Here is a 55,716-nt window from a genome sequence, read left to right on the forward strand (position 1 = left end):
GCGGGACGCAACCCGCCTTCCAGCAGAATGCGGCGGACCGAAGAGACGCTTAAATGGATGTTTTCGTGTTCGGCCAACAGCTCGGCAAAGTGGGTGGCATTGCTTCCGAAGTAGCGCTCCTGATACAGGAGCATAACGCGTTGTTTAAGCGAATCGGCCAAGGTATGAGCGGGCTTACGGCCCCGATTCCCATGAGCGATGGCTTGTGCACCTCCGAGGCGATATTTGGCCTTAAGCCGATACGCTTGCCGAATACTGATGCCAAGAATGCGCGCGACATCCTGTTCCGCGAGATGGCCATCGATCCATTTTTCAAGAACCATAGCGCGTTTCAGTTCGCTCTTCGTCAAGGTGATCTGCTCCTTACCCATACTGACATTTTCTCGGATCAGTTACACCCTGACAATATCACAGAACAACGACACGACAATGTATGGGTCGGTTGCCTCCAATACTCGATTTTGATAAAATTACACTTGACTGCAGGAGCCGGCGCAATCTGTCGGTCATCCCGCAGGTCAACAATTCAGTCGTATCAAGGCTTCTCGGCTTTGCACCGTTAAGCGACAGTTTCCTAAACTGTGCGTCGTGGGTTCGAGTCCCACCGTGGCGCGCCAGTACGCAGATTGCGCCCTCCTGCAGGATACAACCTGCCGGGAGGGCTTTTTGTTTATACCGCTTTGCCGCTTGATGCAGCAAGGGGATTGCCGCACGGGACCGGCCCGCCGCATCAACATGGCCGGGATGAGCAAGGAGCAGGGCGACGCGATCCTGGGGCAGGCTTCCGGTTTCCGTATAAGCAGCGTTTCGCCCAAATATGGATGGTTATATCCGACATGGCGAACGGCGAAAACATGAGCAGCTGGCGGCCGGGCAACGCAGCGGGTTGGCAAAAATTTTTCGATCACAGCCCTTTACAACGGCCGCTGACTGTGTTAAAATCATCATTGCTTGTTTCAAATGACATCCCGTCGAGACGTGGCTCAGCTTGGTAGAGCGCTTGGTTCGGGACCAAGAGGTCGCAGGTTCAAATCCTGTCGTCTCGACCATTCCATTTCGGAAATTGCGGGTTTTCCCGCAATTTTTTTATTTTTCCATCCGTTATTGACAGCCGGCCGTCCCGCATGTAGCATCGAGTTGAAACTTAGCAGCGGAGGGGCGCGCGCCGGCATTTGCAAGCGCCAATCTCCCGCAGCGGCGGAGGGGATCATCCATGGCAGAGGGCGTTCTGGGGACGAGGGTCGTCACGCAGATCGGCATCCTCGTTCGCGACATCGAGAAGGCGGCGCAGGCGTGGGCCGACTTCCTCGGCATCGGGAAGCCCCCGATCATCGTCACGGACACCGTCGATATTGCGAAGACCGAATATCGGGGCGCAAGCACGCCCGCCCGCGCGAAACTCGCATTCCTCGACGCCGGGCAGGTGCAGATCGAGCTGATCGAGCCGGACGAAGCGCCCAGCGTCTGGCGCGAGCATCTCGAGCGGTACGGCGAAGGCCCCCATCACATCGCCTTCGTCATCGACGGCATGAAGGAGAAGGTGATGAAGCTCGAAGGACTCGGCATGCCGCTCATCCAGAAGGGTGAGTACACCGGCGGCCGTTACGCGTACATGGATACGTTTCCGCAGCTGAAGGTGATGGTTGAACTGCTCGAGAACGACCGGAAATAAGCAGGGGCCGGACCGCCGGACATACGGGCGGTTTGGCCCTTGCCGCTTTGCGGCCCGTCCGTCACAGGCCGGCGCCGGAGAGGATCGATCCGAGTTCCTCCATCGGGATCGTGTCCGTGGGAATGCCGTATTTGAACGTCACGTCCTCGTTGATGTTGTCGTACCGGATATCGAACGTGGCGGCGACGCTCGTCGTCTCCCCCTGGTCCGTGAAATCGAGGTCGACCTTCAGCACCTGATAGACCAGATAATCACCCTTGATCGCGCCCGTCAGGCTGATTTCGCCGATCCGGAGGCTGTCCTTCAGTTCGTCCAGTTCTTTCCGGAACGCGTCCGGATCATCAGGCAGCGATTCCTTCAGCTTCATGACCTCTTCTTCCGTGGTGCCGAGCGCGGCCCGGTACTCCGGATGGTTGAGCAGCAAATCGGCGTATTCCGGCACGATCCGCTCGACGACCGCGATCATGAATGCATCGAAATTGTCCTGCGTAATGGTGAACTTCACGTACCGATCCGCCTTCAGATCCGAGGGAAGACCCGGCACTTCGTCCTTCTTCAGCTCCCGGAAATAGGTCTCCTCCTCGAGATGCCGCATCACGATGTCGAGCAATTCGGCGGACAGCTTCCGTTGCGTTTCGACGTCGAGCGTCGGTACGGGCTGCCCCTCCGCCAGCTCGGCCAGGTCGATCTCGATGAATTTGCCCGCCGCGTTCCCGAGCGGGAACATCGGAATGTCGGGAACCCGGACATACATCTTGTCCGCCGTCAGGATGATCGGCACTTCAAACGTGAGCGCCAGATCTCCCGGAATCGTCAGCTTCATGTTCATCTCCATCTGGAACGGATCCTGGACGTACGCGCCTTCGACGGACACCGTCATGCTGCGGAGCGTGTTCAGCACGCCCGCCGCCTCTTCGCCCACTTGCCCCGGCGGAAGTTCGAGCTTGTCGATGGCGAAGGAACCGTCGAATGTGAACGACGTCATCTCCGTTGAAGCGGAGAGGGCGTTCCGCATCACCTCGTTCATCGGCTCCTTCTTGTTGCCGCAGGCCGACACGACCAGCATGACGACCATCGCAACGGCGAGCATCAACGCGAGTCGGCAGCGTCTCATGTCTCCACTCCCCTTTTCCGAACAAAATAACTCCTTCATTTTACACGATTTGTTAGGATGAGGGAAGAGGAATTCCGTTGCCCGGCCCGTTCAACATCGGCGCCTCCTCTTTCGCAAAGCCTCTCCGGTGCGGTACGATATGGAGTGAGCACGACGGAAAGGATGGACGGCATGACGCTTTCGTTTCAACTCGTCACGACGGAAGAAGAGATCGGGGCTGTAGCCCGTTTGGCCTCCGAAATCTGGAGAGAGCACTACATCAACATCATCACGGCGGAACAGATCGAATACATGTTGGACAAGTTCCAGTCCGTACCGGCGATCTCCGATCAGATCAAGCGTCAGGGGTACGAATATTATCTCATGCTGGTGAACGGGAACCATGCGGGCTATCTGGCCGTCAGGCCGGAGCCATCGAAGCTGTTCCTGAGCAAGTTCTATCTGCTGAAGGCGTACCGGGGTCAAGGCTATGGAGGCAGGGCCATCCGCTTCCTGGAGGAGCTGTGCAGGGAACGCGGGCTGAAGGCGATCTGGCTGACCGTCAACCGGCACAACGCTTCGTCGATCGCGGTCTATGAGCACAGCGGCTTCCGGACCGTGCGGACGCAGGTGGCGGACATCGGCGGAGGCTTCGTCATGGACGATTACGTCATGGAGAAAGAGGTTTCGCCCGCCTGAGCCCGAATCCGCCGATCGGGCCGGCCGATCGCATTCGGCCGGCCCTTCGATCACCTCAGGACCCTTCGCCTTGGTTCTGCCTGCTGTGCCGGCGATTCTTCACCTTCTTGGAACCGGAGAGCGGCTCCGGAACCGAACCGTTCCGAGGATCCTCATCCCGCCCGGCATCGTCTTGCCCCGGCCGGGGAACGGCCTGTGATCTGGGCTTCGCCAACGCCACCCCTCCTTCCTCCGGGTACCGGATCCGGATTCCGCGGCAGCCGTGCGCGTCCATAGCTTCAACCGCCGCGGGACGCAAGGCTATTGTGCCCCGGAACCCGGCTTCCCATCACCCGTCGGAACGGCGGACAATCAAAAAGCCGATCCGTCAAGGATCGGCTGCATGGGTTGCATTTGGATATGGCGGAGAGAGTGGGATTCGAACCCACGTGGGCTTGCGCCCCAACGGTTTTCAAGACCGCCCCGTTATGACCACTTCGGTATCTCTCCGCATGAAGCACCCTATATTGTACCACAAGCCGCAACCGGTTGACAACCGATTGCGGCCGGATATTCCCTGGAAGCGTTCATGCGGGACGGATCGCGTCGAGACCGCCCATGTACGGCCGGAGCGCTTCCGGAATGAGCACCGAACCGTCCTCCTGCTGGTAATTCTCGAGGATCGCGGCGACGGTCCGGCCGACCGCAAGCCCCGAGCCGTTCAGCGTGTGGACGAACTCCGGCTTCGCCTTCGGTTCACGGCGGAAGCGGATGTTCGCCCGCCGCGCCTGGAAGTCCTCGAAGTTCGAGCAGGACGAAATCTCGCGGTAGGTCCCGTAGCTCGGCAGCCACACCTCGATGTCGTACGTCTTCGCCGATGCGAAACCCAGGTCGCCCGTGCAGAGCACCACGACGCGGTAGGGAAGGCCGAGCTTTTGAAGGACCCACTCCGCGTCCCCCGTCAGCTTCTCGAGCTCCGCGTAGGAGTCCTCCGGCTTCACGTATTTCACCAGCTCGATCTTGTTGAACTGGTGCTGCCGGATCAGGCCCCTCGTATCGCGTCCGGCGGCGCCCGCCTCGGCGCGGAAGCACGCCGAATACGCGACGAAGCTCTTCGGCAGGTCCGCGGCGTCCAGGATCGTCTCCCGGTACAGGTTCGTCACCGGCACTTCGGCCGTCGGAATCAGGAAAAACTCCGAATCTTCGATCTTGAACAGATCTTCCTCGAACTTCGGGAGCTGGCCGGTGCCGATCAGGCTGTCCCGGTGCACGATGTACGGCGGCAACACTTCCTCGTATCCGCGTTCCGCGTGCAGATCCATCATGAAATTGATCAGCGCGCGCTCCAGCCGCGCGCCGAGCCTGCGGTAGAAGACGAACCGCGATCCGGTCGTGCGCGCCGCCGATTCGAAGTCGAGAATGCCGAGCCGGTCCGCGATCTCCCAGTGCGATTTCGGTTCAAACGAAAACGCCGGAGGCTCGCCGTGCCGCCGGATCTCCACATTGTCTTCTTCCGACGCGCCGACCGGCACCGACTCGTGCGGAATGTTCGGAATGCCGAGCAACAGCTGATCGATCTTCGCTTCGAGCTCCCGCACCTCGTCGTCCAGTTCCTTGATGCGGTCGCCGACCTTGCGCATTTCGGCGATCAATGCTTCGGCGTCTCCGCCCGCGCGCTTGATCTTCGCCACTTCCTGCGATACCGTGTTCCGCCGGTTCTTGAGCCGCTCGGACTCGGTCAGCAGCTCGCGGCGGCGCCGGTCCAGCTCCGGAAAGCCGGCGATCAGTTCCTCCGGGGCGCCGCGGCGCTCAAGCGCCTGCTTCACCCGGTCATATTCGTTGCGGAGCAACCTGACGTCCAACACGTTCTCGCATACCCCTCTCTCTGCTTCCTATTTCGCGCCGCTTCCCGAAGCCGCCGCTTCTTCGGCCATCGCGACAAAATAGGCATGCAGGGCGCTGTCGTCCGTCAGTTCCGGATGGAACGAGCAGGCGAGCAACCGGCCCTGCCGCGCGGCGACGATCTCGCCCCTGTAGACGGACAGCACCTCCACTCCCGGGCCGACTTCCTTGATGAGCGGCGCGCGGATGAATACCGCCCGGATCGGCCGGTCGATCCCGGCCACCTCCAGGTCCGTCTCGAAGCTTTCGCGCTGGCGGCCGAACGCGTTGCGCACGACCGTCATGTCCATCAGGCCGAGGTGGGGCTCCTCCCCTCCTTCGATGCGCTTCGCCAGCACGATCAGACCGGCGCACGTGCCGAAAATCGGTTTGCCATCCGCCGCAAACCGGCGGATGGCTTCGATGAATCCGTATTTGCGCATGAGCTTGCCGATCGTCGTGCTCTCGCCGCCCGGAATGACGAGGCCATGCAGCTCTCCGAGCTGCTCAACCCGCTTCACGGGCACGGCTTCCGCGCCGATACGCCGCAGCGAGCGGATATGCTCCTCCACGGCGCCTTGCAGCGCCAATACGCCAATGTGGATGGTCAAGAGAGATCCCTTCTTTCCGCGGGGTTCCGGTCACACGCTGCGATCCTGCATCCGGTCGAAGCCGGTGAGCTGCGAAATCTCGATGCCCCGCATCGGCGCGCCCAGATTTCTCGAGACCCGGGCGATCAGATCGTAGTCCTCGTAATGGGTCGTCGCCTCCACGATCGCGCGGGCGTATTTCTCCGGATTCTCCGACTTGAAAATACCCGAGCCGACGAACACGCCGTCCGCGCCGAGATGCATCATGAGCGCCGCGTCAGCCGGCGTCGCCACGCCGCCCGCCGCGAAGTTGACGACCGGCAGCTTGCCGTTCTCGTGGACGTAGAGCAGGAGGTCGTACGGCACGCCGAGCACCTTCGCTTCGTTGTACAGCTCGTCCTTCGACATATTTTGCACCTTGCGGATCTGGCTCATGATCAGCCGCATGTGGCGAACCGCCTCGACGATGTTGCCCGTGCCCGGTTCGCCCTTCGTCCGGATCATCGAGGCGCCTTCCTGGATGCGGCGGAGCGCCTCGCCCAGATCCTTCGCGCCGCAGACGAACGGCACCGTGAACTGGTGCTTGTCGATGTGATAAACCTCATCCGCGGGCGTCAGCACTTCGCTCTCGTCGATATAGTCGACGCCGATCGCCTCAAGCACCTTCGCTTCGACATAATGCCCGATGCGCGCCTTCGCCATGACGGGAATCGAGACGGCCTTCATGATTTCTTCGATCAACGCGGGGTCGGCCATGCGCGCGACGCCGCCGGCGGCGCGAATGTCCGCGGGCACCCGCTCCAGCGCCATGACCGCCACGGCGCCGGCCGCTTCCGCGATCCTCGCCTGCTCGGCGTTCATCACGTCCATGATGACGCCGCCCTTCTGCATTTCGGCCATGCCGCGCTTCACGCGAGTCGTACCGGTTTCCATTTTCAAGTTCCTCCCACTCGACACTGGTCTTCCGAATTCGTACTAAACCTATATTTTAACTTAACGGATGGACGCCGGCAACCGCGGCCCGTGGCCGCCGACCGCCTATCCGATGATGCCCTTGAACAGGTTCCGGAAAAATTCGCCGATGCCGCGCAGCAGAAGCCGCCACCAGCTTCCCTTCTTCGCCTCCTCGGCCGTGATCAGGTTAACCGTCTTCTCCAGCTGGTATGCGCCGTCCGTGTACACATAGGTAACGGAGCCGACCTTCGTGCCCGCCGGAATCGGCGCGACGAGTTCCTCGGGCGGCAGCACGTCGAGATTCGTCATCTCGATCTGCGGTTCGGCGCCCTTGCGGACGAGGAATGTCACATCCGATTCGGTCACGACCGGCACCTCGGTCTTGACGCCCTTCTTGATCTTCACCGTTTCCACGGATTCGATCGTCGACTTCTGCTGCACGACCGTCTTCATTTCAAAGTTGTTGAATCCGTAGTCGAACAGCTTCGCCGTCTCCAGGAACCGCTCGCCCATCGAGTCGGTGCCCATCACGACGCTGATCAGCCGCCGGTCGCCGCGCTTGGCCGTGCCCGTGAAGCAGTATCCGGCCGCGCTGATGTAGCCGGTCTTCATGCCGTCGACGCCCTCGTAGACGTACTGGCGGAAGTTGGGCACGTCCTTGTTCCCTTCGAGCATCCAGTTGTAGTTGATCATCGGATCCTTGTCCCGCTCCCGGAACTTGTATTGCGTGATGCTCGAATATTTCAGGAACGTGTCGCCGTGCTCCTGCAGAATGATCCGCGCCAGCTTCGCGAGGTCGCGGGCCGAGATCACGGTATCCTCCTGCAGACCGGTCGAGCCGGTGAAACGGGCCGTGGACAGCCCGAGCTCGCGCGCCTTGGCGTTCATCATGTCGACGAAGGCCGCTTCCGAACCGGCGATGTGGGATGCGAGCGCGATCGTGGCATCGTTCGCCGAGCCGACCGCCATCGCGATGTACAGTTCCTCGACCGTATGTTTGTCGCCTTCTGCCAGATAGATCTGCGAACCGTCGGGCGGTGTCGAGGCGGCTTCCTTGCTGACCGTCACGACATCCGACCAGTTCAGTTTCCCGTCACGGATCAGGCCGAGCACGATGTATTCCGTCATCAGCTTCGTCATGCTGGCCGGCGGTCTCGGTTCATCCGCATTGCGCTCGTACAGGACTTGTCCGGTCTCGAAATCGATCAGGATGGCGGCGTCGACCGACTCGCCGAGCTGGAACGTCGTGCCGGAGATCGCCGCAGCTCCGTCTTCCGCCAGGGCGTAAGGCGCGGAACCGAGCGCGTATACCGCGAACAATAGGGCCGTCAAAGCTGCAAATGTCCGCTTGCGGACAGACCGCTTCCCGTGATCGTACAACTCCGTTTCTCCTTTCTCCCCGTGTCGTATCGTCATTATCGTCATTTATTGTAACACAGTCGTTCCGGGCAGAGAAACCGGGATTTCCGGATGGACGACCGCGGCAAAACGCCAAAACGCGGACCCTGTCGAGTCCGCGTCCCGTCGAAGGGTGCGCGCGTGCGCGGCCGGATGTCGCATCCCGGTTCCCCGTTCTTCCCGTACCGTCACAGCGAGTAGTTCGGCGCTTCCTTCGTAATCTGCACGTCGTGCGGATGGCTCTCCCTGAGGCCCGCGTTCGTGATCCGGATGAACTGCGTGTCGTTCATCAGTTCCTCGATGTTCCGCGCGCCGCAGTAGCCCATGCCGGCGCGCAGCCCGCCGATGAGCTGATGGACCGTGTCGGCCAGCGGCCCCTTGTACGGCACCCGGCCCTCGATGCCTTCCGGCACGAGCTTGCTCTCGTTCTCCTGGAAGTAACGATCGCCGCCGCCGTCCTTCATCGCGCCGAGCGAGCCCATGCCGCGGTAAACCTTGAACCGGCGTCCCTGATAGATCTCCGATTCGCCCGGGCTTTCTTCCGTCCCGGCGAACAGGCTGCCGATCATGACCGCGCTTGCGCCCGCCGCGATCGCCTTCGTGATGTCGCCGGAATATTTGATGCCGCCGTCCGCGATGATCGGCACGCCGTACTGACGCGCCACCGTCGCGCAGTCGTAGATCGCGGTGATCTGCGGCACGCCGATGCCGGCGATGACCCGGGTCGTGCAGATCGAGCCCGGCCCGATGCCGACCTTGACGATCGAGGCGCCGGCCTCGATCAGGTCGCGCGTCGCCTCACCCGTCGCCACGTTGCCCGCGACGATCGTCAGGTCCGGATAGCGTTCGCGCAGCTTGCGCACCGTCTGGATGATGTTGATGTGATGGCCGTGCGCCGAATCGACGACGAGCACGTCGACGCCGGCCTGAACGAGCAGATCCGCCCGTTCGAAGCAGTCCTTCGACACGCCGATCGCGGCGCCGCAGAGCAGACGGCCCTGCGCGTCCTTCGCCGCGTTCGGGTACTGGATCGCCTTCTCGATGTCCTTGATCGTGATGAGGCCCTTGAGCACGTTGTTCTCGTCGACGAGCGGCAATTTTTCGATCTTGTGCTTCTGGAGGATGACCTCGGCCTCCCGCAGCGTCGTGCCGACCGGCGCCGTCACGAGATTCTCGCGGGTCATGACTTCCTTGATCTTGATCGAGTAGTCATGGACGAAACGAAGGTCGCGGTTAGTGATGATGCCGACCAGCCTGCCGTTCTCGTCCACGATCGGCACGCCCGAAATCCGGTACTTGCTCATCAGTTCCTCGGCGTCGTAGACGTGATGCTCGGGCGTGAGCGAGAACGGGTTCGTGATGACGCCGCTCTCCGAACGCTTGACGCGGTCGACTTCCTCCGCCTGCTGGACCGGCGACATGTTCTTGTGGATGATGCCGATGCCGCCCTCCCGCGCAATCGCGATCGCCATCGCCGACTCCGTCACCGTGTCCATGGCCGCGCTGATCAACGGAATGTTCAGCTTCACCTTGTCGCTGAGGCGGACGGATACGTCGACTTCCCTCGGCAGAACCTCCGATTTGCGCGGAATGAGCAGCACGTCATCAAACGTCAGCCCTTCCTTCGCGAATTTCGTTTCCCACACAGTTGGTTCCTCCTCGATGATTCGGACTCCTCGGGTCCGTCTCCGACACATTCCGGCATCCGGATGCCGCCCGCGGCTCCGGCTTCTGCGTATATTGCCGTTATCTTATCAAAGCGTTTTTGGGCCTGTCAAGGACAACCTGCCTTGTGAAAGACGTCGGATATTCGTAGGTGCAGGCCGGATCCCAGAGCAGGAAATCCGTGACGCCCGCCGCTTCGGCGGCGCGGATCTGCGCGCGGATCTCCGCCGCCCGGTACGTACGATGCGGGCTCAGCCAGGTGGCCGTGAACGCCTGCAGCCACGGCCGGATCCGCGCGGGTCGCTTCCCTTCCGCGGCCAGTATCCGGTTGCGCCGGCCGGCGTCCTCGAGCGCGCGGCGGACGACGGCCGCCGGCTCCAGATCGGGGTGGCGGATGCCGTACGATCCCGCCGCATAGTGCGACGGATAGATCATCGGGGATATCGCATCCACCGCCGGGGCGATCTCCCGCCAGGTCTGGCCGATGCCCATGTCGTCCCGCGCCGTCGTGACCAGGCCGAACACGTCCGCCGATACCGCCGCGCCGGATGTGTGCAGCTGGTCCCGCGCCTCGCGGAGAAACCGGCCGATCGCTTCGCGCTTCGTCCATCCTTCCGGATTCCGGTAGCGGACGGCGCGGTCCATCGCCTCCCCGTTGTCGGGGAAGCGCACGTAGTCGAACTGGATCTCGTCGAACCCGAGCGACGCCGCTTCCTTCGCGATCGCGATGTTGTATTCCCGGACTTCCGGAAGGTACGGCTCGACCCACGGAACCCCCTTCCGGTCGCGCCAGAGCCCGCCGTCCTTTCTGCGAAACGCCCATTCCGGCTTCGCCTGCGCGAGCAGCGGATCCTTGAAGACGACGACCCGGCCGATCGTGTAGATCCGCTTCGCCTTCAGCCGCCGGATGAGACCGGCCATGTCGCGCACCGGAGGATCGCGGTCGGCGCCGACGGCCTTGACCAGCGGCAGCGACGAACGATAGGTCAGCCGGCCGTGATCGTTCTTCACATCGATGACCATCGCGTTCAGATCCGTCTCTTCGACGAGCCGGATCAACCGCTCCATCGGTTCCCCGCTGCCGGCGATCCAGCCGGAGACGTAGATGCCGCGCACGCCCGCCGGGACCCCCGGGAAGCCGGCGCGCGCGCGGGCGGAGACGCCGCGATCCGCCCCGGTCCCCGGTCCGCTACCGGGCCGCGCGCCGGTCCCGGCGGGCCCGTCAGACCGCGTTCCGCCGCCGAACTTCGACCGTTCCGTGTCCGCGTCGTCCCCGGATCGCGCCGCGTTCCGTCCGTCCGCCGGCCGCTTTCCGGCTCCGATCGGACCGGACGGCTCGTCCGACTGCGCGGCGGAGCCGGCGGAATCCGGCACCTCCCGAATGTCCGCCGGTTTCGGCGCGTCCGGCCGCTCCTTCCATGCCGTCCGTCCCCCGTCCGGGTCCGCCGCCGCGCAGCCGCCGGCCGCGATCGCCGCCAGGGCGAGCACCATTCCCGTCACAGCGAGCGCACGTACCGTCATGGGCGTTCCTCCGCAACCTTGGTGTGCCTTTAGTATGGACACGCCGGGTTTGCCGCTTGAGAAGGAGATTCCGCCAATTCAGGAACATGCGCGTTCACTGCGACAGGCTTCGCCCCCGGCGGCACGGCCGCGGGCCCGGATCCGCCGCGCAGACGGCGAGACCGCCCGCAACAGGCGGGCGGTCTCGCCTTTTCGCATGCGTTATTCGCCGCGATCCCGCATGTGCGGGAACAGCAGCACATCCCGGATCGACGGCGAATCCGTCAACAGCATGACCAGACGGTCGATGCCGATGCCGAGCCCGCCGGTGGGCGGCATGCCGTATTCCAGCGCGCGCAGGAAATCCTCGTCCATCTCGTGCGCCTCGTCGTTGCCCTGCTCGCGCTCCTTGAGCTGCGCCTCGAAGCGTTCGCGTTGGTCGATCGGATCGTTCAGTTCGGTGAACGCGTTCGCGTGCTCCCGCCCGACGATGAACAGCTCGAACCGGTCCGTGTAGCGCGGATCCTCATCGCTCTTCTTCGCGAGCGGCGAGATCTCGACCGGATGACCCGTCACGAACGTCGGCTGGATGAGCTTGTGCTCGCAGAACTGTTCGAAGAACGCGTTGACGATGTGGCCGAACCGCATGTGCGGCTCGACCGGCACGCGGTGCGCCTTCGCCAGCTCGCGGGCCTCCCCGTCGCTCATCGGTTTCGAGAAATCGATGCCCGTCTCCTCGCGGATCAGCTCGACCATCGACGCGCGGCGCCAGGGCGGCGTCAGGTCGATCTCCATCCCCTGGTACGTGATCTTCGTCGTGCCGAGCACTTCCTTCGCGATGTGCGCGATCATGTTCTCGGTCAGCGTCATGATGTCGCGGTAGTCGGCGTAGGCCTCGTACAGCTCGAGCATCGTGAACTCGGGGTTGTGCTTCGTCGACACGCCCTCGTTCCGGTACACCCGGCCGATCTCGTACACCTTCTCGAGGCCGCCGACGATCAGCCGCTTGAGGTGCAGCTCGATCGCGATCCGCATGTAAAGCCGCATGTCCAACGCGTTGTGATGCGTGATGAACGGCCGCGCCGCCGCGCCGCCCGCAATCGCATGCAGCGTCGGCGTCTCGACCTCGAGATAGCCCAGGCTGTCCAGATAGCGGCGCATCGCCTGGATGATCCGGGAACGGTTGATGAACGTCTGCTTCACTTCCGGATTGACGATGAGGTCGACGTAGCGCTGCCGGTAGCGCAGCTCAACGTCCTTCAGTCCGTGATATTTGTCCGGAAGCGGCAGCAACGACTTCGTCAGCACTTCAAGCTGCTCGACCTTGATGGACGTCTCGCCCGTCTTCGTCTTGAAGACCGTGCCCCGAACGCCGATGATGTCGCCGATGTCGAGGATGGAGAACGCCTTGTATTGCGTCTCGCCGACCGCGTCCAGCCGGACGTAGATCTGGATCCGGCCCGACAGGTCCTGAATGTGGGCGAACGATGCCTTCCCCATGGACCGCTTGGTCATGATGCGTCCGGCGACGCTGACGGACACCTGCTTCGCCTCGAGCTCCTCCGTATCCAGCGCGTCGTACGCGTCCAGAATCTCCCTTGCCAGATGCGTCCGTTCGAACTTCCGCCCGAACGGATCGATGCCGAGCTTTCGGAGCTCGTCCAACTTGTCGCGCCGGACGCGGAGCAGCTCGCTCATCTCCTGCTCTCGGCCCTGCTCTCGGCCGGCCGTCTCCACGACGTCTTGCTGTTGTTCTGCCAAATGCCCCACTCCTTGTCCGATGGGCAGGCGGCCCCGCCCGAAGGCGGGCCGTCCGCCGAACTCTTCGTGCGTTCCGAAAAAAAAGCTTCCGGAGGAAGCTCTGCACGCAGGACGTATGCCTTCTTACTTCTTAATGTCACTTCTTAATGTCGACAATCTTGTATTTGATGATGCCCGCAGGTACGTTCACGTCGACGATGTCGCCCTTCTTCTTGCCGAGAATCGCCTTGCCGACGGGGCTTTCATTCGAGATCCGATTCTGCGACGGATCGGCTTCCGCCGTGCCGACGATCACGAACTCTTCCGTGTCGCCGGTCTCGACGTCCTCGACGGTCACGATCGATCCGATGCCGACCGTGTCGGTGTCGATCTCGTCGTTGTTGATGATGCGCGCGTTGCGGAGCATTTTCTCCAGCGTCATGATCCGGCCTTCGATGAAGGCCTGCTCGTTCTTGGCGTCTTCATACTCGGAGTTTTCGCTGATGTCGCCGTAGCCGATGGCGATCTTGATCCGCTCCGCCACCTCGCGCCGTTTCACCGATTTGAGAAGCTCCAGCTCTTCCTCGAGCTTCTTCAATCCATCCTGGGTGAGAATGATTTCCTTGTCGTTCATCTGACGATTCTCCCGTCGTAGCTTATTTTCACGGCCTTCCGGAACCGAATTCGCTATAATATATTGCCGATTCGGCCGGTCATGACACCTGCGATGGTCCGGTGCCGACCAATTCGGGTCAATGTTATTGCATGATTATAGGTCATACCCGTCCCGCATGTCAATCTTCGCAACGCGGCTCCGCGAGACCGCGACCGCGCGGCCCGCGGAGCCGGTTCTGGCGGACGCCGGCGCCTCAGGTTGCGCCGACCGTCTCCTCAAGCGAGTCCACATACTCATGCAAAATGGCGACCACCCGGTCCCGGCTCGTCTCCTCCATGATCCGGTCCTTCACGCGGGCAGCCCGGGGCAGGCCTTTCAAATACCAGGCCAGATGCTTCCGCATCTCCTTTACGGCCTGCGCCTCCCCCTTCAGCGCGATGAGGCGATCCATGTGAAGAATCGCGATCTCGATCTTCTCCCGCGGCGTCGGCTCGGGCAGGAGTTCGCCGGTCGTCAGATAATGGACGGTCCGGTACAGCATCCACGGATTGCCGAGCGCCCCGCGGCCGATCATGACGCCGTCAACGCCGGTCGTGTCCAGCATCCGCTTCGCATCCTCCGGCGTGAAGACGTCGCCGTTGCCGATGACCGGAATCGAGACGGCCTGCTTCACATCCCGGATCACGTTCCAGTCCGCCTTGCCGGTGTACATCTGCTCCCGGGTCCGACCGTGAACGGCGACCGCCTTGCCGCCGGCCCGTTCGACCGCCTGCGCGTTCTCGACCGCGTAGATGTGCTCGGCGTCCCAGCCGATCCGCATTTTCACGGTGACCGGCTTTTCAACCGCGTCGACGACGGCCGCCACCATCTCGTAAATCTTGTTCGGATCCAGCAGCCAGCGTGCGCCGGCGTCGCATTTCGTCACCTTCGGGACGGGGCAGCCCATGTTGATGTCGATGATGTCGGCGTTCGTGTACTTGTCGACGTATTTCGCCGCCTCGACGAGCGTGCGGCGGTCTCCTCCGAAGATCTGCAGGCTGAGCGGCTTCTCCCGCTCGTCCACGTACAGCATCTCCAGCGTTCGCTTGTTGCCGTGCAGGATCGCCTTGTCGCTCACCATTTCGGCGCAGACGAGCCCGCAGCCGAACTCCTTCGCGATGAGCCGGAACGCGGGATTGCACACGCCGGCCATCGGCGCGAGCACAACCGGATTCGCGATTTCGACATCCCCGATCTTCAGCATGTTCCATCGCCTCCTTCCCGCCTTGATCGATCGATAAAAAACGGGCCCGCAGGCGCCGGCGGACCGCTCCGCCCGCGCCCCGGCCGTCCTCCGCCGCCCGCCGTCCTCCGTCCGCGGACCGGATCCGCGCCATCCGTCCGCGCACCCGGCCCATCGGAGCGGTCAGGCGCGCTGTTCGTTCCCGGTCAGTTCGTCGTAGTCGATGCCGAGCGATTCGGCGATGCGCATCATCAGTCTGGAATCGGGCCGCCGGGTTCCCCGCTCGAGGGAGCCGAGCACGGCGACCGACACGCCCATCCGGTCGGCCAGCTGCTGCTGGGTCAGTCCCTTCAGCTTCCGGAATGCGCGGATGCGCAAGGCCAGGTGATCGTTGTCCATAACGCGATGCCATCCTTTCCCTGCGAGAGTGCCGCCCGGGCCGCCGCCTCGACCGCCGCCCTGTCGGGAGCATGCTCATCCATCACTTCGAGCAGCGGCACGAGGACGAACAACCGCTCCATCATCCGGGGATGGGGCAGCGTCAGCTCGTCCGTCTCGATCCGCACGCCGTCCATCAGCAGCAAATCGAGATCGATCGTGCGCGGGCCGAAGCGGATGTTCCGCACCCTGCCGAGCTCCCGCTCCACTTCCAGCATCTCCCGCAGCAAGTCGGACGGCTGGCGCTCCGTGGTCAGCGCCGCCGCCATGTTGAGAAATTTTGGCTGTTCGGTATAGCCGACCGGATCCGTCTCGTAGACGGCGGACACCCGGTCGACCGCAATGCCGTCCCGCGCGTGAAGCCGCCTGAGCGCTTCCCTGAGGTACGCTTCCCGGTCCCCGAGATTGGAGCCGAGCGCAATGTAGGCGCGGCGTCCGGGCCGCGCTCCCGCTTCACGATGCATGTCCGCCACGGCGCTCCCGCCTTCTGCCGAGTTCCACCGTCACGCCCTCGAACTGGATGTCAAACGGCGGATGCGGCTTCGTCACGCGAACCCGAACTTCATTTATATTAGTATAAGTGTCGAGCAAATCGGTTGCAATACGGCGTGCCAGCGCTTCGATCAGCCGGCACGGCGGACCCTCGACGATCCGCTTCACCCGCGCGTGCACATCGGCGTAATTGACCGTCTTCGCGAGGTCGTCGGCCGCCGCCGCCTCCTCCAGATCCAGCATCAGCTCCACATCGATGATGAACCGCTGGCCGAGCCGGTTCTCCTCCGGAAGCACGCCGTGATAGCCGAAGAACCGCATGCCGCGGATGATCATTTTGTCCATGGCACACCCGCCTCCCCGCGCACGACGGCCTGCCGGTAACAAATCGCATCGGTCATCCGCACCGTCCGGACGATGCGGTCCACGTCATGCACGCGCACAATCTGACAGCCCTGGGCGATGCCGAGGGCGACGGTCGCGGCCGTCCCTTCGACGACGTCGTCGACCGGCAGATCGAGCGTATGGCGGATGAACCGCTTGCGCGACGTGCCGAGCAGCACCGGATAGCCCAGCCGGACGATCTCGTCAAGCCGCCCCATCAGCTCGAGGTTGTCTTTGGTCTCCTTCGCGAAGCCGATGCCCGGATCGAGCCAGATGTTGCGCGGATCGACGCCATGGTCCAGCGCCAGACGCACCGAGTCCAGCAGCTCGGCCGCCACTTCCCGCGCGATGTCCGCGTATCCGGCGGATTCCGCCCGGTTGTGGCTGATGACGACCGGGCAACCGAATTCGGCCGCGGTCTTCGCCATCTCCGGATCGGCCCGGAGCCCCCACACATCGTTGAGGATGTGCGCCCCCGCCTCGAGGGCCCGGCGCGCCGTCACCGCCTTGTACGTGTCGATCGAGATCGGCACGCGCGGCAGCGCCTCGCGCACCGCCCGGATGACCGGAATGACGCGCCGGATCTCCTCGTCCGCCGGCACCGGCTGCGCGCCGGGCCGCGTCGATTCCCCGCCGATGTCGAGAATGTCCGCGCCCGCCTCGACCATGCGCACGGCGTGTTCGACGGCCGCGTCCACTTCCGTGTACCGCCCTCCGTCCGAGAACGAATCCGGCGTCACATTCAGGATGCCCATCACGAGCGTCCGTTTACCCAATTCCAGTTCGATGCCGTCATGCAGCCGGTAGGTCCGGCTCCAGAACACCGGTCTCATCGTCTCATCCGTCTCCTTCCGCTCCGCCGGCCGTACGCCGCGCTTCCCGGCGGTACGCCTCCAGCAACGCCAGCGTCGTCGGCCCCGCGAGGCCGCCGCCCACCGTGTGCGGCGTCCCGTCCGCCTCCGTGATCCGCGTCACCGGCACGATCTCCTGAACCGAGCCGGTCAGCCAGACCTCGTCGGCTTCCAGCAGATCTTCGATCGTATAATGCCCTTCCTCCGTGCGGTATCCCAGCGCCCGCGCCAGCTCCAGCACGATCGCGCGCGTGATGCCGGGCAGGATGCCGGTGTCGATCGCCGGCGTCCGCACGACGCCGTCCTTCGCGAAGAACAGGTTGCTCACGATCCCTTCCGCGAGCCGCCCGTCCCGCGTCAGCATCAGGCCCTCCGCCCCCGGAGAGGCGCCGCTCGCCGCAAGCTCCCGCTTCGCGAGCACGTTCGTCATGTAATGCAGCGATTTGAGCCGGACGGGCGTCTCGGGCTCGCCGCGCGGCGTCCGCAGGATGCGAAGCTCCCGCCCCTCGCGGTACAGCCGCTCGTCCAACGGCGGCAGAGGCTTCGCCATGAGCAGCGTGTTCGGCCGCTCATAAGGCCCGGCGGTCAAGCCGAGCCCGGCTTCGCCCGCCGTCACGGTCAGGCGGACATACGCGTCCATGAGGCCGTTCGCATCGAGCACCCGGGCCAGCCATTCCGCCACCTCGGCGTCCGTCATCGTCCAGCGGATGCCGAGCGTATCGCATCCGTGCCGCAGCCGGGCCAGCCGCCGCCCGAGCGCGAAGGGCCTGCCGTCATAGGTGCGGAACGTCTCGAACAGTCCGATTCCGTAGAGAAGGCCGTGATCCAGCGCCGGAATCACGGCCTCGCCCGCTTCGGGCACGGCGCCGTTCAGTCCGATCCTCATCGGACGGCGCCCGCCTTGTATGCCAGGAAATTGCGCAGTATCGTCTTCCCGTGCTCCGTCATGATCGACTCGGGATGGAACTGCACGCCTTCCACCGGGTATTCCCTGTGCCTCAGCCCCATGATTTCGCCTTCCGCCGTCTCGGCCGTAATCTCGAGGCAGTCCGGCAGCGTCTCCCGCTTCACGATGAGCGAATGGTAGCGGGTCGCCGTAAACGGGCTCGGCACCCCGGCGAACACACCCTTGCCCGAGTGGTGGATTTCGCTCGTCTTGCCGTGCATCAAATGGTCCGCGCGCACGACTTCGCCGCCGAACGCCTGGCCGATCGCCTGATGGCCGAGGCAGACGCCGAGGATCGGGATTTTCCCCTTGAAATGTTCGATCAACGCGAGGCTGATGCCCGCCTCGTTCGGCGTGCAGGGGCCGGGCGAGATCAGGATGTGGTCCGGCGCCAGCGCTTCGATGCCGGCCAGGTCGATCTCGTCGTTGCGCCTGACGACAATCTCCTCGCCCAATTCGCCGAGATACTGCACCAGGTTGTACGTGAACGAATCGTAGTTGTCGATGACCAGAATCATCGCCGATCCTCCTTCACGGGGGCCGCACGCCGAAGCTCGCCTTCCGCTTCGCGTTCGGCGTACTGAACCGCCTTCCAGAGCGCCTTCGCCTTGTTCAGCGATTCCTTGTACTCCCGCTCGGGGTCGGAGTCGATCACGACCCCGCCTCCGGCCTGGATGTGCACATGGCCGTCCCGGACGACCATCGTGCGTATAAGAATATTAAATTCCATATCCCCGCTATAGTCAATCCAGCCGAGGGATCCGTAATACGGCCCGCGCCGCGTCGGCTCGAGCTCCTCGAGAATCTCCATCGTCCTGACCTTCGGCGCGCCGGTGATCGTCCCCCCGGGGAAAACGGCCCCGATCACATCCAGCGCATCCTTCCCGTCCTGGAGCTCCCCCTCCACCTGCGAAACGAGATGCATGACATGCGAATAGGATTCGATCGTCATGAGCTCCTTCACGCGGACGGTGCCGTACTTCGAGATCCGGCCGAGGTCGTTCCGCTCGAGGTCGACGAGCATGATGTGCTCGGCCCGCTCCTTCTCGCTGGCGAGCAGCTCCTCCGCCATGCGCCGGTCTTCCTCCGGCGTGCGGCCGCGGCGGCGCGTGCCGGCGATCGGCCGGGTCGTGAGACGGCCGCCGCGCATCGCGACGAGCAGCTCCGGCGACGCCGAGACGAGCCGGAAATCGGGGCAGCGCAGGCAGCCCATGTACGGCGACGGATTGAACAGCCGCAGCCATTCGTACAGCGCGTCCGGATCGACACGGGAGGCTTTGCTCATCCGCTGCGACAGGTTCACCTGGAACACGTCGCCCCGCGCGATGTAGTCGCGGATCCGTTCGACCGCGTTCATGTAGGCCTCCTTGCTGAACGGACGGATCAACCCCTCGAGGGCGTCGATGTCGATCTCGAGCCGGTCCGCCTCCGTCGCGGCGCGCCGCGCCGCAAGGCGCCGCACCGCCTCGGGCGACCGCGCGGCGGCCGCGATGCCGTCCCAGATCCCGCGCATCCGGTCGGTATGCCGCACCGCTTCTTCATAAAGGGCGGCCAACCCTTCGTCGTCCGTTCCGTCCGGCACGTGGACATGGCGGGAGAGGAGGAGCTGCCGTTCCGCATGGTCGATGATCCAGAGCTCGTCCAACCGGAGGAACAGGTAGTCCGGCAGGCCGAGGTCGTCGGCGGCCAGCTCGGGCAACCGTTCGAGCGAGCGGACGATGTCGTAACTCCACAGCCCCGCGATGCCGCCGGTCCACTTCGGCCCGTCCGGGACGGCCGGCCCCTTGCGGCCCGCGATCCAGGCGCGCACGACTTCGAGCGGCTTCCCCGTGAAGCGTTGAACCGCCTCGCCGGGTCCCGCCTCCCCGCCCGTCTCCGCCGCCGCGGCCTCGCATCCCTTGCCGCGCAGCACCGCCGACGGCCGGAGGCCGAGATACGTGTACCGGCCATCCTTGCCGCTCTCGAGCAGGATCGCGTGCGGATCGGCCGCCGCCCACGCGCCGCTCCACTCGGCCGGCCGGTCTTCGCCCGGACCGAGCGGCACGCGCCGGAGCAGCGGCAGCGCGTTGTATCCCGCGCGCCGCCAGGCGCGCCATTGTTCCAGCGTCGTCACAACCCCGGTCTCCGTCATGGTCTCCCCCGTTCCTTCAGACACTGCCCCCAGTATAGACCCATTCGTCACGGTCAAGGAAGCGGCGGAACGCAAAGGCACAGTCCGCGTGTGCGGACTGCGCCCGTGGAACCATCAGCCGATCTGCACCTGCACCTTCAGATCTTCGGGGCTCGCGCCCGTCTCGAACAGGCGCGGCAGGTCGTCCAGCCCGATCACGCGCGTGACGAGCGGCTCGAGCCGGATGCGCTTCGCCTTCGCCCATTGCAGCGCCTGATGGAACGTATCGTTCGTCGCCATCGAACCGATGAGCGTCCAGTCCCGCTGGAACAGGTCGAACGGGCTGAGCCGGATCGCCGCTTCCCGGGCCGTCACGCCGAACTGGAGGTATTTTCCCGCCGGCCCGAGATACTTCAGCGCCTGCTCGATGACCTGCGGAAGGCCGGTGGCATCCACGACGATGTCGAACCCGCGCGGGAACTCCCCGAGCAGTTCGGCTTCGTCGAACCGGCCGCTGACGAACGTCCGGGTGGCTCCCCACTGCGCGGCCATCGCGAGCTTGTCTTCGGAAATGTCGATCACCGTAAGATCGGACACGCCGGCATGCGCGAGCGCCTGGATGAGCTGCTGTCCCATGGCGCCGGCCCCGAACAGGAGCGCCCGGTCGCCCGCGGAAGGCCGCAGGCGGTTCATCGCATGGACCACGCATGCCAGCGGCTCGATGAATGCCCCTTCGGCGAAGCTCATCCCGCCCGGCAGCCGGAACACGTTGGCCGCCGGCACCGCGACATACTCGGCCATCGCGCCGCCCCGCGTCACCCCGACCGCCTGCCAGTTCTCGCAATGGTTGCCGCGATGCGTCAGGCAGTACACGCATCGGCCGCAATGGATGTTCGGCTCCGCGGTGACGCGGTCGCCGATCGCGAAGCCGCTGACCCCTTCGCCGAGCCCGGCGATCGTGCCGGAGAATTCGTGCCCGGGAACGATCGGGTACGGCGAGATATATTCCCCTTTATAAATGTGGACATCCGTTCCGCAAATGCCGGCGCGCTCGACCCGGATCAGCACTTCTCCGGGAGCGGGCTCCGGAACGGGCACTTCCCGCACGGCCGCGCGGCGGGGACCTTCGATCACGCATGCCTTCATCGTGCGCATGGATCCATAACCTCCGGTGCATCTCGTGTTGTGCCATTTCCAATGTACACGATTCCTCCGCCGGCGGGAAGCCCGTCGCCTCCGCCGTTTGTTGACAGCCGGCCGTTGAAGCGGACGCCGGGTTCAACCGCATTCGCCGCATCCCCGTTCGAATCGGACCGTCCGACGGCGAACGGCGCAACCGCCGCAGGGAACCATCGAAACAAGGCCATGAAAATGGCGCAACCCGCCATCGCGGAAACTGCGCCCCGCGTATCCACGGTGTTTTGCCCGCACCGTCACGCCGGATTCAGTTCCAGCTCGTCTTCCACGTCGCGGTCGAAGGCGTCGCGGTCGAATTCCCCTTCCAAATTCGCCACCAGCAGGCTCGTAACGGTCGTGCCCGTCGCGTTGACGGCGGTGCGGCCCATGTCGATCAACGCCTCCACGGAGGCGACAATCGCGATGGCCTCCAGCGGAAGTCCCAGGGCCGTCAGCACCACCGTGGTGGAGATCGACGCCGGCCCGGGCACGCCGGCCACCCCGATGGATGAAATCGCGCTGACCAGCACGATCAGAATGTAATCGGTGAACGAGAGATCAATGTTGAAAATATTGGCCGCAAACACGGCGACGATCGCCGGCCAGATCCCGCCGCAGCCGTTGAAGTTCATCGTCGCGCCGAGCGGGGCGACGAAGCTGGCGACGCGCGGCGAGACGCGCAGACGTTTCGTGATGACTTCCAGGTTGACCGGCAAGGTGGCGTAGCTGCTCCGCGTCGTAAAGGCGACGGCAATGGTCGGGTACGCTTTTTTGAAAAACTTGACCGGATTCACCTTGGCCATCAGCAGCACCAAACCGCCGAACACGAGGACGAAGTGAAGGATCAGGGCGAAGTAGCTGACGCCGATCAGGCGCGCCAGCGGCTTCAGCGTATCCAGTCCGTAGCGGGCCGCCATGACGGCAATCAGGGCGAACACGCCGTACGGCGTGAAGCGGAGTACGAACCGGACCACCTGATGCATGATTTCCGTAACGGATTGAATGAAGGCCTTGAACGGCTGCACCGTATCCGGTTTCTTCTCGCCGAGCTTCACCGTGGCGAAGGCGATGAACAGGGCGAAGATGAGAACGGGCACCACTTTGCCGTTTGCCGCGTCGCTGATCGGGTTGTTCGGCACCTGGTCGAGAATGACCTGGAACAGGGTGGGAACTTCCCGCGCCTGGAAGTCTTCCGGCGTCCGGGCGTCGATGCCCGCGCCGGGGTTCAGCGCCAGCGCCGAGAGCAGCCCGATGATGGCGGCGATGCCGGTCGTGAGCAGGAACCAGCCGATCGTCTTGCCGCCGATTTTCTTCAGATAGCCCGTGTCCGTGATCGAAATGATGCTGTTGATCACGAGCACGAACACCAGCGGAATGACCACCATGCGGATCAGGTTGACGTAGATCGACCCGATCAACTGAATCGCATCGTAGCCGGCTTGCGCCGCATTCAGCACAATGCCCGCGACCAGACCAAGCCCGAGGGCGATCAACACGCGGGACCCGAAGCCGATTCGCCGGGAAAGGAAATGCAGCGCGATGATGACCGCAAGACCCAGCACGATGCTGAGCCAGTTGGTTTGAATCGCGATCACCACATTGTTGTCCAATCAAACCGAATCCATGGAAACCCATCCTTTCCATGCAGTCTAATCTATTCGTATTAACCCAATTGAATTACCATGAATAATATTGGATTCGACAAAAGTTGTCAACCGGTCCAGGTCGGCAAAAGAAAAAGCGACATCCGCATGTATCCGCGGTGCCGCCCATTCGGCCGTGATTTACCATTCCGCTTTCTCGCGATACCGGAAGAATCCCCCGTTCGGTCCGTCGGCATCGACCGTCGCGAGCCAGACCGCCGTGTCCGCGCCTTCTTCCGCCGACAGCGGCGCGTCCGGCCCGCCCATGTCCGTCCGCACGCTGCCGGGACAGACCGCGTTGATCTTGATGTCCCGGCCGTCGACTTCCTTCGCGGCCAGGCAGGTGAGATAGTTGAGCAACGATTTGGAGAGGCGGTAGGCGCCCGATTGCCCCTTCAGCTCCGGAAGCAGCTCGAACGCCTGGTACGTCCCCAGGCCGGACGAGACGTTGACGATCCGCCCGTACCGGTGCTTCCGCATCAACGGCACGGCGGCCTGGATAAGCCGCAGCGGACCGAAGAAATTCGTCTCGAGCGTCTGCCGCACGACCCCCTCCTCCACTTCGAGCACCGGGACGCCCCGGTCGAGCAGAACGGCCGCGTTGTTGACCAGCACATCGAGGCGGCCGTACGTCGCCTTCACGCGTTCCATCAGCGCGTCGACGCTGGAGCGGCTGGCGACGTCGAGCACTTCCGGGCGGACCGGCGCGCCTTCGCGGGCGAGCTCTTCGGCGGCTGCCTCGCCCTTCTCCGGGTCCCGGCAGCCGATCAACACCGTCATGCCCATCCGTGAGAGCTGCCGCGCGATCTCCCGTCCGATCCCCCGGTTGCCGCCCGTGACGAGCGCGACGCGGGCGGCGGGCGGCGGCACATCGGGTTGTGCGGGCAAACGATGATCTTGACGTTCCATGGGATCGCTCCTTTCGTGACGCGGCAGCCGTTCCACGCGGCTCCGGTTCTTCTGATTTTATCTTGTTTTTCCTGAATTTATCAGTTCTCTTGCCTTCCGGTCAAGCCCTCACGCCCCGGCCCGCTCCGACACCACGGTGAACCGCTCGTTCAGGTGGCGGGGCCGCTCGATTTCGTCCACGATCGCCACGGCGCAGTCCTCGTAGCTGACGTAGCTTTCCCCCGCGGAATTGAACAGCAGCCGGTCCTTGCCGGTCCGGTACTTCCCCGTCCGCGCGCCGAGCTCGAAATGCGCCGACGGGCTGACGAAAGTCCAGGCGATCCCCTCCGTCTCCCGCAGGATCCGCAGGTTCTCCGCCTGGCAGCGGGCCGTCTTCAGATAGGCCGGCGGAAAATCGGGAGTGTCGAGCAGCCGCGTCGTCATCGCGTCGTCGACATACAGACTGCCCGCCCCGCCGACCACGATCAGCCGCGTGCGGGGCGCGCCCTTCAGGGCGCGGATCAGGACGTTGCCCGCTTCCACGTGCAGATGCTCCTGTCCGGGGGGCGCGCCGAACGCGTTGACGACCACGTCGAACGGCGCGAGATCTTCCGCGGTCAGGTCGAAAAGATTTTTCTCCAGCACCTTGAGCCGTTCATCCCGCACCCGGGATCCGTCGCGGACGATGGCGGTCACGTCATGCCCCCTGTCGGCCGCTTCCCGGGCGATGCGCGAACCGGCCTTGCCGGTTGCGCCGATGACGCCGATCTTCACAGTTCGATCCACTCCCCGTTCTCCAGCAGCTCGAGCGTCAGGCCTTCCGCCGCGATCAACGCCCGGGCAAGCCGGCCGGGAATGTCCGGCGATTCCCTATAGACGGGCGGGTGATGGACCGTCCGCCAGTGGATCGGCACCAGCCGTCCGGCCTTCATCACCTTCGCCGCCGCCACCGCCTGCTCGGGCGTCAGGCTGATCGGCTGGCCGCTGGGCTCCAGACCCGGAAGCTGCACCACGGCCCCGTTCACCGGCAGCAGCACCGCGTCGAACGGGCCATGCTCCCGGGCGATCCTCCACCACCATCCGTGCCACAGCGTATCTCCGCAGTGCAGCACCGTCCGGTTGCCGTCGCTCACAACCCAGGACACCTGGGGATCGCCCACGCCGTCCACGGACCAGGACGCCGTCACCTTGAGCGGACCGATCCCGACCGTCTCGCCGCGCGCCACTCCGCGGACATTCGAAAGCGGCGACACGTCCGCGATCCCGACGGACTCGGCCGGCAGGTGCACCGGAATGCCGGTACCGTAGAATTCCGCGATCGCCCGGGGGTCGAAGTGATCGTCGTGATGATGGGTCACGAACACGGCGTCGACGGGGCCGAACGCCGAAAGCGGCGGCAGCGTCTCGCGCGGCTTGCCGAACTTCTCCGGAAAATGAAACAGCGGATCGATCGCGATCGCGGTTCCTCCGGACTCGATGCGGGCGCCGGCCCAGGGAAGCTTCTGCACTTTCATCGTCGCAGGCCCCTCCATTCTAACCACCAAAATAACTTTATACCCATTATAATAGCCGCGGATTTATAACTTGTAAAGCGTCTTTTTGTCGGTTAGAATGGAGGTGCGCACGAAGGGAGGCGGACATGCATGGAACGGGATTTTGTCTTCGTCGGCAACGATTTCGTCGTCGATTTCGTGAACACGAGGGTATGCGTGCGGGGAGAGCGCGTCGAGCTGCTGCGGGATCTGGAGGATGTGATCGCGTGGCTGGAGCGGGCCGGGAAAGCGGAAGCGGTGACGGACGGCATCGGCGCGCTGTCCGACGGAGAGAGGCGGGATGTTTTCTCGCGGATCCTGGAGCTCCGGGCGCGGCTGGAGGAGGCGTTCGCCTCCGTCGCGGCGGGCGGCGGCATTCCCGACGGGTTCATCGGGGAGCTGAACCGCCGGCTTGCGGAAGCGGCGGGGCACGACCGGATCGTCACGCGCGGACCGGTCCTCAAGGTGGAACGGCGGTACGCGCCCGCGCATCTGCACGCCCTGTTCTTGGAGGAGGCCGCCCGGTTCATCACCGCCATGGAGCCGGAAAGGCTGAAGGCGTGCGAGAACCGGTCGTGCATCCTGTATTTCTACGACACGAGCCGCAACCGGCAGCGGCGCTGGTGCAGCATGGAGACGTGCGGCAACCGGGCGAAGGCGAGCCGGCATTACCACCGCAAGAAAGCGTCGAATTAGCAAGCCCCCGCCCGGTAAGCCGGACGGGGGCTTGCCGTCTTCCGCGGAATGCGGAGGAGGTCAGTTCTCGAAGTTGAACAGCGCCGTGGACAGATAGCGTTCGCCGTTCGACGGCACGATCGCGACGACGCGTTTGCCCGCGCCGAGCTCCTTCGCCACCTTCAGCGCCGCGAAGATGGCCGCGCCGGACGAGATGCCGCACAGGATGCCTTCTTCCCTTGCGGCGCGGCGCGCCGTCTCGAACGCCTCTTCGTTCTCGACCGTGATGACGGCGTCGTAGATCTCGCGATTCAGGATTTCCGGGATGAAGTTCGCGCCGATGCCCTGGATCTTGTGCGGACCGGGCTTGCCGCCGGAGAGCAGCGGGGAAGCCGCCGGCTCAACCGCGTAGATTTTGATGTGCGGGAAGTGCTTGCGCAGCACTTCGCCCGCGCCCGTGATCGTGCCGCCCGTGCCGACGCCGGCGACGAACGCGTCCAGCTTGCCGTCCAGCGAGTTGATCGCCTCGACGATCTCCGGACCCGTCGTCTCGCGGTGGATCTTGACGTTCGCCGGGTTCTTGAATTGCTGCGGCATGAACCAGCCCGGGTTCTGGGCGAGGAGCTCCTCCGCCTTGCGGACCGCGCCGTTCATGCCTTCCGAACCGGGAGTCAGCACCAGTTCGGCGCCATAGGCGCGCAACAGGTTGCGGCGCTCGATGCTCATCGTCTCCGGCATGACGAGGACCGCGCGATAGCCCTTCGCCGCCGCGACCATGGCGAGACCGATGCCCGTGTTGCCGCTCGTCGGCTCGATGATCGTGTCACCCGGCTTGATGCGGCCTTCCTTCTCCGCTTCCTCGATCATGCTGATCGCGATCCGGTCCTTGACGCTGGCGCCGGGATTCTGATACTCCAGCTTCACGTAGATCTCGGCGCTGCCCTCGGGCACGAGACGGTTCAGGCGCACGAGAGGCGTATCACCGATCAGCTCGACGACGCTGTTGACAATCTTCGGCATGCGTACGGAACCTCCTTAATTTCCGACCGAATTAGTAGGGTTTAGTTTCTTCCATCTTATCAACGGCCCCTGGGATTGTCAATAGCCACTTTCATGCCGAACGTCTTGGGCATGGTTCCGCTGTCACGCTTCACCGGACGTCCAGCTCGTCGTCGAGGACCTTCGCCCCGTACTTTTCGAGCAGCGCGTCCTCGACCTCCTTCAGCGATGGCGCCGCGGCGAGCCCGAGCTCCAGCCGCACCCGCTCCCGCACCCGGCGGGGGTCCGGGCGCTCCTCCGCCTCGCGATCCTCGAGCCGGACCACCGCCCATCCGTCCGCCGTCCCGACGGGACCGCCGAGCTCGCCGGGCTCGAGCGAGGCGAGCAGCTCCAGCACCTGCGGCTCGAGGAACGGATCGTCCGACTCCACGATGCCGTAGAAACCGCCGTACTCCGCGGTGTAACCGTCGACGGAGTATTCGCGGGCCTGCTCCTCGAACGGCTCGCCCGCTTTCAGCCGGTCCAGCACCGCCTCCGCCTCGTCCCGCTCCTCCGTCACGATCCAGGAGAACGTGTACCTCGCCTTCGGCTCCAGGAGCTCCGGATGCTCCCTCAAGTATGCCTCCACTTCCTCATCCGTGATCAGAATCGGCCGGACCGCGATCTTCTCGAGCAGCAGCCGCTCCTCCGCATCGGCCCGCACATCCTCCGCGCTCATGCCGAGCTGCTCGCGCATTGCGGCGTAGAAGGTTTCCTCGTCTCCGTAACCTTCCATCATGCTCGCCAATTCCTCTTCCAGTTCGCGCTCCGACACGGAGATGCCGTAAGCCTCCGCCTCCAGCCGGACGGCTTCGCGGACCAGCATCCGGCGCAGGACGGCCGGACCGTGCTCCCGCATGAGCCGGGCGACCAGCTCGTCCGCCGTAATCGTCCGTCCGCCGATCTCCGCGACCGGACGGCGCCCCTTGTCCCCGGCAGCGCCATCGTCCGCGGCATCCAGCGCGTCATCGCCGTGCGCCTGCGGCCATCTCAGCGCCGCCAGCGCCGCGAGCGCGATCAGACAGACCGTCTGGAGGACGATGACCGTCCTCAGGATCTGAATCTTTCTCATTCCGGGTCCGCCTTCCGATACGCGATGGTCGTCTTGTATTCGGTTGTCACGTTGCCTTGGCCTGTTCCAGCAGCTTTGCGAGCTCGCTCCGATCGAACGCGTAAGCCGAATTGCAGAAATGGCAGGTCACTTCCGCCCGGCCGTCCTCCTCGATCAGCGCCCGAAGCTCCCGCTCGCCCATGCTGACGAGCGTCCGCTCCACCCGCTCGCGCGAACAATTGCATTTGAACGCGACCGGCATGCGCTCCAGAATCTGCACGTCTTCATCCGCGAGATACCGCAGGATCTCTTCCGGCGTTTCGCCCCTGTCCAGCAGGGACGTAAGCTGGGGCATCTCCTTGAGCCGCCTCTCCAGCCGGTCAATCGCCTGCTCTTCCACGCCCGGCATGAGCTGCAGGATGAAGCCGCCGGCCTGGCGCACGCCGCCGTCGGTGTCGACCAGCACGCCGAGCCCGACCGCGGAGGGCGTCTGCTCCGACGACGCGAAGTAATAGGTGAAATCCTCGCCGAGCTCGCCGGAGACGAGCGGCACGCTGCCGCGGTACGGCTCCTTGAGACCGAGATCCTTCACGACATAGAGGAAGCCGTTGCGGCCGACGGCGCCGGCGACATCCAGCTTGCCCTGCTCGTTCGGCGGCAGGTCCACGTGCGGATTGTCGACGTATCCGCGCACTTCGCCCTTCGCGTTCGCGTCGACGACGATCCGGCCGAGCGGACCGTCGCCCTTCACCTGCACGGTCAGCTTATCTTCGCCTTTCAGCATCGCGCCCATCATCGCGACGGCCGTGGCCGTCCGGCCGAGCGCGGCCGTCGCCGTCGGATACGTGCCGTGGCGGCGCTGAAGCTCGCCCACCAGCCGGGTCGTCCGCGCCGCGATCGCGCGCAGCCCGCCGCCCCAGGCGATGCCGCGCACCAGCACGTCATCCGCGCCGCATGTATCGCTCATGAATCGACTCTCCCTCCGCCGTCTTCCCGGTTCCGTTCATAGATCATCCTGAGACCGTCCAGCGTCAGCAGCGGATCGATCGCCTCGATCGTCTCGGTCTCGGGCACGATGAGCTCCGCGAGCCCGCCCGTCGCGATCGCGCGGGCGTTCGTGCGGCTTTCGGCGCGGATGCGCCGGACGATGCCGTCCACCTGGCCCGCGTAGCCGAACACCAGGCCGGCCTGCATCGCCGCGACCGAATTGCGCCCGATGACGCTCCGCGGCCGGGCCAGCTCGATGCGCGGCAGCTTCGCCGCCCGCTGGTAGAGCGCCTCGGCCGAGATCGCGAGGCCCGGCACGATCGCGCCGCCGACATAGCTCCCGTCCTCGTCGATGTAATCGAAGGTGGTCGCCGTGCCGAAGTCGACGACGATGACGGGCGCACCGTATTTCTCGACCGCGGCGACCGCGTTGACGATCCGGTCCGCGCCGACTTCGCGCGGGTTCTCGTAGCGGATGTTGAGCCCGGTCTTCACCCCGGGTCCGACGACGAGCGGCGTTTTCCGGAAATACTGCCGGCACAGCTGCTCCAGCGTTCGCATCAGCGGCGGCACGACCGAGGAAAGGATGATCCCCTCGACCGCCTCCATCCGGAGCCCCGCGTATTGGAACAGGTTGTGCAGCATCATGCCGTACTCGTCGGCCGTCGCCGCCCGGTTCGTGCTGAGCCGCCAGTGGTGCAGCAGCACCGGGCCCCGGAAAATGCCGAGCATGATGTTCGTGTTGCCGACATCCGCCGCGAGGATCACGCCCGCTCCCCTCCCGGCTTCCGGCCTCCGAGATCGAGGCTGATGTCGATCGCTTCGATGGAATGCGTAAGCCCCCCGACCGAGATGACATCGACGCCGGTCGCCGCGATCTCCCGGATCGTCTCGAGCCGGATTCCGCCCGATGCCTCGATCTTCACATGCGGCGCCCGCGAGCGGATGAACCGGACCGCCTCCGCCATCCGGGCGGGCGGCATGTTGTCGAGCATGATGATGTCGGCTCCTGCGTCCAGCGCTTCGGCGACCTGTTCGAGCGTCTCCGTCTCCACCTCGATCGTCATCGTGTGCGGAATGCGCGCCCGGGCCGCCGCGATCGCCGCGCGGATACCGCCGGCCCCCTTGATGTGGTTGTCCTTGATCAGGACCGCGTCGTAGAGGCCGAAGCGGTGGTTCGCGCCGCCGCCCATGCGGACCGCGTATTTCTCGAGCAGCCGGTGGCCGGGCGTCGTCTTGCGCGTGTCGACGAGCCGGACCGGCAGCCCGTCGAGCGCTTCGACGAACCGGCGCGTCTTCGTCGCGATGCCCGACATCCGCTGCAGCAGGTTGAGCGCCAGCCGCTCGCCCGTCAGGATGCTGCGGACGCTCCCCTCGACTTCGGCGATCACCGTGCCCCGGGCGACCTTCTGCCCGTCCTCCGCGAAGGCGCGGAACTCGAGGGACGGGTCCACGACGTGGAAGACGAGCCGCGCGACGGGCAGGCCCGCCAGCACGCCGTCCTCCTTCATGTGGATGACCGCCTTCTCCCGGCTGTCCGCCGGAATCGTCGCCTCCGTCGTGATGTCCCCGTGTCCGATATCTTCGTCCAGCCAGGCCCGGATCATGCTCCGGATCGATTCGTTCCAACGGTCCGACTCAAACATCGTCGATCGGCTCCTCGTACATGCCCCGCTCGCGGTGCAGGACGATGTGCTTGCGCCAACGGTCATCGTCCCGCCCGGGGAAATCTTCCCGATAATGCGCGCCGCGGCTCTCCTCGCGGGCCAGCGCGGCCTGCGTCGTGAGCAGCGCGCAGATCAGCAGATTCGCAAATTCGAATTCTTCCCGCTTCGTCAGCTTTGTCCGGAAGATCGGGAGCTGCCGCTTCAGCTCGGCCAGTCCCTTGTACAGTCCGTCCGCGCTGCGCCTGAGCCCCGAATACCGGAGCATGACCTTCTGCAGCTTGAGCCGCCGCTCGATCGCCGGCCAGGTGTTCGGCTGCACGCGCGCCTCTTCCCCGCTCCCGTACCGCGGCGTTCCGGAGAGCGGCGGAAGCCCGTCGATCCGCTCGACGATGCGGCGGCCGAACACGATCGCCTCGGAGAGCGAATTGCTGGCCAGCCGGTTCGCGCCGTGCACGCCGGTCGACGAGCATTCGCCGCAGGCGAACAGGCGGCGGATGTTCGTCTCGCCGTTCAGATCGGTCTTGACGCCGCCCATCATGTAGTGGGCCGCCGGCGCGACCGGAATCCAGTCGCTCGTCAGGTCGAGCCCGTATTGCAGGCAGTACCGGTAGATGTTCGGAAACCGCCGGCGCACCGTCCCGGCGTCCTCATGCGTGATGTCGAGGTAGACGAACGTCGCGTTCGTCCGCTCGAGCTCGCTGACGATCGCGCGGGCGACGACGTCGCGCGGCGCGAGCTCGAGCTGCGGATGATAACGCGCCATGAACCGCTCGCCATTGATGTTGCGCAGCACCGCGCCTTCGCCGCGCAGCGCCTCCGTGATGAGAAACCGGGGCGCCCCGGGGTAGCAGAGCGCCGTCGGATGGAACTGGACGAATTCCATGTCCCGGATCTCCGCGCCCGCGCGATACGCCATCGCGATGCCGTCGCCGGTCGCGACCTCCGGGTTCGTCGTGTACCGGTACAGCTGCCCGGTGCCGCCGGTCGCCAGCACGGTCGCCTTGCCCCGCACGAACAGCCGCGCGCCGTCCGGCCGCTGCACGAGCGCGCCGTGGCACTCGCCGTCATGCGTGACCAGGTCGATCGCGAAGTGGTCGTCCCACACCTCGATGTTCGGATTCTCCAGCGCCTTCGCCGACAGCACGCGCACGATCTCGTATCCCGTCGCGTCGCCGTTCGCGTGCAGGATGCGCCGCTGGCTGTGGGCGCCCTCCTTCGTCAGCGCGTACTCGCCGTTTTGCTCCTGGTCGAACCGCGCGCCCATCCGGATCAGATCGCGGACGCCCTCCGGCCCCTCGTGCACGAGCACGTCGACCGCCGCGGGCGAGCAGAGGCCCGCCCCGGCGATCAGCGTGTCCTGCCGGTGGAGCGCCGGCGAATCCTCGTCGGAGATGACGGCGGCAATGCCGCCCTGCGCATAGCGGGTGTTGCTGTCGAGCAGCGATTTCTTCGTGATCAGCAGGACCGAATGCCGCTCGCTCGCCTTGACGGCGGTAAAAAGACCGGCGATGCCGGCCCCGATCACGATGACGTCCTTCTCGACGACGGGCAGTTCGTCCAGCGCCTCGTCGGTCAGATATCGCGGGATCATGTCCTGTCCTCCGATTGGTTCGGCTCGCGCCGCGGGAATCCGGGTGACGCGGTGTCAGGCGCAGAAGCAGCGCATGCTACTTCACTTGCAGCATGCGCTCCAGGGACAAACGCGCCTTCTCCGCGATGTGGGGCGGCACATGGACCTGAGGATACATGTTCTCGAGACATTTGACGAGCTTCTTCAGATTGTTGACCTTCATGTTGGGGCAGACGAGATATTTCGAGGCGAAGTGGAAGATCTTGTCCGGACTGTCCTTGCGCAGCTGATAGCCGGTGCCGTCCTCCGTGCCGATGATGAACTCCTTGTGCTTCGACTCGCGGCAGAACTTGATGATCGCCGTCGTGCTGCCGACGAAGTCGGCCATCGCGACGACCTCGGGACGGCATTCGGGATGGACGACGACGAGGGCGTTCGGATGCTGCGCCTTCATCTCCTCGATGTCCTTCACCGTCAGCATGTCGTGCGTGTTGCAGTAGCCTTCCCAGATGATCATCTGCTTGTCCGTATGCTGCTGGACGTAATGGCCGAGGTTTTTGTCCGGCACCCAGATGACCTTCTCCGTCGGCACCGAGTTGACGACCTTGATCGCGTTCGAAGACGTGCAGCAGATGTCCGTCTCGGCCTTCACTTCCGCGGACGAGTTGATGTAGGTGACGACGGCCGCGTCCGGATGCTGCGCCTTCAATTTCCGCAGGCCGTCGACGTTCACCATGTCCGCCATCGGGCAGCCCGCCCGCTCGTCGGGAATGAGCACCGTCTTGTCCGGAGCCAGAATCTTCGCGCTCTCGCCCATGAAATGGACGCCGCAGAACACGATCACGTCCGCGTCCGTCTCGGCCGCCTTCTGCGCAAGCAGAAACGAGTCGCCGCGGAAATCCGCCACTTCCTGGATCTCGTCGCGCTGGTAATAGTGGGCCAGAATGATGGCGTTGCGTTCCTTCTTGAGCCGTTCCAGCCGCGCGCGGAGCTCAAGGTTCTGCTCCGCTCTCCGCTCGAGCGCCAATGCTTCCATCCTGTCATCTTCTCCTTAGATAAAAGCGCGCAAGCGAACACCCGACACCGAGGTCCGTTTCCCGCGCCAAAGTTTGTGCCAAATTTCACGAATTTTCCCGCAGGGACGGGCAGTCCCCGTGCGGCCGCCCGGCCGCAAAATCATTGATTATCACTAATTTACACGCGGCGTCCCGCGCTGTCAACAAACAAAGCGACGCACCGCGCCCGCCCGAACGGGCATCCGGATTCCCGGGAGGCCGAACCCCCGTGAGCGAGCAAAAAACGCCCCGGAAGCGGCCATCCGGCCGTTCCGGGGCGGATATCCTGCCCGTCTTGCGCAAACGGATCAGCCGCGGTCGTCGCCGGCTCCTTCGCCGCCCGCCGGCGTCACATCCTCGCCCGACTCCTTCGTCTGGATCCGGACGCGGACGTTGCCCGGCGTATCGATCGTCGGGTTCGCGGCCGGCTCCTTCGGCTCCGGCTGACCGTCGCCTTCGCCGCCGCCCGACCCGTCGCCGGACGGGGTGCCGTCCAGCGATCCGGTCTCGATCAGCCGCTTGATCTGCTCGAGCTCGAGCGTCTCGACTTCGAGCAGCGTCTCGGCGATCAGCCGGACCTCGCGCGACTTCGCGGTGAGCAGCTCCTTCGCGCGCGTGTAGCACTCGTTGATGATGCGCTGCATTTCCTGGTCGATCTCGTAGGCGATCGCGTCGGAATAGTTCTGCTCGTGCCCGAGGTCGCGGCCGAGGAACACCTGGCCCTGCGAATTGCCGAACTGCATCGGACCGAGCTTCTCGCTCATGCCGTATTCCATGATCATGCTGCGCACGATCTGCGTCGCCTGCTTGAAGTCGCTGTAGGCGCCGGTGCCGATCTCGCCGATGAACAGCTCTTCCGCGACCCGGCCGCCAAGCAGCCCGGTCACCTTGTCGAGCAGTTCCTGCTTCGTGACGATCATCCGGTCTTCCTTCGGCAGCATGATCACATAGCCGCCCGCCCGGCCGCGCGGAATGATCGTCACCTTGTGGACCATGTCCGCATGTTCCAGGAAATAGCCGATGACCGTATGGCCCGCCTCGTGGTAGGCGACCATCCGCTTCTCGCGCTCGCTGATGACGCGGCTCCGCTTCTCCGTGCCGACGATGACGCGGTCGATCGCCTCGTCCACCTCGGTCATCGTGATCTCGCGCTTGTTCCGGCGGGCCGCCAGCAGCGCCGCCTCGTTCAGCAGGTTCTCCAGATCGGCGCCGGTGAACCCGGTCGTCCGCTTCGCGATCGTCTCGAGGCTGACGTCCTTCGCGAGCGGCTTGTTGCGGGCGTGCACCTTCAGCACCGCTTCGCGCCCCTTCACGTCGGGGCGGTCGACCGTGATCTGGCGGTCAAAGCGGCCCGGGCGCAGGAGCGCCGGGTCGAGAATGTCCGGACGGTTCGTCGCGGCGATGATGATGATGCCCTCGTTTGCGCTGAATCCGTCCATCTCGACGAGCAGCTGGTTGAGCGTCTGCTCGCGTTCGTCATGGCCGCCGCCCAGACCGGCGCCGCGCTGCCGACCGACGGCGTCGATCTCGTCGATGAAGATGATACAGGGAGAATTCTTCTTCGCGTTCTCGAACAGGTCGCGGACGCGGGAAGCGCCCACGCCGACGAACATCTCGACGAAGTCGGAACCCGATATGCTGAAGAACGGCACCCCCGCCTCGCCCGCCACCGCGCGCGCAAGCAGCGTCTTGCCCGTGCCGGGGGGACCAACGAGCAGCACGCCCTTCGGAATGCGCGCGCCGAGCGCGGCGAACTTGCGCGGGTCCTTCAGAAACTCGACGACCTCGACCAGCTCCTGCTTCTCCTCGTCGGCGCCTGCGACGTCCTCGAACGTGACGCGCTTCTTGTCGTCGGTGTACAGACGGGCGCGGCTCTTGCCGAAGTTCATGACCTTGCCGCCGCCGCCCTGCGCCTGATTGATGAGGAAGAAGAACAGGATGAACATGATGACAAACGGTATGATGGAGGTAAGGAACGTGAGCCAGATGCTCTGGCCCTGCTGTTTTTCCACGTTTAATTTGAACCCGTTCCGTTCGGAAGCGTCCCTGATTTCCTGGGTTGCGAACTCCTCGGCCGGAATCCGGGAATAGAACGTGTTCTGCTGCGCGCCGGCTGGAGGCACACGGTATTGGCCCGTGACGAGATAGGAAGCGCCGTCATACCGGAGCGTCAGCTCCTTGACGTTGTCCGCCTTGATCAGCTGGCGCAGCTCGTCGTAGGAAAGCCGGTTCGTCGTCTCATTCTGGGTGCTGATGAAATGGACGATTCCGACGGTCACGAGAAAAATGATCAGATAAAAACCCGTGTTTTTCCAGAACCGATTCATCCCCTACCTCCTCTCAGGGCGCTTCAACTATTTTATCATAGCACGTCTTGCCATCACAACACGACCGCGAGGAGGAGCATGGCTCGGGGACGTCCCCGGAACGTCAGCTCCGCCGACGGGACGCTCTCCGGAGTCATCGGTTGTAGACTTCCGGCTTCAGGATGCCGATGAACGGCAGGTTGCGGTATTTCTCCGCGTAGTCGAGGCCGTAGCCGACGACGAAGGCGTTCGGCAGCGTGTAGCCGACATAGTCCGGTTCCAGGTCGACGACCCGGCCGGAAGGCTTGTCAAAAAGCGTCGCGACCGTGACGGATTTCGCGTTGCGCCGCTCGAGCACGTCGATCAGATAGCTCAGCGTGAGACCGCTGTCGATGATGTCCTCGACGATGATGACGTCGCGGCCCTCCACCGGCACGTCCAGATCCTTCACGATCTTGACGACGCCGGACGACTTCGTGGACGCGCCGTAGCTCGAGACGGCCATGAAGTCGATCTCGAGCGGGATGTCCATCTCCTTCACCAGATCGGCCATGAAGATGAACGCGCCCTTCAGAATACAAATGACGAGCGGGTTCCGGTCCTTGAAATCGAGGCTCAATTGCCGGCCCATCTCCCGGACCTTCTGCCGGATCTGCTCTTCGGTGTACAGCACTTCCTGAATGTCTTCCAGCAAAGCCAGACCTCCATTATTCGTCCTGCCACTCGATCCGCAAGATGCGCGTCGTCTCCTCCGTCACGGGCGCTTCCGCCGACCGGCGGACGCCGGCGATCCAGAGCAGCCGGCCTTCGGCGTCCAGCACGAGCGGAACCGCATCGCGCCTCGATCGGGGAATCTTGCCGTCAACGAAAATATCTTGCACCTTTTTGGTGCCGTTTAAACCGGCAAGGCGCATCCGGTCGCCGGGCTTCCGGGAACGAACGCGCAGCGGATAAGCGACGGCGTCTTCGTCGAACATCGCCGTCCGGCGGGAATCGTCGTCCGGCGCGGGAAGCGGCTCCCCCGGAGCGCGCCGGATGCGGCGGAAGACGAGCCGGCCGCCCGCTTCGGGCACCTCGAGCTCGCCGGCCGTCTCCGCGGCCTCGTACTCGAATCCGGTCCCCCCGGAAGCGCCGCCCCTCGTCCACCGCAATACTTCGTATTCCCGCAAGAAGCGGACGCCGCGGCCGGCCTCGATCACCGATGTCGTCGGCGAGCCCTCCGCGGCGGCTTCCCGGATCGCGTCGATCCGTTCGAACGGGATGGACCCTCTTTCCACCCCAAGATAGATTAATATTAGAGTAATCAATCTTCTTTGTAAAGCAATATGCAGCTCCAGGAACGCGCCGCGGTCCATCGCGCATCCGTCCCGTTCCCGCCGGACGAGCCGGTCGAACGCCCGTTCCGCCTCCCGCGCGAGGAAGTCGTCCTCCGCGCGGCTGATTTCGGCCAGCCGCACGAGCGACGCGGACACATTCGGATTGTACCGTTCGAGGAAAGGCAGGATTTCCAGCCGCACGGCGTTGCGGAAATAGACCGTCTTCCGGTTGCTGCTGTCCTCGCACCAGCCGAGGCCTTCGCGCTCACAATAGCGGAGCAGTTCCATCTTGGTAATACGGAGCAAGGGCCGGATGAGTTCCACTTTCCCTTCGCGCCGCTTCACCGGCATCCCGGCGATGCCGGTCGGCCCGGATCCGCGGATGAGGCGCATCAGCACCGTCTCCGCCTGGTCGTCCGCGTGGTGCGCCAGCGCGATCCGCGAAGCGCCGCGCCGCTCCGCCGCCTCGCGCAGGAAAGCGTACCGCTTCTCCCGGGCGGCGGCCTGCGCGTTCATGCCCGTCTCTTTTATATAAAAAGGTAGGTCCAGTTCCGCCTCTTCGAGCGGCACGCCGAGCCGGCCGCACAGCCGGCGCACGAACGCCGCCTCCCGCGCCGATTCCTCGCCGCGGAAGCCGTGGTTGACGTGGGCCGCCGCGAGCCGGAAGCCGCATTCGCCGGACAGCCGCCAGAGCAGATGCAAGAGCGCCGTCGAGTCTGGGCCACCCGACACGGCGGCCAGAATCGTGTCGCCCGGACGCCAGAGCCCGTCCCGCTCCGCCGTCCGGCGGATGCGCGCCGCAAGATCCATCCTCCACCGCCCCCAACCGCCGAAATGCGCATGCCAAAGCGGCGTGCCGCCCGCGTCGCAGCCGGGCTTACGGCAGCCCGGCCGGCAGCACGCCTTCCGTCATCAGCCAGAGAATCGTCGCGGCCAGCGCGAGCATCGTGCAGGCGAACAGGCCGGCCGCCCAGCCCGCCGACGACGACCGCCTCCGCACCGGCTTCGCGATCCCGCCGTACAGGATGCGCTGCCAGGCGGCGGCGGCTTCCCGCGCCGACGCGAATTCCCCCCGCAGCGCGCGCTGAAGCCATCCCGCGAACGGTTTCAGCGCGGGATGGCTTTCCGTAAGGCGGATGAGCTCCGCCGGCGACCGGTTCTGCGGCAGCAGCGTCTGCGACAGTTGCAGCAGCCGGCGGCCTTCGAACAGGTGCAGGCACAGCACCGCGAAGGAGAACAGATCGTAGCCCGGCTCGGCCGTCCGGCTGCCCGCGTTCCAGTACCCGCGGTCGTAGAGCTCGGTAAACTGGCGAACGCTCTTGCCGAACGCCGTCGCGCCGCCGTAATCGACCAGCTCCACGCGGCCGTAATCGCCGACCAGCACGTTCTCCCGCTTCAGATCGCCGAACGCGAAGCCCGCCTCGTGCAGCTCGGCCAGCCTGCCGAGCAGGTTGTACCCGACGAGCGGGAACCAGTCCGCCCCTTCGCGCTGCAAATACTCGTGCAGCGCGCGGCCGCGCACGTACCGCATGATATAGAAGGGGTGTTCCGAGCCGTCCCTGTGGACGAAGTCGTCGACGGCCACCAGGAACGGCTCCGCCCTTCGCCGCCGGGCCGCCAGGGCACGGAGCGCGTTGATCTCGGACTGCAGATCGACGGCGTCGCCGCCGACCTTCATCGCATAGAGACGCCGGCCGTGCTCCACGAGGTACACCCGGCCGTTCGCCCCCTCTCCGAGCAGGCGCTCGACCCGGTACCGTCCGCCCTTCCATTTGCCCGTGACGACCGAGCCGGGCGCCAGTCGAAGTTCAGACGACGTCTTCACCCATCATCCCGTCCGTTTCGCCCCTGTTGGTTCTACCATAATCCCCCCGGCGGAAAAAATCAATCACCTGCATCATCGCCGGTCCGGTCGGCGTCGTGCCGCGCATTTCCAGCTTCGGCAGAATGCGCTTCACGCCGGCGATGTTGTCCGTCCAGTCCAGATCGCAGACGCAGCCTTCTCCGTCCTCCGAATCGGGAAAATGGAACACGGCGATCTCGCTTTTTCCGGAACGCGCCTGCAGGCTGAGCACGAGATCGCGGATCGCCTCCTCGACCGCGGGAAGTTTCGGACGCATGCTTCCGCTCGCGTCGATGAGGAGCGCGACTTTGAGCGGCGCCGATTCGCCGAGTTCGTCGATGACGCGCACGACCTCGCCGCGCCGGTCCGGCGGCAGCGCCTCGACCGACTCGGCGCCGAACACCTGCCGAAGCTCCCGGTTCACCGCCTGCTGGATCGTCGTCACGACCGTCTTGCGCGTCATCATCTGCACGGTCTGCGACAGTTGGCGCGGGTTCACAATCCGGCTCATGCCGCCGCCGGCGCGGGCGATCTCCTCGATCTCGATCTCCGCCGAGGAAATCGATTCGCCGCGTTCCACCACCCCGATCACGTTCACCGTAATGCCTTCCGCCTTCGCGTGGGCCGCCGCGATAACCGGACTCACCCCGACGTTCGAGCAGCCATCCGTGATGAGCAGCAACTGTTTCATGGCCGAAGCCCCTCCTTCAAATCTCGAATCTATCGCTCCGTTACCAGCATGCCCGTTCTGAGAGAGAGGTAAACTCCGGCGCATGAAATGTCCGGTTCCGAAACGGGAATCCGCCCCGCGCGCCGCTCAACTCACCGTCCGCGGGCGTTCCAGCTTCGTCAGCCCCGGCCAGCGGAACGTCGCCCATTCCGGCTGGAACTTCCGCACGCGGGCGACGACGACCGTCATGTCGTCGCGGATCCCGTCCGGGCAACTTCGCAGCACGGTATCCAGTAGTTCCTCCGCCATCTCCTGCGGATCCTCCGATTTCAGCTCCTGGATGATCCGCTTCATCCAGATCTCCTTGTTCACCGCGTGTCCCGGCGCGTCGTACACGCCGTCGGTCATCATGATCAGCGTGTCGCCCGGATAGAGCTGCACGCGGACGAGATCGACGTCGATCTCCTGCAGGATGCCGATCGGCGGGTTGCCGGCCACGATCGGAATGACGTCTCCGCCCCGCTTGATGTAGCTCGGCGTGGAGCCGACCTTGAGGAACGTCGTCTTGGCCGTATAGCGGTCAATGAGCGCCAAATCCACCGTCGCGAACATCTCGTCGGCCGACCGGAGCAGCAGCACCGAATTGACCGACTGGATCGCAAGCTTCTCGTCCATGCCCGACTGCAGGAGCTGGTGCAGCATGTCCAGCGCCGAGCGGCTTTCGAGCCGCGCCCGCTCGCCGGCACCCATGCCGTCGCTGACGGCCACCGCGAACTTGCCGTTCGCGAGCTCCGCCGTGCTGTAGCTGTCCCCCGACAAGAGCCCGCCGCCCTTCGCCGTCCCGGCGACGCCGGTATCCACCTCATACGCCTTCGCCGACGCGAACGTCACGACCGTCGGCTCACCGGGCCGCTCCGGCGGGCGCTCCGACTTCACCGCAATCGGCTCGCCGAGGATGTCGGTCAGGAGCGGCGCGATCATTTTCCGGCATTCGTCGAACCCGCGCGGGAACGTGTGCGCGATCTCGATCTCGACGTTGCCCTCTTCGAGGCTGATGATCTCGACGCCGCGGATCGAGAGGCCCAATCCTTCCACCGCTTCGCGGATCTGCTCCTCCTGCAGATGCATCTCCTGTCCTTCGCGGCGAATCTCCCGCGCCAGATCCTGCATGATCCGCGAGACGCCGGCGAGCTGGTCGGCCACCAGGCGGCGCGACTCGCGGATCCGCTTCCGCCACAGCCGGTCGTGTTCGACCAGCTCGACCTGCTGCCGGAGCGCGGCGAACACCTGGTGCGGTTTCACGCAATGCTTCTTCCAGTGCTCCGGCAGCTCCTCGCCCGGCTGCGGCCCCTGGTACCGGGCGGCGTCCGTCATCTCCTTCATGAGCCGGAACGTCTGCTGGAACTTGCCCTCCCAGCATTGCCGCTGCCGGTAACAGGTCGAACAGACCGCCTCGGCCGCGGCGTTGACGAGGTGGACGCGGTCCTGCTGCCAGCGGCCGAACGGCTCGATGTCGGCCGTCTCGGCGAAGCTCTCCGCGAGCTGCCGGAAGATCTCGGAAAACTGCGTCACACGCCGCGCGGTCACGTCCCGCACCCGGCGCGCGTATTCATGCTGCGAGCGCGCATGTTCGGCCGTTCCCGGCACATGGCGGGCGATCGTCTTGAGCATCGATTGCGGCGTCGCGAGGAACAGGAGCGCAGCCAGGGCCGACTCCCAGGTCGAAGCGAGCGCGCTTTCCGCACCGCCTATGTAGATGGACAGAATTGCCGTGCCGAGCAGCATGCCGAACGCCGCGGCCGGCTTGCCGCCTTCCCGGAGCAGGCCGGCGAGCAGGCCGGCGAACGCGAGAAGGCTCATCTGCAGGATGTCGCCGAAATCCGCAAGGCTCAGGACGAGGCCGGCAATCACGCCGACCGAGGCGCCGAGCAGGGCGCCGCCGGCCAGTGCGAACAGGAGCAGCACGTAACGCGACAGCACGTGCGGAATCTCCAGGTCATAGACCGCCCAGCCGGCCGCGCCGGTCATGATCGAGGCGAGCAGGATCATCAGGCAGACGATCTCTTCATTGCGCAGCAGCGCCGGCTTCCTGGTCAGCAGCAGGACCGGGACCGCCTGAATGAACACGAGGGTCAGCACGAAGGCGAGACCCGCCTCGACCGCGACCATGAGCAGCTCGTACCCGTCGAGCGCCTTCTCCATCACGACGCCGAACAACCGCACGAGCAGCGCGGAAATGAACGCCAGCAGCGGCGCATAGGATATCTCGGCGCGCTCGTACGCCTCCAGCCCGCGCGCGAGCAGGAAAAACACGGCAAGTTCGGCCGCGGTCGACCAAAAGACGGGCGCGTCGGCCAGCCAGGCGCCGGCGACGAGCGCGAGCGCGGCGACCGGAGCCGCGTCCCGGCGCAGGAACCAGACGACCGCGAACCAGGCGACCGCGAACGGCGCGAGCGTGTCCAGAATGACGGCGCGGCCGAGCAGGAAACCGACGACGGCGATCAGCAGCGTCCAGCGGCGGGACAGGAACAACCGCGAAGCCGACGCCGACAGCTTCCGAAGGCGGACCGGCGTCTTCCATCTTCCGTTTTCCGGCCGCCCCTCCGCTCCGGGAAACCGCACCAGGTTCTGCTTGTCCATCATGACGGCACCACCCTCCGAACAGGCTTGTCCGCACGCTGCGGACGGAAGTGATTCCCATTATAGGCGGCGGGCCGTCAGGAGTTTGTCACAATCGGTAGGCGGCGGGCAATTTTTTTCCGACATGCGCGGCCCTCCGGCGCGCGGCGGAACGACAAAGGGCGAATGCAGGTGCGATCCGCATTCGCCCGGAATCGCCGGCCCCCGCGGCGGCGAAGGAACGGCAAAATCCGCGCGACGGAGCGGCGCGGCTTCCGTCCGATCATGGCTCCGGATGCCGAACGCCTGCGGAACTTTTGCCGCCGCTTCCGCCGGACCGTCCCTCCGGCCGCCGTCTTTGCGTATCGCCGGTTTTTTTGCCAAACACCGTCGTCACCCGGCGTTCCGAAGTTCGTCGACGGCTTCCCGTGCACCGATGCAGGCCGCGTCCCGTGATGCGCGCGCCGTGCGGCGGATGCCGGATGTGCAAAAAGGCGGAACCCGATGGGTTCCGCCCGGTGGGTTCCGCCTTAGAATTTCTCATAATGTTTCGATTCCGACCGGTTTCCGTTTCAACCGCGCCGCGCTCCGCGTCCACCGCGCTTGCCTTCCGCATTCCGCCGGAGCGATGCGATGCGCTCTTCGCTGTCCCTCAGAAACCGGGATATCTTCTCTTCGAACGACAGCTTGCCGGATGCCGGACCGACGCCGCCGCGTCCGCCCGGTCTGCGGTCGCCGCGCTGCGAAGGAACGCGGCCTGCCGGCCGATCGACGGCTTGCCGGATCGACAGCGCGATCTTGCCGTCCTTGTCGACGCGGATGACCTTCACCGTGACGATGTCGTCGATCTTCAGATAATCGTTCACATCCCTGACGTAATGGTCGGCGATCTCCGAGATGTGAACAAGTCCCGTGACACCGTCCGCGAGGTCGATGAACGCCCCGAATCGGGTGATGCCCGTTACCCTGCCCTCCAACTTGGCGCCCACTTCAATTGCCATTTACCGGATTGGCCTCCCCGATGATGCGGATCCATCAGAACACATCCATCCGCATGGGGCACGGCTGAAACGGGCTCCAGGCGAAGGGCTGTTCTATCCGTGATTATACCCGAACGCCGCAAGCAAGTAAACAGCGGCAGAAGCGGATCAATCGCCGCTCTCCGTCACCTGGATCGGCTGTTCGCCGGGCATCGCGAGGCCGTTCTTGCGAGCCAGCTCCTTGATGTATTCCGGATCGCTCAACCGCTCGATCTCAAACTCGAGCTCGGCCTGGCGCTGCTCGGCCGCGGCGACCTTTTCCCGCAGCGAGTCGAGCGCCCGCATCGTCTCCGCCCGGGATTCCAGTTGTTGGAAGGAGGTGTAGACCGCCCATCCCATGAACGAGGCGACGAGGAGGAACCAGATCCTGAGACGCCGCTTCATGCCCGTTCGGGAGGAAGTGTAGTTGCGGGCATCCGCCACGTGCCGTACCTCCTAGGATCGTCTGTTCTTCCCATGGCGCAACATGGATGCCGCCCAGCGCATCAGCGGTGTGCGCTTCGCCGTTTCCGCCCATGCCGCGGCCCGTTTTCGCACCGAACGCAGCAGCGGCCGCGCAAGACGGGCGGACAAGCCAAATATCGGGTTCATTAATTTTACCACAAACCGGAACAGAACCATAGAGGCTTTCCGGACTAGTCTGAAACACCCGGCGGCCAGACGCCCCAGCCAGCGCGCCGGCCGGACGACGAGCGCGTCCGCGGCCCGGACGGCCAGCCGGAGCATGCGCCGGATGGCCGCGGCGAGCAGCCGGTACAGCCGGACGACCGGATCGCTGAGCAGCCAGAAATAGAACGCGAGCCCGATGAAGAATCCCAGAAACACGGGCAGCCGCACTTCGCCCTCGTTCACCGCCAGCAGCACGCGGAACACGACCGCCGCGGCCAGCAGCCAGAACAGGAGATCGAACACCGGTACCCACATCCGGCCGGCGTTCAACTCCCGGGCCGCAACCCGCCAGCCGTCGAAGACCGCGCCCATGCCGATGCCGGCCAGCGCCACGGAGCCGACCGTCAGAAACTGGACCTCGAGGCTCACTTGAACAACTTCCCGAAGAAGCCTTTGGATTTGTCGGCGGCGGCGCCGTCCAGGTAGGCGATCGTATGGATCGCGCCTTCGATGGCGACGAGTCCCTGCTCGAGGCTGAGATGCTTCATGTGGAGGTTCGACCCGCGCACGGTCAGGAAACCGAGCTCGGTGTCGAGCAGGAACTCCTCGCTGTCGAAGCTTTCCACGTTCCGGATGCCCGTGATTTCCAGCACCTTGCGGTTGAGCATTCTGATTTCCTGGCGTTTCGCCTTCGACTGTTCCATCATGGCCTGGCCTCCTCCCTTACACCATCATGGATATGGGAGAAGGACAAGTTTTAGAACCGCCGGAAGGAACCGCCCGAATCCCCGCGACGGCGCAACAAAGGCCGCCTCCCGCGCCGCCTGACGCGGCGCCGAAGACGGCCCTGCTTCGGCTCAATCCTGCCGGTTCCCTTCTTCCTCTGCGTCGTCCCGGTGGTATTCCTCGCGAATCAGGGTGTAGAGACCGGCGGCTTCGTCCTTCCGGGTCGTCTCGGCAAGCCGCTCGACCCGGACCGTCACCGTCTTCTGGCCGAACCGGATCGTCAGCTCGTCGCCGACCTTGACCGTGCTGCCCGGCTTCGCTTCACGTCCGTTGATCCAGACGCGCCCCTGCTCGGAGATATCCTTCGCCACCGTACGCCGCTTGATCAGTCGGGATACCTTGAGGAACTTGTCCAGCCGCATGCCGTTACTTGACGGCTTCTTTCAGCTTGTTGCCCGCCTTGAAAGCCGGGACCCTCGACGCAGGAATTTCGATCGTCTTGCCCGTTTGCGGGTTGCGGCCCTTGCGGCTGTTGCGCTTGCGCGTCTCGAACGTGCCGAAGCCGATCAGTTGAACCTTTTCGCCGGCTTGCAGCGCGGCCGTCACTTCGCCGAGAAAACCGTTCAGCACCGTCTCGACGTCGCGCTTCGAGAGCCCGCTCTTCGCCGCAATGTTGTTGATCAGATCCGTTTTGTTCATCCTTTCACAGCCTCCTGATTTCCTTCTTCTTAATTGATATTGTATCCGCAGTGACCGCGCGGCCGCCGACCGGCTGATCCGCAGCGGCAATGCATGTATCCGCATCTTCTATTCTTTCCGGGAACGGGAAAATCCTGCCGGTCCGCGTCAAATTTTTCGATTTGCCGGGGGAAATCGCGGGAAAACGTCGAAAAGTCCTAGTTCTTTCGTTTCGCTTCCTCCCACCAACGATCCATTTCTTCCAGATTCGTCTGGTCGAAGGTCCTGCCGCTTTGTTTCAATTGCTCTTCGATATAGGCGAATCTCCGGCCGAACTTCGCATTCGTCCGGGCAAGCGCCTCCTCCGGATCGGCGCCGATGAACCGCGCGACGTTGACGGCGGCGAACAGCAGATCGCCGAGCTCCTGCGCCTGCGCCTCCCGGTCCCTGCCGGACGCGATCGCGTCGCGCAGCTCCCGGAGCTCCTCGCCGACCTTGTCCAGCGCCGGTCCGATCTCCGGCCAGTCGAAACCGACCTTGGCCGCCTTCTTCTGCAGCTCGTACGCCTTCAGGAGCGCGGGCAGATCGCGCGGAATCCCGTCCAGCACGGACGACCTTTCCGGGAGTCCCCTGCGCCGCTTCTCCTCCGCCTTCATCCGCTCCCAGTTCGCAAGCGCCTCGTCCGCGTTTGCCGCTCCGACCTCGCCGAACACGTGCGGATGGCGGAACAGCAGCTTCTCGTTCAGCGACTGGATGACGTCGTAGATGTCGAACGTGCCGTTCTCCGCCTCCATCTGGCTGTGCAGCATCACCTGCAGCAGCACGTCGCCGAGCTCTTCCTGCATGCCGGCGGGATCGTCGTTGTCGATCGCTTCGATCGCCTCATACGTCTCCTCGATGAAATTTTTCCGGATGGACCGGTGCGTCTGCTCCCGATCCCAGGGGCATCCGTTCGGACCGCGGAGAATCTCGACGATCTCCTTCAGCCGGTCGAACGACCGGTTGCGCAGCATCGGATCGTCGGATTTCGGCAGCCAGACCAGCGTCATGTCGCCGTACGTTTCCAACCGGTCCAGCTCGTGCAGCGGCACCGTCTCGATCCGCTCCTCGCCCGGAACGCCCAGCGCGTGCCCGATCGTCACCGGATGGTCGTCGGGATAGCGCTCCATCAGCGACAGCTTGACGTCCGACGCGATCAGCCGGTCGTACACCTGGGCGATGACGGTATGGATCTCCGGTCGCAGCAGGGAAGGTTTCACGTCCGATGCGTCAAGGAGCTGGAACCCTTCGATCGGATCGAAGCCGAGCCGGACGAACGCCTGGTCGAGGAAACTTTCGCCGCCGACGATTTCAAGCCCGACGCCGGCGCCTGCGCACCGCTCGCGGAGCAGCCGGACCGTGCGCTCGGCCACCATCGGATGACCCGGCACCGCGTAGAGGATCGTCCCTCCGTCCTCCCGCGCCAGACGGATCAGCTCGTCCGCGATCCGCTCGTACACCTCCGGGAACGAATCCGACTGCTCGTACAGGTGGTCGAAGGACCGGAAGTCCAGCCCGTCTCCCGCCAATTTCCGAACCGCGGGATGGCTTGAAGTCCGCACATAGCGCCGCGGCGTCTCCCGAATCCTCCGCCAGACGCCCAACGTGATATGGTCTTCGCCGCCGGACCCGAGCCCCGCGACGATGATGGTCGGTTTCATCGCGTCCGTGTTTCCTCCTTCCGCCGCGGCCCGTCGGCCGCCGTCCACCATTATACCATTTCAGGCGGCGTTTGCCTCTCCCAAGCCGCACAACAAAAGCTCCCCCTTGCGCCGGACGCCGCATGGGGAAGCCTGATGCCGAACGGGCTTTCGGATTACTGCTCCTTACTGCTCCATCTGTTTCGCCAGGAAACCGGCGGCCGTCTCCGCCATCTTCGCTTCCATTTGCCCCATCTTCACGCCTTCTTCCTTGCTGACGAGCACGACGGCTCCGATCGGATCACCGCCGGCGACGATCGGCGCCACCGCGATCGAGCTGTACTGGTCCTCCGTGTCCTTGACCAGCTCGAACCGGCCGCCGTTCGGCTCGAGCACGGGCTTCCGGTTTTCCATGCTCTGCTCGAGCAGCGAGCCGACCGGCTTGTCCAGAAATTCCTTCTTCGACGCGCCGGCCACGGCGATGATCGTGTCGCGGTCGCAGATCATGGCGATATGACCCGTGCTTTCGTACAGCGATTCCGCGTATTCCTTCGCGAAATCGCCGAGCTCCCCGATCGGGGAATACTTTTTCAGGATGACCTCGCCGTCCCGGTCGACGAAGATCTCCAGCGGGTCGCCTTCACGTATTCTCAGCGTACGGCGGATTTCCTTCGGGATCACGACGCGGCCGAGGTCGTCGATCCGGCGGACGATACCTGTTGCTTTCATGCTGATGCCCCACTTTCGCTCAAGATTTGGATTCGGCAGAATCCAGCGGAGACAATCGGGACTTGAGACCCTGGCCTATGTGAGACCGCCTCCCGGACCGGCGAACGCCCTCCGGTCCGGGTGCGGCATTTTTGTGAGCCAGAAGCGATCTGCCCATAGTATTCAACTGCTCCAAGCACGTTTATGCGCTCGTGCGGAACGCTCCGCATGCGCCGTCGGCGCGGCGCTCCCGATATCTCCAGCATTTTCCGGAACGGAAACCGGCCGGCCAGGTCCCGCTTGCCTGACCGGCCGGTTCGGAGCCGGAAATCCGTATTCCGGGGGCATCCCGGTCCCGTCCGCCTACCGCTCCTTCTTCGCCAGCGCGCGCAGCGCGCACCACAGCACGGCGCCCAGGACGCCGGAACCGATCAGGCCGGCCAGTCCCGTCCGCGCGGCCTCCCCGCGAATGCCGGGCACTTCGTAGTCCGGCATCGGCGAGAACGAATGAACGGCGGTCTCCCGGTCGATGAAGCCGAGATCCCCGGCGACGCGCTCGAGGCCGTCGGGAAGGTCGGACGCCCAGGGCGAGAGAAGGCCCGCCGCGGCCAACGTCAGCACGGCCAGCACGATCCATTTGCGCCGGTTGCCCGTGAGCCGGTACTCGCCGCGTTCTCCGCCGCTTTCGCGTCCGCCGCTCATGCGGGCGCACCTCCCCGCAAGGCGTCTTCCCGGATGGCGCGGGAGACGCCGCGCTCCGTCAGGCAGAGGACGGCCGCCGTCGTGATCAGCCCTTCTCCGATGCCGATGAGCGCGTGCCATCCGACCATCGCGCCCAGCACGGCGGGGAGCGGCGCGGCGCCGGACAGCGCCAGCAGCAGCGCGACGCCGCAGGCGGCGGCCACGATCGACACCCACGCCGCGGCGAACGACGCCGCGGCCCGCAGCCGGCCCTTCATCAGCCGGAGCGCGGCCCGGTAGGAGCCGTGCCCGACGAACGAGCCGATCACGGCCGTGCACAAGATGTTCGCGCCGAGCGCGGTGATGCCGCCGTCATGGAACAGCACCGCCTGAATGATCAGCACGGCCGTCATGATCGCCGCGGCCGCCCACGGCCCGAACAGGATCGCGGCCAGCGCGCTGCCGAGGAAATGCCCCGACGTCCCGCCGGCGATCGGGAAATTCAGCATCTGCGCCGCGAAGATGAACGCGCCGGTCAGCGCCGCCGCCGGCACCCGGGGCCTTGCAAGCTCCGACCGCGTCCTGCGCAGCGCGCAAACCGCCGCCGCCGCTCCGGCCGCCGTCGTCGCCGCGCAGACTTCCATGCTCAAATATCCGTCCGGTATATGCATGCCAAATGCCTCCTTCCGTATATGCGTCCGGCCCGCCGCGCTCCGGATTCCGGCCGGCCGGGTCACACCGCCAGGTGCCGGTGCACGACGTCGTCGGTCAGCTCCGACGCTTCGCCCTGCCAGACGATCGCGCCCCGGTCCATCATGTAGAAATAGTCGCCGACGCTGCGCACGAACTCGAGGTCCTGTTCCGCCAGCAGGATCGCCGTCCTTCCCTCGCGCTTGATGTCGCGGATGACTTCGCGGATCTCCGCGACGATCGACGGCTGGATCCCCTCGCACGGCTCGTCGAGCAGCAGCAATTCCGGCCGCGAGGCGAGCGCCCGCGCGAAGGCGAGCTGCTGCTGCTGGCCGCCGCTCAGGTCCCCGCCGCGCCGCCCGTACAGCGTGGGCAGCGCCGGGAAGCGCGCGATCGCCTCCTCCGGAACCGTCCTCAGCCGCCCGCCCGCGGCCTCGAGCCCGAGCACCAGATTGTCGTACACCGTAAGCAGCGGGAAGATCTCCCGTCCCTGCGGCACGTAGCCGATGCCGCGCCGGGCCCGGACGCCCGGCGGACGGCCGGTCAGATCCTCGCCCTTGAACGTGACGCTGCCCCTGCGCGCCTTCAGCACGCCCATGATGCCCTTCATGAGCGTCGTCTTGCCGACGCCGTTGCGGCCGAGCAGGCAGACGACCTGCCCCGGCCCTACGTCCAGCGACACCCCGCGCAGGATGACGGTGCCGCCGTAGCCCGTCTCAAGCTGTCGAACGGCCAGCATCCGCATCCCGCCTTCGTCCGAGGTAGACTTCCATCACGCGCTCGTCCCGCTGCACTTCGTCGACGGACCCCTCGGCGAGCAGTCTCCCCTCGTGCATGACGGTGACCGAACTCGCGAAGTTCCGCACGAACTCCATGTCGTGCTCCACGACGACGACCGACCGCCTGCGCGCGATCTCGCGCAGCAGGAGGCCCGTCTTCTCCGTCTCCCGGTCCGTCATGCCGGCCGCCGGCTCGTCGAGCAGCAGCACCTCCGGCTCCTGCATCAGCATCATGCCGATCTCCAGCCACTGCTTCTCGCCGTGGGAGAGGCTCCCGGCCTTCCGGCCGGCCTTCGCCTCCAGGCCGATCATCCGGAGCTGCTCCGCGATGCGCTCCTCGTCGGCGGGGGTCATCTTCGCCCGCAGCGTCGCGAACACGCCCCGGTCCTGGCGCATCGCGATCTCGAGATGCTCGCGCACCGTAAGCGACGGGAAGATCGACGGCGCCTGGAATTTCCGCCCGATCCCGAGCCGCGCGATCTGGTGCTCCCGCCGTTTCGTGAGATCGATCTCCCCCCGGAACAGGACGCGGCCGGACGCCGGCTTCACCTTCCCGCAGATGACGTCCAGCAGCGTCGTCTTGCCCGCGCCGTTCGGACCGATCAGGAACCGGAGCTCGCCCTGCCGGAGCGTGAAATTCATCCCCTGCAGCGCCTTGAACCCGTCGAAATCGACGACAATCTCCTCACACCGGAGAATGCCGGACGCCTTCCGCGCCTCCGGCTTCTGCGCCGGCCGCATTTCCAAATCCGCCAACGCCTCCGCTTCCACCGCCCGCATCGGTTCTCTCCCTCCTTCTTCTCAGCGCCGCCGGCAGGTCGACGAGCCCCGCCAGCCCGCGCGGCATGAAGATGACGACCGCGACGAACAGCAGCCCGATCAGCAGCGTCCACAGTTCGGGATACGATTCGCTGAGCAGGCTCTTCGCCCCGTTCATGAGGATCGCGCCGAGCACCGCGCCGACGAGCGTGCCGCGGCCGCCGATCGCCACCCAGAGCACCATCTCGATGGACGGCACGATGCCCATCATCGACGGGGAAATGATCCCGACGTGCAGCACGAACAGCATGCCCGCCAGCCCCGCCAGCCCGGCGGAGATGCAAAACGCGGTCACCTGGTAGCGGGACGGGTCGTAGCCGATGAACCGCGCCCGGTTCTCCCCGTCCCGGATCGCCCGCAGCACGCGCCCGAAACGGCTCCCCGCCAGATACCGGCAAAGGGCGAACGCCGCCAGCAGCGCAACGGCCGTCACGAGGTACAGCCACACCTTCACCCGCGGATCGGAAAGCCTCAGCCCGAACAGCGTGGTGTAGCCGGTGATGCCGTTCGTTCCGCCCGTGTAGGCCTGCTGCCCGACAAACAGCGTCGTCGTGATGATGACGAGCGCCTGCGTCAGGATCGTGAAATAGACGCCCTTGATCCGGCTCTGGAACGTGAACCAGCCGAGCAGCAGGGCGAGCAGCATCGGAAGCAGCAGGCCGGCCAGCATCGCGAAGGCCGGCGATCCGAACGGCTTCCAGAACCACGGCAGCTTCGTCAGGCCGCTCCAGCTCATGAAGTCCGGCAGCTTCCCGCCGGAAGCGACGAGCTTCAGGTGCATCGCCATCGCGTACGCGCCGAGGCCGAAGAAGACGCCGTGGCCGAGGCTCAGGACGCCGGTGTATCCCCAGAGGAGATCGAGGCCGAGCGCCACGATGGCGAGCGCGAGGAACTTCGCCAGCAGATTCAGGCGGAAGTCGTTCAGATAGAGCGGCGCGCCGAGCAGCGCGGACGCGGCCGCGGCATACCCGGCGAGCAGCCAGACGCGCCGGGGCGCCAGGGAGAAGACGGACATGACGCTTCACCTCCCGCTTGCGGTTTTGGGTCCGTCATGTGTCGAGCGAGCGCGTCCGCACGGCGATGATCCCCCGCGGTTTCCACTGCAGGAACAGGATGACGGCCAGGAAGACGAGCACCTTGCCCAGCGACGCGGTCGTCCAGAATTCGAACAGCGTGTTCGCCATCCCGATGCCGAGCGCCCCGAGCACGGAGCCGATCAGCTTGCCGACGCCGCCGAGCACGACGACCATGAACGCGTCGACGATGTAATAGGTGCCGATCGACGGACCGATCGGGCCGATCAGCGTGAGCGCGCAGCCGGCGACGCCGGCGATGCCGGAACCGATCGCGAACGTGACCGCGTCGACGCGCCGCGTCGAGATGCCGAGACAGGCCGCCATGTCGCGGTTCTGCATGACCGCCCGCATCCGCCGCCCCGCCGGCGTGCGGTAGATGTACCCGTACATGAGGAGCAGCACAAAGGCGACCAGCGCGATGATGAACAGCCGTTTGTAAGGCAGCACGACGCCCTCCATGACCGTCCAGCCGCCGTTCAGCCAGCCCGGACTCGTGACCGCGACGTTCGGCGCGCCGAAGATCGAGCGGGCGGCCTGCTGCAGCGCGAGGCCGACGCCCCAGGTGGCAAGCAGGCTGTCCAGCGGGCGGCCGTAGAGGAAGCGGATCAGCGACGTCTCGAGGATGAGGCCGAACAGGAAGCTGACCAGAAAGCTCACCGGTATGGCCAGCACGAAATACCAGTCGAACACCGCTTCGGGCAGCGCCGCGAGAAACAGGTTCTGCGTGACGAACGCCGCATACGCGCCGATCATGATCATCTCGCCGTGCGCCATGTTGATGACGTTCATCAGACCGAACGTGATCGCAAGCCCCAAAGCGATGAGCAGCAGGATCGAGCTCAGGCTGATCCCGTTGAACAGTTGAAGCAGCATCACTTCCATGGCCAACCCCTCCCTCCGCCGGGAAGCGGAAGCGCCCGGTCAAGCCGGGCGTCCCCCGCCGGGCTGCGGCCCGCGGTCATTCTTCGGCCAGACCGGCCGCCCATTCGTAGCCGGTCAGGTACGGGTCGGGCTTCACGGGGCCGTCCGTCGCCCACAGTTCCTTGAACATGCCGTCCGGCTGCACTTCGCCGATGCGGACCGTCTTGTAGATGTGCTGGTTGTCGCCGTCGATCGTCACCTTGCCTTCCGGCGCGTCGAACCCGATGCCCTTCGCCGCTTCGCGGACCGCGTCGACGTCGGTCGTGCCGGCCTTCTCGACGGCCGCGGCCCACAGGTACACCGCGATGTAGCCCGCTTCGATCGGGTCGGCGGTCACGCGGTCCCGGCCGTACTTCGCCTTGTAGGCTTCGACGAACGCCCGGTTTTCCGGCGTGTCGGTCGTCTGGAAGTAGTTCCACGCCGCGAGATGGCCCGCCAGCACGTCGGCGCCGATGCCGCGGATCTCCTCCTCGGCGATCGAGACGGACAGCGTCGTCAGATCCTGCGCCGTGATGCCGGCGTCCTTCAATTGCTTGAAGAACGCCACGTTGCTGTCGCCGTTCAGCGTGTTGTAGACGACGTCGGGATCCGCCTGCCGGATCTTGCTGATGATCGTGCTGAAGTCGGTATGGCCGAGCGGCGTATATTCTTCGCCGACGACCTCGCCGCCTTCCGCCGCGAGCTGCGCCTTGATGATCTTGTTCGCCGTGCGCGGGAACACGTAGTCGGAGCCGAGCAGGAAGAACTTCTTGCCGCGGTTCTCCAGCAGCCACGTGACCGACGGCACGATCTGCTGGTTCGTCGTCGCGCCGGTATAGAAGATGTTCGGCGAAGCCTCGAGGCCTTCATATTGCACGGGATACCAGAGCAGGCCGTTCAGCTCCTCGAACACCGGCAGCATCGCCTTGCGGCTCGCCGAAGTCCAGCCGCCGAACACCGCCGCGACCTTGTCTTCCGAGAGCAGCTTGCGCGCCTTCTCGGCGAACGTCGGCCAGTCGGACGCGCCGTCCTCGACGATCGGCACGAGCTTCTTGCCAAGTACGCCGCCCTTCGCGTTGATCTCTTCAATCGCGAGCAGCTCCGCATCCTTGACGGACACTTCGCTGATCGCCATCGTGCCGCTCAGCGAGTGCAGGATGCCAACCTTGATCTCGTCCCCTTCGTCCCCGGAAGCCGCGCCTTCGCCGGAGGATTCCCCGCCGGCAGAACCCCCCGCATTTGCGCCCGACGAACCGCCGGACCCGGACGAGCCGCCCGATCCGGTGTTTCCGCCGCCACCGCCGCAGCCCGTCAGCGCCAGCGCGCCGGCCAGCAGCAGCATCATCGCCGAAAGCCAGATCTTCCTCCGTTTTCCCATTCTCCCACTCCCCGTTATGTCACATTTCCGAACGTTGTTTCCCGATATCTCTGTAACGTTCGTGGTTTCCATTATAGAGGCGGCACCGGTTTATGTCAATATATATAACATATTTTCCGGCAAACGGGACAATAGGGAGCATCATGGTTATTATATGTTAATTTATATGACATTTATGTGTGGCCGTTTCCCGGGCGCGTTCCCGGCGAACGCCGGACCCGCAACGACCCGAAGGGGGCGGTAACGTTCGCGTCTCCGGGCCATATGATGAAATGACTGGAGGGGTGACAAATGCCCACCGTTAACAATATTTTCAACCTGAAAATCACCAGCGTTTCGCAGAACGGTTCGATCAATTTCGGCAACACGCTTCAACGGGAGTTGGCCGTCAACCAGAAGATCATCGGCAGCAGCATCCTGATCGGCGACGGCAGCCTCGAGCTGAGCCGTCAGCTCAACAACGTGATCGACCGGGATCTGCAGGATCAGATCAACTAGCCTTCCGGTGGATGTGAAAGATAGATGCGCATCAACATCGGCGTCATCCGGATCAACGTCATCACGAATCTCGGCTCCCTCAACGTGGGGAAGACGATTCTGTGCAACAACCGGTCGGCGGTCACGGTGCAGCCCGGCCCGGCGGAACCCGGCGAGACGCCGCCGGACCCGGAACGGGAGGACGGCCGCAGCCGTCCGCCTGACCCGGCGCAAAGGAGCGATCGAGCGCGATGAGCGAGGCTGCGAACGACGACATCCGAACGTTGGACGCCTGCGTGCGGCTGCTGGAACAGCAGCTCCGCGAGCTGGAAGAGCGGCTCCGCAGGGCGGAGGAAGAACTGAAGGCGCTTCGGGAGGAGGTCGCGCGGGTGCGGCCGATCCGCATTGAGGCGATCAATTACAAGGTGCAGGAGCTCGTCGTCAGCGAGCTGTCGGGAACGCTGCACGTCGGCCTTACGGCGCTCACCGATACGAAATCGCTGGAAAAGATCGTCGGCGGCGGCGAAGCCGTCGAGCTGGAAAACCTGACGAACGAAGGCGGGGAGCAAGCGGATGGCGGTTGAGAACGCCTGCTTGAGATGCGGGGCTTTTTTCGAGAAAGGAAGCAACTATTGCACGAAGTGCGGCGCGCCGGTCGTGAACCGCTGCACCGACCCGGGCGATCTGCTGAACGACCCGTGCGGGCACATCTGCGGGTTCCAGGACGCTTTCTGCTCGAAATGCGGATCGGAGACGACGTTCAAGCGGGCCGGCCTGATCCGGTCCCCCTGGAAGGAAAACAAGGTGCTGTACCAGAACAAGCTGGACGACATGAAATGGCTGCTTCATCCGTTTTTCACGAAATGGTAGCCGAACGGACCGTCAGGGAGGGATCGTCGATGCGTCCGTCTCCGGTTGAGGCCGCGGCGCAATACGTCGAAGCCGAGCACCCGGACTGCCTGCTCGCCGTGCTCGGAGGCAGCGCGGCCCGCGGAGCGCACGGCCCGGACTCCGATCTCGACATCGTCGTCGTCGAACCGGGCGAAAGCGATCGGTTCCGGCGAATCGTCCGCTTCCGCGGCTGGGTCGTCGACTGCTTCATCCTGGGCGAATCGGACTATCGGGACATCTTCGACGCGGGCCTCGGGGAAGCCATTCCGTCCCTGCAGCACATGATCGCGGAAGGGACGGTGATCCGCCATGCCGGGCG

60 protein-coding genes and 2 tRNA genes (1 of these 62 only partly in view) are annotated in these 55,716 nt (G+C 64.9%); 9 read left to right on the forward strand and 53 right to left on the reverse strand.

Annotated features, from left to right (window positions below):
• Positions 1-350: helix-turn-helix domain-containing protein (locus A9Z00_RS07935; protein WP_296974762.1), on the reverse strand; the 350-nt coding region annotated here is incomplete at its 3' end.
• A gap of 622 nt (positions 351-972) precedes the next feature.
• Between A9Z00_RS07935 and A9Z00_RS07940 the strand changes: the two genes are divergently transcribed.
• Positions 973-1,049: transfer RNA gene (locus A9Z00_RS07940), tRNA-Pro, on the forward strand.
• A 164-nt stretch (positions 1,050-1,213) separates the two neighbouring features.
• Positions 1,214-1,672, forward strand: coding sequence for a VOC family protein (locus A9Z00_RS07945; RefSeq protein ID WP_296975643.1), 459 nt, complete (start codon positions 1,214-1,216; stop codon positions 1,670-1,672).
• A 61-nt stretch (positions 1,673-1,733) separates the two neighbouring features.
• On the opposite strand, the gene A9Z00_RS07950 is transcribed toward A9Z00_RS07945, so the two are convergent.
• Positions 1,734-2,786: a hypothetical protein gene (locus A9Z00_RS07950; protein ID WP_296975644.1), complete on the reverse strand. Its 1,053-nt coding sequence runs from the start codon at positions 2,784-2,786 to the stop codon at positions 1,734-1,736.
• A gap of 171 nt (positions 2,787-2,957) precedes the next feature.
• Here A9Z00_RS07950 and A9Z00_RS07955 point away from each other — a divergent pair, with 171 nt between their 5' ends.
• The gene (locus A9Z00_RS07955; RefSeq protein ID WP_296975645.1) at positions 2,958-3,464 is read left to right on the forward strand and encodes a GNAT family N-acetyltransferase; all 507 of its coding nucleotides are present in this window, start codon (positions 2,958-2,960) and stop codon (positions 3,462-3,464) included.
• 55 nt (positions 3,465-3,519) lie between these two features.
• Here the strand turns inward: A9Z00_RS07955 and A9Z00_RS07960 are convergent, their stop codons facing one another.
• The 23 genes from A9Z00_RS07960 to A9Z00_RS08070 all read right to left on the reverse strand — a co-directional run bounded on the left by A9Z00_RS07960 (position 3,520) and on the right by A9Z00_RS08070 (position 25,451).
• Entirely contained in the window at positions 3,520-3,738 is a 219-nt protein-coding gene (locus tag A9Z00_RS07960) for a small acid-soluble spore protein P (RefSeq protein WP_296975647.1), read from the reverse strand.
• Between the two features lie 126 nt (positions 3,739-3,864).
• Positions 3,865-3,953, reverse strand: a tRNA-Ser gene (locus tag A9Z00_RS07965).
• 77 nt (positions 3,954-4,030) lie between these two features.
• Positions 4,031-5,308, reverse strand: coding sequence for a serine--tRNA ligase (gene serS, locus A9Z00_RS07970; protein ID WP_296975649.1), 1,278 nt, complete (start codon positions 5,306-5,308; stop codon positions 4,031-4,033).
• Between the two features lie 27 nt (positions 5,309-5,335).
• Positions 5,336-5,929, reverse strand: coding sequence for a pyridoxal 5'-phosphate synthase glutaminase subunit PdxT (gene pdxT, locus A9Z00_RS07975; RefSeq protein WP_296975783.1), 594 nt, complete (start codon positions 5,927-5,929; stop codon positions 5,336-5,338).
• 36 nt (positions 5,930-5,965) lie between these two features.
• The gene (gene pdxS, locus A9Z00_RS07980; RefSeq protein ID WP_296975650.1) at positions 5,966-6,847 is read right to left on the reverse strand and encodes a pyridoxal 5'-phosphate synthase lyase subunit PdxS; all 882 of its coding nucleotides are present in this window, start codon (positions 6,845-6,847) and stop codon (positions 5,966-5,968) included.
• 105 nt (positions 6,848-6,952) lie between these two features.
• Complete coding sequence (locus A9Z00_RS07985) at positions 6,953-8,200, reverse strand: D-alanyl-D-alanine carboxypeptidase family protein (RefSeq protein WP_296975652.1); 1,248 nt, start codon at positions 8,198-8,200, stop codon at positions 6,953-6,955.
• A gap of 254 nt (positions 8,201-8,454) precedes the next feature.
• Positions 8,455-9,912, reverse strand: a complete 1,458-nt coding sequence (gene guaB / locus A9Z00_RS07990) for an IMP dehydrogenase (RefSeq protein ID WP_296975654.1) — start codon at positions 9,910-9,912, stop codon at positions 8,455-8,457.
• Positions 9,913-10,012: 100 nt separating this feature from the next.
• Entirely contained in the window at positions 10,013-11,452 is a 1,440-nt protein-coding gene (locus A9Z00_RS07995) for a putative glycoside hydrolase (protein WP_296975656.1), read from the reverse strand.
• Positions 11,453-11,653: 201 nt separating this feature from the next.
• Positions 11,654-13,129, reverse strand: coding sequence for a lysine--tRNA ligase (gene lysS / locus A9Z00_RS08000; protein WP_296975785.1), 1,476 nt, complete (start codon positions 13,127-13,129; stop codon positions 11,654-11,656).
• Positions 13,130-13,328: 199 nt separating this feature from the next.
• The gene (gene greA, locus A9Z00_RS08005; protein ID WP_296975658.1) at positions 13,329-13,805 is read right to left on the reverse strand and encodes a transcription elongation factor GreA; all 477 of its coding nucleotides are present in this window, start codon (positions 13,803-13,805) and stop codon (positions 13,329-13,331) included.
• Positions 13,806-14,040: 235 nt separating this feature from the next.
• Positions 14,041-15,030, reverse strand: a complete 990-nt coding sequence (gene dusB, locus A9Z00_RS08010; RefSeq protein ID WP_296975660.1) for a tRNA dihydrouridine synthase DusB — start codon at positions 15,028-15,030, stop codon at positions 14,041-14,043.
• Positions 15,031-15,192: 162 nt separating this feature from the next.
• Positions 15,193-15,408 carry a helix-turn-helix domain-containing protein gene (locus A9Z00_RS08015; protein ID WP_296975662.1) on the reverse strand — a complete coding sequence of 72 codons (216 nt, stop codon included), beginning with the start codon at positions 15,406-15,408 and terminating at the stop codon, positions 15,193-15,195.
• Entirely contained in the window at positions 15,360-15,911 is a 552-nt protein-coding gene (gene folK, locus A9Z00_RS08020) for a 2-amino-4-hydroxy-6-hydroxymethyldihydropteridine diphosphokinase (RefSeq protein WP_296975786.1), read from the reverse strand. Before folK ends, A9Z00_RS08015 begins: the two co-directional genes overlap by 49 nt.
• A complete protein-coding gene (folB, locus tag A9Z00_RS08025) occupies positions 15,901-16,284 on the reverse strand; it encodes a dihydroneopterin aldolase (protein WP_296975663.1) in 384 nt (127 codons plus the stop codon). The genes folK and folB overlap by 11 nt, the downstream gene beginning before the upstream one ends.
• Entirely contained in the window at positions 16,272-17,156 is an 885-nt protein-coding gene (gene folP, locus A9Z00_RS08030; RefSeq protein ID WP_296975664.1) for a dihydropteroate synthase, read from the reverse strand. Before folP ends, folB begins: the two co-directional genes overlap by 13 nt.
• A 4-nt stretch (positions 17,157-17,160) precedes the next feature.
• The gene (locus A9Z00_RS08035) at positions 17,161-18,060 is read right to left on the reverse strand and encodes an aminotransferase class IV (RefSeq protein ID WP_296975665.1); all 900 of its coding nucleotides are present in this window, start codon (positions 18,058-18,060) and stop codon (positions 17,161-17,163) included.
• Positions 18,057-18,638 carry an aminodeoxychorismate/anthranilate synthase component II gene (pabA, locus tag A9Z00_RS08040; protein WP_296975667.1) on the reverse strand — a complete coding sequence of 194 codons (582 nt, stop codon included), beginning with the start codon at positions 18,636-18,638 and terminating at the stop codon, positions 18,057-18,059. Before pabA ends, A9Z00_RS08035 begins: the two co-directional genes overlap by 4 nt.
• Positions 18,635-20,251 (reverse strand): anthranilate synthase component I family protein, encoded by a 1,617-nt coding sequence (locus tag A9Z00_RS08045; protein WP_296975668.1) that lies wholly within the window; start codon positions 20,249-20,251, stop codon positions 18,635-18,637. Before A9Z00_RS08045 ends, pabA begins: the two co-directional genes overlap by 4 nt.
• Positions 20,252-20,365: 114 nt before the next feature.
• Complete coding sequence (locus A9Z00_RS08050) at positions 20,366-21,385, reverse strand: zinc-dependent alcohol dehydrogenase family protein (protein WP_296975670.1); 1,020 nt, start codon at positions 21,383-21,385, stop codon at positions 20,366-20,368.
• A gap of 278 nt (positions 21,386-21,663) precedes the next feature.
• The gene (locus tag A9Z00_RS08055; protein WP_296975672.1) at positions 21,664-23,016 is read right to left on the reverse strand and encodes a dicarboxylate/amino acid:cation symporter; all 1,353 of its coding nucleotides are present in this window, start codon (positions 23,014-23,016) and stop codon (positions 21,664-21,666) included.
• Positions 23,017-23,190: 174 nt separating this feature from the next.
• On the reverse strand, positions 23,191-23,958 hold the full coding sequence (locus tag A9Z00_RS08060) for an SDR family NAD(P)-dependent oxidoreductase (protein WP_296975674.1): 768 nt from the start codon (positions 23,956-23,958) through the stop codon (positions 23,191-23,193).
• A 108-nt stretch (positions 23,959-24,066) separates the two neighbouring features.
• Positions 24,067-24,711 (reverse strand): NAD(P)-dependent oxidoreductase, encoded by a 645-nt coding sequence (locus tag A9Z00_RS08065; RefSeq protein ID WP_296975788.1) that lies wholly within the window; start codon positions 24,709-24,711, stop codon positions 24,067-24,069.
• Positions 24,708-25,451: an MBL fold metallo-hydrolase gene (locus A9Z00_RS08070; RefSeq protein ID WP_296975676.1), complete on the reverse strand. Its 744-nt coding sequence runs from the start codon at positions 25,449-25,451 to the stop codon at positions 24,708-24,710. The genes A9Z00_RS08065 and A9Z00_RS08070 overlap by 4 nt, the downstream gene beginning before the upstream one ends.
• A gap of 129 nt (positions 25,452-25,580) precedes the next feature.
• On the opposite strand from A9Z00_RS08070, the gene A9Z00_RS08075 reads away from it, so the two are divergent.
• Positions 25,581-26,165, forward strand: a complete 585-nt coding sequence (locus A9Z00_RS08075; protein WP_296975678.1) for a CGNR zinc finger domain-containing protein — start codon at positions 25,581-25,583, stop codon at positions 26,163-26,165.
• Positions 26,166-26,225: 60 nt separating this feature from the next.
• Here A9Z00_RS08075 and cysK read toward each other — a convergent pair whose 3' ends face one another.
• The 28 genes from cysK to urtA form a co-directional block, all read right to left on the reverse strand.
• Entirely contained in the window at positions 26,226-27,164 is a 939-nt protein-coding gene (gene cysK / locus A9Z00_RS08080) for a cysteine synthase A (protein ID WP_296975680.1), read from the reverse strand.
• A gap of 130 nt (positions 27,165-27,294) precedes the next feature.
• Positions 27,295-28,254 (reverse strand): peptidyl-prolyl cis-trans isomerase, encoded by a 960-nt coding sequence (locus A9Z00_RS08085; protein ID WP_296975682.1) that lies wholly within the window; start codon positions 28,252-28,254, stop codon positions 27,295-27,297.
• Between the two features lie 46 nt (positions 28,255-28,300).
• On the reverse strand, positions 28,301-29,200 hold the full coding sequence (gene hslO, locus A9Z00_RS08090) for an Hsp33 family molecular chaperone HslO (RefSeq protein ID WP_296975683.1): 900 nt from the start codon (positions 29,198-29,200) through the stop codon (positions 28,301-28,303).
• Entirely contained in the window at positions 29,197-29,988 is a 792-nt protein-coding gene (locus A9Z00_RS08095) for a type III pantothenate kinase (protein WP_296975685.1), read from the reverse strand. Before A9Z00_RS08095 ends, hslO begins: the two co-directional genes overlap by 4 nt.
• Positions 29,985-30,866: a carboxylating nicotinate-nucleotide diphosphorylase gene (nadC, locus tag A9Z00_RS08100; protein ID WP_296975687.1), complete on the reverse strand. Its 882-nt coding sequence runs from the start codon at positions 30,864-30,866 to the stop codon at positions 29,985-29,987. The genes A9Z00_RS08095 and nadC overlap by 4 nt, the downstream gene beginning before the upstream one ends.
• Positions 30,859-32,478, reverse strand: coding sequence for an L-aspartate oxidase (gene nadB / locus A9Z00_RS08105; protein WP_296975689.1), 1,620 nt, complete (start codon positions 32,476-32,478; stop codon positions 30,859-30,861). Before nadB ends, nadC begins: the two co-directional genes overlap by 8 nt.
• Positions 32,479-32,554: 76 nt before the next feature.
• A complete protein-coding gene (gene nadA / locus A9Z00_RS08110; RefSeq protein ID WP_296975691.1) occupies positions 32,555-33,493 on the reverse strand; it encodes a quinolinate synthase NadA in 939 nt (312 codons plus the stop codon).
• A 327-nt stretch (positions 33,494-33,820) separates the two neighbouring features.
• Positions 33,821-35,839: an ATP-dependent zinc metalloprotease FtsH gene (ftsH, locus tag A9Z00_RS08115; RefSeq protein WP_296975693.1), complete on the reverse strand. Its 2,019-nt coding sequence runs from the start codon at positions 35,837-35,839 to the stop codon at positions 33,821-33,823.
• A 133-nt stretch (positions 35,840-35,972) separates the two neighbouring features.
• Entirely contained in the window at positions 35,973-36,512 is a 540-nt protein-coding gene (gene hpt / locus A9Z00_RS08120) for a hypoxanthine phosphoribosyltransferase (RefSeq protein ID WP_296975694.1), read from the reverse strand.
• Between the two features lie 13 nt (positions 36,513-36,525).
• Positions 36,526-37,944: a tRNA lysidine(34) synthetase TilS gene (gene tilS / locus A9Z00_RS08125; RefSeq protein WP_296975696.1), complete on the reverse strand. Its 1,419-nt coding sequence runs from the start codon at positions 37,942-37,944 to the stop codon at positions 36,526-36,528.
• A 67-nt stretch (positions 37,945-38,011) separates the two neighbouring features.
• Positions 38,012-38,959: a protein kinase domain-containing protein gene (locus A9Z00_RS08130; protein WP_296975698.1), complete on the reverse strand. Its 948-nt coding sequence runs from the start codon at positions 38,957-38,959 to the stop codon at positions 38,012-38,014.
• The gene (locus A9Z00_RS08135) at positions 38,943-39,668 is read right to left on the reverse strand and encodes a vWA domain-containing protein (protein WP_296975700.1); all 726 of its coding nucleotides are present in this window, start codon (positions 39,666-39,668) and stop codon (positions 38,943-38,945) included. Before A9Z00_RS08135 ends, A9Z00_RS08130 begins: the two co-directional genes overlap by 17 nt.
• A 126-nt stretch (positions 39,669-39,794) precedes the next feature.
• A complete protein-coding gene (spoIIE, locus tag A9Z00_RS08140; RefSeq protein ID WP_296975701.1) occupies positions 39,795-42,290 on the reverse strand; it encodes a stage II sporulation protein E in 2,496 nt (831 codons plus the stop codon).
• 548 nt (positions 42,291-42,838) lie between these two features.
• A complete protein-coding gene (locus A9Z00_RS08145) occupies positions 42,839-43,267 on the reverse strand; it encodes a S1 domain-containing RNA-binding protein (protein ID WP_296975704.1) in 429 nt (142 codons plus the stop codon).
• 147 nt (positions 43,268-43,414) lie between these two features.
• The gene (locus A9Z00_RS08150; protein WP_296975707.1) at positions 43,415-43,729 is read right to left on the reverse strand and encodes an FtsB family cell division protein; all 315 of its coding nucleotides are present in this window, start codon (positions 43,727-43,729) and stop codon (positions 43,415-43,417) included.
• Between the two features lie 12 nt (positions 43,730-43,741).
• Positions 43,742-44,344: a spore cortex biosynthesis protein YabQ gene (gene yabQ / locus A9Z00_RS08155; RefSeq protein ID WP_296975709.1), complete on the reverse strand. Its 603-nt coding sequence runs from the start codon at positions 44,342-44,344 to the stop codon at positions 43,742-43,744.
• The gene (gene yabP / locus A9Z00_RS08160) at positions 44,341-44,622 is read right to left on the reverse strand and encodes a sporulation protein YabP (protein ID WP_296975711.1); all 282 of its coding nucleotides are present in this window, start codon (positions 44,620-44,622) and stop codon (positions 44,341-44,343) included. Before yabP ends, yabQ begins: the two co-directional genes overlap by 4 nt.
• Before the next feature lie 150 nt (positions 44,623-44,772).
• A complete protein-coding gene (locus A9Z00_RS08165) occupies positions 44,773-45,063 on the reverse strand; it encodes an RNA-binding S4 domain-containing protein (protein WP_296975712.1) in 291 nt (96 codons plus the stop codon).
• A 4-nt stretch (positions 45,064-45,067) separates the two neighbouring features.
• Positions 45,068-45,340 carry an HU family DNA-binding protein gene (locus A9Z00_RS08170; RefSeq protein ID WP_296975714.1) on the reverse strand — a complete coding sequence of 91 codons (273 nt, stop codon included), beginning with the start codon at positions 45,338-45,340 and terminating at the stop codon, positions 45,068-45,070.
• Positions 45,341-45,537: 197 nt separating this feature from the next.
• Positions 45,538-47,019, reverse strand: a complete 1,482-nt coding sequence (yabN, locus tag A9Z00_RS08175) for a bifunctional methyltransferase/pyrophosphohydrolase YabN (RefSeq protein ID WP_296975715.1) — start codon at positions 47,017-47,019, stop codon at positions 45,538-45,540.
• Between the two features lie 165 nt (positions 47,020-47,184).
• On the reverse strand, positions 47,185-47,727 hold the full coding sequence (spoVT, locus tag A9Z00_RS08180) for a stage V sporulation protein T (RefSeq protein WP_296975718.1): 543 nt from the start codon (positions 47,725-47,727) through the stop codon (positions 47,185-47,187).
• A gap of 342 nt (positions 47,728-48,069) precedes the next feature.
• Positions 48,070-48,408: a PDGLE domain-containing protein gene (locus A9Z00_RS08185; protein ID WP_296975719.1), complete on the reverse strand. Its 339-nt coding sequence runs from the start codon at positions 48,406-48,408 to the stop codon at positions 48,070-48,072.
• Positions 48,405-49,058 (reverse strand): energy-coupling factor ABC transporter permease, encoded by a 654-nt coding sequence (locus A9Z00_RS08190; protein ID WP_296975721.1) that lies wholly within the window; start codon positions 49,056-49,058, stop codon positions 48,405-48,407. The genes A9Z00_RS08185 and A9Z00_RS08190 overlap by 4 nt, the downstream gene beginning before the upstream one ends.
• A 62-nt stretch (positions 49,059-49,120) precedes the next feature.
• Positions 49,121-49,816 carry an urea ABC transporter ATP-binding subunit UrtE gene (gene urtE, locus A9Z00_RS08195; RefSeq protein ID WP_296975723.1) on the reverse strand — a complete coding sequence of 232 codons (696 nt, stop codon included), beginning with the start codon at positions 49,814-49,816 and terminating at the stop codon, positions 49,121-49,123.
• Positions 49,794-50,597 carry an urea ABC transporter ATP-binding protein UrtD gene (gene urtD, locus A9Z00_RS08200; RefSeq protein ID WP_296975790.1) on the reverse strand — a complete coding sequence of 268 codons (804 nt, stop codon included), beginning with the start codon at positions 50,595-50,597 and terminating at the stop codon, positions 49,794-49,796. Before urtD ends, urtE begins: the two co-directional genes overlap by 23 nt.
• Positions 50,542-51,690: an urea ABC transporter permease subunit UrtC gene (gene urtC, locus A9Z00_RS08205; RefSeq protein ID WP_296975725.1), complete on the reverse strand. Its 1,149-nt coding sequence runs from the start codon at positions 51,688-51,690 to the stop codon at positions 50,542-50,544. Before urtC ends, urtD begins: the two co-directional genes overlap by 56 nt.
• Before the next feature lie 34 nt (positions 51,691-51,724).
• Positions 51,725-52,633 (reverse strand): urea ABC transporter permease subunit UrtB, encoded by a 909-nt coding sequence (urtB, locus tag A9Z00_RS08210; RefSeq protein WP_296975727.1) that lies wholly within the window; start codon positions 52,631-52,633, stop codon positions 51,725-51,727.
• A gap of 76 nt (positions 52,634-52,709) precedes the next feature.
• Entirely contained in the window at positions 52,710-54,029 is a 1,320-nt protein-coding gene (urtA, locus tag A9Z00_RS08215) for an urea ABC transporter substrate-binding protein (protein WP_296975728.1), read from the reverse strand.
• Positions 54,030-54,320: 291 nt separating this feature from the next.
• Between urtA and A9Z00_RS08220 the strand changes: the two genes are divergently transcribed.
• The 5 genes in view from A9Z00_RS08220 to A9Z00_RS08240 are tightly spaced (at most 29 nt apart) and all read left to right on the forward strand, a layout consistent with a single transcriptional unit that may run on beyond the window.
• Complete coding sequence (locus tag A9Z00_RS08220; protein ID WP_296975730.1) at positions 54,321-54,527, forward strand: spore germination protein; 207 nt, start codon at positions 54,321-54,323, stop codon at positions 54,525-54,527.
• A gap of 24 nt (positions 54,528-54,551) precedes the next feature.
• Entirely contained in the window at positions 54,552-54,761 is a 210-nt protein-coding gene (locus A9Z00_RS08225; protein WP_296975732.1) for a hypothetical protein, read from the forward strand.
• Complete coding sequence (gerPC, locus tag A9Z00_RS08230; protein WP_296975734.1) at positions 54,758-55,090, forward strand: spore germination protein GerPC; 333 nt, start codon at positions 54,758-54,760, stop codon at positions 55,088-55,090. Before A9Z00_RS08225 ends, gerPC begins: the two co-directional genes overlap by 4 nt.
• A complete protein-coding gene (locus tag A9Z00_RS08235) occupies positions 55,080-55,376 on the forward strand; it encodes a hypothetical protein (protein ID WP_296975736.1) in 297 nt (98 codons plus the stop codon). The genes gerPC and A9Z00_RS08235 overlap by 11 nt, the downstream gene beginning before the upstream one ends.
• 29 nt (positions 55,377-55,405) lie before the next feature.
• A protein-coding gene (locus tag A9Z00_RS08240; protein WP_296975738.1) for a nucleotidyltransferase domain-containing protein crosses the window boundary here: on the forward strand, positions 55,406-55,716 show its beginning. 388 nt of this gene lie beyond the right edge of the window; only the first 311 of its 699 coding nucleotides appear in the window; its start codon is at positions 55,406-55,408; its stop codon lies beyond the right edge, outside the window.

The sequence above is a fragment of the Thermobacillus sp. ZCTH02-B1 genome, from assembly GCF_002159085.1.
GTDB lineage: Bacteria > Bacillota > Bacilli > Paenibacillales > Paenibacillaceae > Thermobacillus.

Coding starts and splice junctions, on each gene's coding strand:
- A9Z00_RS07945 (WP_296975643.1), top strand. CDS start 1,214: ATGGCAGAGGGCGTTCTGGGGACGAGGGTCGTCACGCAGATCGGCATC.
- A9Z00_RS07950 (WP_296975644.1), bottom strand. CDS start 2,786: ATGAGACGCTGCCGACTCGCGTTGATGCTCGCCGTTGCGATGGTCGTC.
- A9Z00_RS07955 (WP_296975645.1), top strand. CDS start 2,958: ATGACGCTTTCGTTTCAACTCGTCACGACGGAAGAAGAGATCGGGGCT.
- A9Z00_RS07960 (WP_296975647.1), bottom strand. CDS start 3,738: ATGGACGCGCACGGCTGCCGCGGAATCCGGATCCGGTACCCGGAGGAA.
- pdxS (WP_296975650.1), bottom strand. CDS start 6,847: ATGGAAACCGGTACGACTCGCGTGAAGCGCGGCATGGCCGAAATGCAG.
- A9Z00_RS07995 (WP_296975656.1), bottom strand. CDS start 11,452: ATGACGGTACGTGCGCTCGCTGTGACGGGAATGGTGCTCGCCCTGGCG.
- lysS (WP_296975785.1), bottom strand. CDS start 13,129: ATGAGCGAGCTGCTCCGCGTCCGGCGCGACAAGTTGGACGAGCTCCGA.
- greA (WP_296975658.1), bottom strand. CDS start 13,805: ATGAACGACAAGGAAATCATTCTCACCCAGGATGGATTGAAGAAGCTC.
- dusB (WP_296975660.1), bottom strand. CDS start 15,030: ATGCTGAAGATCGGGGATGTCGAAATCGCGAATCCGGTTGTGCTCGCG.
- A9Z00_RS08015 (WP_296975662.1), bottom strand. CDS start 15,408: ATGGACAACGATCACCTGGCCTTGCGCATCCGCGCATTCCGGAAGCTG.
- folK (WP_296975786.1), bottom strand. CDS start 15,911: ATGCATCGTGAAGCGGGAGCGCGGCCCGGACGCCGCGCCTACATTGCG.
- folB (WP_296975663.1), bottom strand. CDS start 16,284: ATGGACAAAATGATCATCCGCGGCATGCGGTTCTTCGGCTATCACGGC.
- folP (WP_296975664.1), bottom strand. CDS start 17,156: ATGAGACCGGTGTTCTGGAGCCGGACCTACCGGCTGCATGACGGCATC.
- A9Z00_RS08035 (WP_296975665.1), bottom strand. CDS start 18,060: ATGAGGATCGGACTGAACGGCGCCGTGCCCGAAGCGGGCGAGGCCGTG.
- pabA (WP_296975667.1), bottom strand. CDS start 18,638: ATGATTCTGGTCATCGACAACTACGATTCGTTCACGTACAACCTGGTG.
- A9Z00_RS08045 (WP_296975668.1), bottom strand. CDS start 20,251: ATGACGGAGACCGGGGTTGTGACGACGCTGGAACAATGGCGCGCCTGG.
- A9Z00_RS08050 (WP_296975670.1), bottom strand. CDS start 21,385: ATGCGCACGATGAAGGCATGCGTGATCGAAGGTCCCCGCCGCGCGGCC.
- A9Z00_RS08060 (WP_296975674.1), bottom strand. CDS start 23,958: ATGGAACGTCAAGATCATCGTTTGCCCGCACAACCCGATGTGCCGCCG.
- A9Z00_RS08070 (WP_296975676.1), bottom strand. CDS start 25,451: ATGAAAGTGCAGAAGCTTCCCTGGGCCGGCGCCCGCATCGAGTCCGGA.
- A9Z00_RS08075 (WP_296975678.1), top strand. CDS start 25,581: ATGGAACGGGATTTTGTCTTCGTCGGCAACGATTTCGTCGTCGATTTC.
- cysK (WP_296975680.1), bottom strand. CDS start 27,164: ATGCCGAAGATTGTCAACAGCGTCGTCGAGCTGATCGGTGATACGCCT.
- A9Z00_RS08085 (WP_296975682.1), bottom strand. CDS start 28,254: ATGAGAAAGATTCAGATCCTGAGGACGGTCATCGTCCTCCAGACGGTC.
- hslO (WP_296975683.1), bottom strand. CDS start 29,200: ATGAGCGATACATGCGGCGCGGATGACGTGCTGGTGCGCGGCATCGCC.
- nadC (WP_296975687.1), bottom strand. CDS start 30,866: ATGTTTGAGTCGGACCGTTGGAACGAATCGATCCGGAGCATGATCCGG.
- nadB (WP_296975689.1), bottom strand. CDS start 32,478: ATGATCCCGCGATATCTGACCGACGAGGCGCTGGACGAACTGCCCGTC.
- nadA (WP_296975691.1), bottom strand. CDS start 33,493: ATGGAAGCATTGGCGCTCGAGCGGAGAGCGGAGCAGAACCTTGAGCTC.
- ftsH (WP_296975693.1), bottom strand. CDS start 35,839: ATGAATCGGTTCTGGAAAAACACGGGTTTTTATCTGATCATTTTTCTC.
- tilS (WP_296975696.1), bottom strand. CDS start 37,944: ATGGATCTTGCGGCGCGCATCCGCCGGACGGCGGAGCGGGACGGGCTC.
- A9Z00_RS08135 (WP_296975700.1), bottom strand. CDS start 39,668: ATGAAACAGTTGCTGCTCATCACGGATGGCTGCTCGAACGTCGGGGTG.
- spoIIE (WP_296975701.1), bottom strand. CDS start 42,290: ATGATGGACAAGCAGAACCTGGTGCGGTTTCCCGGAGCGGAGGGGCGG.
- A9Z00_RS08145 (WP_296975704.1), bottom strand. CDS start 43,267: ATGGCAATTGAAGTGGGCGCCAAGTTGGAGGGCAGGGTAACGGGCATC.
- yabP (WP_296975711.1), bottom strand. CDS start 44,622: ATGATGGAACAGTCGAAGGCGAAACGCCAGGAAATCAGAATGCTCAAC.
- A9Z00_RS08165 (WP_296975712.1), bottom strand. CDS start 45,063: ATGCGGCTGGACAAGTTCCTCAAGGTATCCCGACTGATCAAGCGGCGT.
- A9Z00_RS08170 (WP_296975714.1), bottom strand. CDS start 45,340: ATGAACAAAACGGATCTGATCAACAACATTGCGGCGAAGAGCGGGCTC.
- yabN (WP_296975715.1), bottom strand. CDS start 47,019: ATGAAACCGACCATCATCGTCGCGGGGCTCGGGTCCGGCGGCGAAGAC.
- spoVT (WP_296975718.1), bottom strand. CDS start 47,727: ATGAAAGCAACAGGTATCGTCCGCCGGATCGACGACCTCGGCCGCGTC.
- A9Z00_RS08185 (WP_296975719.1), bottom strand. CDS start 48,408: ATGAGCGGCGGACGCGAAAGCGGCGGAGAACGCGGCGAGTACCGGCTC.
- A9Z00_RS08190 (WP_296975721.1), bottom strand. CDS start 49,058: ATGCATATACCGGACGGATATTTGAGCATGGAAGTCTGCGCGGCGACG.
- urtE (WP_296975723.1), bottom strand. CDS start 49,816: ATGCTGGCCGTTCGACAGCTTGAGACGGGCTACGGCGGCACCGTCATC.
- urtD (WP_296975790.1), bottom strand. CDS start 50,597: ATGCGGCCGGCGCAGAAGCCGGAGGCGCGGAAGGCGTCCGGCATTCTC.
- urtC (WP_296975725.1), bottom strand. CDS start 51,690: ATGTCCGTCTTCTCCCTGGCGCCCCGGCGCGTCTGGCTGCTCGCCGGG.
- urtB (WP_296975727.1), bottom strand. CDS start 52,633: ATGGAAGTGATGCTGCTTCAACTGTTCAACGGGATCAGCCTGAGCTCG.
- urtA (WP_296975728.1), bottom strand. CDS start 54,029: ATGGGAAAACGGAGGAAGATCTGGCTTTCGGCGATGATGCTGCTGCTG.
- A9Z00_RS08220 (WP_296975730.1), top strand. CDS start 54,321: ATGCCCACCGTTAACAATATTTTCAACCTGAAAATCACCAGCGTTTCG.
- A9Z00_RS08225 (WP_296975732.1), top strand. CDS start 54,552: ATGCGCATCAACATCGGCGTCATCCGGATCAACGTCATCACGAATCTC.
- gerPC (WP_296975734.1), top strand. CDS start 54,758: ATGAGCGAGGCTGCGAACGACGACATCCGAACGTTGGACGCCTGCGTG.
- A9Z00_RS08235 (WP_296975736.1), top strand. CDS start 55,080: ATGGCGGTTGAGAACGCCTGCTTGAGATGCGGGGCTTTTTTCGAGAAA.